Below are 49,369 nucleotides of genomic sequence, written 5' to 3' on the forward strand. Positions count from 1 at the left end.
AGTGCGAAAGCGCAGCGACAGCAACATGATTTGTCTGTGCGAAAGCGCAGCGACAGCAACATGATTTGTCTGTGCGAAAGCGCAGCGACAGCAACATGATTTGTCTGTGCGAAAGCGCAGCGACAGCAACAACAGCAGGATGTTGGTCACGAAGGCGTTGTCACACCATGTGACGGTTTACCTTCATTCCTTTTTTAATGTGATCCCCAAGGAGTCGCCCATTCTCCACTCCAATCAACTTATATACATAGGTAATGAGTCAATTTGTACATTCTTCCTTGGATGCTGTCCATCAAACTTAAGTATTCCTAATACTGTATATATTCTACATGCAGTTCCAATTTTCCTTGTAAAAAAACACGAATCGCAAAAATGTCGATTCGTGTTTCTTTACTATAAGAGACTGTATAGTTTAATGTTTTCGTTTTTATCAGCAAACCAACGCATTGCAAATTCGTTTTCAAATAAGAAAACCAGATTATCATAACGGTCTTTCACAAGCATTGAACGTCCTGAAGACATCGATTCTTTAACATCTTCCTCGTTTTCAATCCAACGTGCAATTTTTGAACCAATTGGCTCCATCTTCACTTCAACATTATATTCGTTCTTCATACGATGCTCAAAAACCTCGAATTGTAATTGACCAACTGCCCCCAGAATAACTTCTTCTGTATGCAATGTTTTATAATATTGAATGGCTCCCTCTTGCACTAATTGTAAGATCCCTTTATGGAATTGCTTAGACTTCATAACATTTTTCGCTGTTACACGGACAAAGAGTTCAGGTGTGAACTGTGGTAATTTTTCAAATTGGAATGTTTTTTTACCGCCGACAACTGTGTCACCAATTTGATAAGTACCCGTGTCATATAAACCGATAATATCGCCTGCAACTGCTTCATCTACTGTTTCGCGATCATCGGCAAGGAATTGTGTAGATTGTGTCACTTTAAATGATTTACCTGTACGTGATAAAGTCATGTTCATACCACGCTCAAATTTACCAGATACAATACGCACAAAGGCAATACGGTCACGGTGCGCAGGGTTCATATTGGCTTGAATTTTAAAAATAAATCCTGAAAATTCATCATGCTCAACTGGATCAATAAATTGTTCGTCCTCAGTAATTCGAGGCTGCGGTGTCGGTGCAAATTGTAAATATGTTTCAAGGAATGTTTGTACACCAAAATTTGTTAAAGCAGAACCAAAGAAAACAGGTGTTAATTCACCACGACGAATTTTCTCCTCAGAATATGCATTACCCGCTTCATCAAGCAACATTATGTCGTCCATTGCTTGTGAATAATAAGAAGTCACCTTCATCGGATGCTCGACTGCAAGCTCACCATTTTCATCGATTGGTAAGAAACGTTCTTCTTCATCCGTACGGAATTGCTCGATACGTTTATTATAACGATCATAAATACCTAAAAACTCTTTACCCATACCGATTGGCCAGTTCATTGGATAAGCGTGAATGCCAAGTACCTCCTCAAGCTCTTCAATTAGCTCAAGTGGCTCCTTCCCTTGACGGTCAAGTTTATTGATAAAAGTAAAAATCGGAATACCACGCATTTTACAAACTTTGAATAGCTTTAAAGTTTGTGCTTCAATACCTTTGGCAGCATCTACAACCATGACCGCACTATCCACAGCCATTAAAGTACGATACGTATCCTCTGAGAAATCTTGGTGACCTGGTGTATCCAAAATATTGACACGTGATCCGTTATAATCAAATTGCATAACTGAAGAAGTTACAGAAATCCCACGTTGCTTTTCAATCTCCATCCAGTCAGATGTTGCAAACTTACCTGTTTTTTTCCCTTTTACTGTACCAGCATCACGTATCGCACCACCGAATAGTAAAAGCTTTTCTGTTATCGTCGTTTTCCCAGCATCAGGGTGACTGATAATGGCAAAAGTTCGACGCGATAATATATCTTTTTCTAAATTTAAATTCATCTCGTCATTCTCCTTTTTTCATACTTAATAATAATAAAAGAATACTTGCCTTTCGTACAACCTTTTTACATGATTTCACCAAAAAGAAAACCCTTTAGTGACTACTAAAAGGGTTCTTGGACATCTTGCCCATTGTATAATTTCAAAAATATAGTCGTTCTGTTTATGCTTAAAATGACATACTAATGAGCAATTAATTATACAAATTTTAAACGGCCAGCCTCTATGGCAATCTCCGCATCACTATGAGGATATTTTGTGTTCTCAATAATTTGGTAATCCTCATGACCTTTACCAGCAAAAATAATGATATCTCCCGATTCAGCTACCTCAATTGCATGACGCACTGCCTCAGCTCGATCTCCTATACATGCGTAATTTTCATGAAGCATACCTTTGGCAAGATCACTAGTTATACTATCGTAGTCTTCATAGCGTGGGTCATCTGTCGTTAAAATAACATATTCCGCTGCTGATGCCTTTTCTGCCATTGCCGGACGTTTCGATTTATCACGATTGCCACCTGTGCCAACTAGGAAAATAAGCTTACCTTTTTTATAGGGTTGGGCTGCCTCAATCGCCTTTTCAATAGCATCTGGTGTATGTGCATAATCAACAAAAATCTGCACTGGTAAATCTGAGCACACCTTCTCCATGCGCCCTTTTACAGATGGTAATTGCTCAATTTGTTCTATGATTGTTTCCATGGAATAGCCACGACCATAAAAAGCAACCATAGCTGCAAGTACATTGTAAATATTAAATTCTCCAAGTAAATTCATGTTCACACGGTATATTCCCTCTGGCATGTCTACATCAAAAGTTGTCATGTAATCATGATACTCACAGTTAATAGCACGGAAATCAGCTTTTTCGTTTTTTAAACCATATGTCCATACTGGAAATGGTGTCATCGTTGCATAGCGCTCTGACCATGCATCATCTGCATTTAACACCACAAATTTATTTTTTTCTAAATCTTGTCCAAGTTGAGAGAATAGTAAGCCCTTCGCATGGCCATATTCCTCCATCGTACCATGGAAATCAAGATGATCATGTGTAAGATTTGTAAAAATTGCTACATCATAATCTACACCAGCCAAACGGCCAAGGGATAAACCGTGCGAAGAAACCTCCATTGTCATTAATCGACAGCCTTCCATTTTTGCACGAAAAATCATTTGTTGCGTCGATAATGCATCACTCGTGGTATTTGCGGATTCATATAAAATACCATTTAAGTTAAAGCCAATTGTTCCCGTCATTGCAGATTTCTCGCCCATACCATGCATTATATTTTGAATAATTCCCGTTACTGATGTTTTTCCATTTGTCCCTGTTACACCAATCATCGTAATATCCTTTGATGGATAATCAAAAAACTTTGCAGCTAGCAAGCCAATTGCTCGATCTGTATCTTTCACAATGACCTGCGCAATAGAATCTCCTAATGGTAATTCACGTTCAGTTACAACAATCGTTGCGCCAGCTACTACAGCTTTCTGTGCATAGTCATGACCATCAACTGTATAGCCTTTTATACAAACAAACATACTATTTGGTTGTACACTTCGAGAATCAACTACAATATCACTTACTTGGTCTGGTAACACTCCAATTATTTTTTTCAAAGGTAATGCACTTAACAATTCCTCTGCATACATTTCATAGTCCTCCAATCAATCTCTACACTCATTCCGTCATTTCTTTTCGACAAAAAATGACAAAATGAGTACCCCCACATTCTATTGAACTTATTTTACTACTTATTCTCTCATAAATAAAATGTCTCATTAGACGTTTTTTAATGAAAACGCTATCATTTTTAATATAAAGTGAATAATCCGTCGAATTTTACTTTTTAATATCATAAATCGACATTTATCGACAAATATAATTCATATGTTCGGTAGTTTTTAGGGAATTTTCATCAACAAATAAAAAAGAGGAGGTGTCTATGAACCGTAGTTACCGACACCTCCTTCTTCACTATTTCATAATAGTTCTTACGAGCTTAACCTTTTGTTTATATGGAGGAAAGAGAACATTCGTCTCCAGCTTCGATGATTTCTTTAAAATGGATTTTGGATGGGTAAAGTTTTCAAAGCTTGCCTTTCCATGATATGCTTTTGTCCCAGATGGCCCAACACCCCCAAATGGTAAATGTAAATTACCAAAATGAGTAAGCGTATCATTAATACAGCCGCCGCCAAATGGTAACTCCTCTAAAAAGTATTGGATAGCTTTTTCATGCTCTGAGAAAAAATATGCTGCTAAAGGCTTTGGTAACTGACGAATTTGGTGAATAGCAAAAGGTAAATCATCATACATCATGATAGGTAAAATTGGACCAAATAATTCATCCTGCATCGATGGACTTGTCCACTTTACATATTCAATAATAGTTGGCTCAATATACAAATCATCCCGATCTGTTCTACCTCCAAATGTAATCGCGTCACGTTCCTCCGTAATAATTTTCTGTAGTCGATCAAATTGTCTTAGATTGACAATACGACCGTAGTCGGGGCTTTTCAATGCATTTTTCCCATAATAAGAACGAATAGTATTTTTCAATAATTTAGTAAAGCGATCATAGACATCTTTGTGTACAAGCACATAATCTGGTGCTATACATGTTTGTCCAGTATTCGTAAATTTACCCCAAGCAATTCTTTTCGCCGCTACTTCTAAATTGGCTGTTTGGTCGACAATTGCGGGACTTTTCCCACCAAGTTCGAGGGCAATCGGTGTTAATCGTTCTGCGGCTGCTTTGGCAATAACTTTTCCAACTGCCATACTTCCTGTAAAAAATATATAGTCGAAAGAAGCGTGGATGAGTGCAGTTACTTCTTCTTTTTCACCCTCGACAACTCGCACATAAGAAGGATGAAATGTTTCTTCAATTATTTTTTTAACAATGACTGCTGTATGCACGGATGTTTCCGATGGTTTTACAATTGCCGTATTGCCACCAACAATCGCACCAATTAATGTCTCCATGACAAGCTGAAATGGATAATTGAATGGACCAATGATTAGTGTCACTCCATATGGCTCTCGAACAATAAAGCTTTTGCCCATCTGATATTGAATTGGTGTTTTTACGACTTCAGGCTTCATCCATTCTTCAACATGTTTCACCATATATGAAATGCTATCTAGAACAATACCTATTTCTGTTGCATAGGCCTCAAACTCACTTTTTCGCAAATCTAAATAAAGCGCATTTAAAATTTCTTTTTCATATTTTAAAATTGATTTCTTCAGTTTAATTAGCTGCTCTTTTCTATATTTTGCACTCTTCGTCGCTCGTGAAAAATAAAATTGACGCTGTTCTTTAATCATATTTTCCACATCTTGTGTCGTAAAATTCATAATAAAGCACCCCTTTTTTTAAAATGGCATACATAGTTTTTTCATTTCGAAACAAACTATCTTTATCTATACGATACAACATTGAAAGCCAAAATTCCTCTTTCTTAAATTAGGTGGTGATGTGGAAGTGAGATATGAAGATTAGAGTTAGGCCAGTAAATGGCATGTTTCAGTTTTTTGATCTTGGGAAACATACAACTACATATTATCGAAACGGGGGCGTAGATGAATGACAACAACAACAGGAACTTGGTGGGAGTCTATTTTTTCTGGACCATTAGCGCATGGAATTTGTGAAGAAAAATTATTGCTTTTGCAAGATGAGGCTTTCTTATATCTCTCTACAATACCAGTGGAGAAAGAAGAAGAACCTAAAATAAATTAAAGAAGGCGCATTATAGGATGTTATTTCCTATAATGCGCTTTTCTCTTTACTTGATACCTTGTTTATAATGAAAAGCCCATATGAAATGTTTATTGATGTATCGCTTTTCCAAAAATAGCTTTGGCAGCGTCCCCAATATGCTCAGACACCGTTGGATGTGGGAAAATCATATTTGCCAGATTATGCACAGTACCACCAGCATTTTTAGTGGCTAACATGGCATTTAGTATTTCTGTTGCTCCATCAGCAACAACACATGCTCCTAAAATACGCCCTTCCTCTTTAGTGGCAATAAGCTTCACAAAGCCCTCTGTATTCTCTTCCATTAAAGCCTTTGGGTTTGTATGTAAAGGCATTTTGGCTACAGTATAGGGTTCTTTCACCTGCTCTTCCAGTAAACCAAATGTCGCAATTTCAGGATGTGTATAAACACAGCGCGGAATCGATGTTTGATCGATCAATGCAGGCTTAATTCCTAGAATATGATCCACAACATGAATCCCCTCTGCACTCGCTGAATGAGCTAGCTGGTAACCACCAACTAGATCGCCTATTGCATAAATATGTGACTGACTAGTTTCAAAATGCTCATTTACCGCAATTAAACGACCGTCGAATGCTAGTTCTAGTTGCTGGGCAATTTCAGTATTAGGACGACGACCTGTTGCAAATAAAAGATTTTCATATGTATATATTCCTTTAGATGTATGGATTTCATGGCCATTGAAATGCTCGAATTGAAAATCTGTCACAAGCTCAATACCAAGCTTTTTCATCTTTTCTCGAATAATTGGCCGCGCTTCCGGCTCTTCTGTTTGTAAAATATCCTCGCTATGATTAAGCAACGTGACCTTCGTACCAAGTGGCGCTAAGCTAAAGGCCATTTCCACCGCAATGACTCCACCACCGATTATTGTTAACTGCTCTGGTAGCTCCTCAATTTCAAAAAATGTATCGGTTGTAAAATAGGAAGAAGTCTCTAAACCTTTAAACGGTGGGACAAAAGGTTTGCTTCCGGTTGCTAAAAGGATATCCGTTGCAGTAAAAGTTTCACCTTCAACGGTTACAGTTAGATTTTTCGCTACTGTCGCTTCTCCCCTGTAAAGAGTAATTTGATTGCTTAAAATATAGCCTTCAATATTCGTTAAAAGCTCTTCAATAATAGTATCTTTACGCTGCATTAATTGTGGAAAATTAACATTTATTGTAGGAGTTTCAATGCCCCAGTTATTACCACGTTTTATTTCCTGGATTAGTTTACTATGCTCCAATAAGATTTTTGAAGGAATACAGCCAACATTATAGCAGGCTCCGCCTACTTTATCGCGTTCTACTAAAGCGACCTTCTTACCACTTTTCGCTGCATGAATGGCTGCTACATAGCCCCCAGGACCTGCGCCAATGATTGCAATATCAAATTTTTCCATAAATTTCACCTCATTTATCACCATATCATTTACAAAATTTGAATGCAACGGCGTATAATTAACAGAAAATTTAGTGATCTCTTATTGAATTTCCTTCTTTAAAAGGAGGATTTATCTTAAGAAGACCTTTTTTTATGTGCTATCAGTTGTACCTCGGCATATATTACGTCCGAAATCGGCTTTGTGCAAGCACAAAGCATTCCTTTCCGATTCCGTGACATCCACCGGAGGCTTTGGGCCAACGAATGTTTTTTTACGAAAGCGTAGTCTAACGTAGCGGCAGCAAAAGGGTTTTGTCTGTGCGAAAGCGTAGCGACAGCAACAACATGATGTTGGTCACTCAGTCGTTGCCACATCTTAGACTGAGTTCCTCTATTTCAGTAGGTGTTTGGACACCCACTGAAATGGTAATCGCATTCATCATAGAGGGGGATCTTGTACCTGACGCTTCGCTTTTGGTACAGGTAATTTACTCCATTTTAACAATAAAAAATCTCTCACATACTATATAGAAACGTGAGAGACTTAAAATTTTAAAGAAATGTAATTCATAACAAGTCTAAAGACAAATAATCATAAGCGATATCCCCATGCTTCGTTCGGGTATCCGCTCCTTTTTTTGCGGATATTCCCCTGCCTCGCGCGGGTGTTCTCCTGTCTTTCGCGGGTATTCCCCTGCATTCCGCGGGTATTCCCCTGCATTTCGCGGGTATTCTCAAACACCAAACTAATAAAGTTAATAAATATTCCGCTGCCAAAAACGTTGTTGGGCAATAGCTTCTACAAATTTTTTAGCGAAATCTTTGTTACCTGTTGCCAACACAATTCCTAGCCCAACATTGGCATTAGACATATTAAAAAATGTTGTTCCAGTTGTAGCAATACCAATTGGTTTATAATGCCTATACGCTTCATTGATATAATTTACAATATGCGCATTAAATTTTGCCTGATTTCTTGCTTTTACACCTACAACATATATCGAATCGAATAATACAGCATCGGTAGTAATAAAGGTCTCGCTTGCTGTTAATTGTACGCCATCACTGCTAGTAACAATTCCCAATCTATCGGAAATAATACTGTATCGAACACCCCGCCTTGTTAAATATTTCAGCACTTCTCCAACCTCATTGGCGTCAAATCCGTCGCCTATTAGCACGCCAACCTTAAGTGTTTGCGGCACCTTTATCGTATTGGCCTGGCTAAGTGCAGGGGACGATATCGTGACATTTATTTGTTCGCCAGTTGGGCGATTAACACCAATATTGTCGGCCACAGTTGTTGCCAGTGCTTTATCAACCCGGACGAACATATCGACAACCTGTTGGCGAACTGACTTACTTTTTACCTTCCCGACCTCAAAGCTAAAGGCATCGATGATATGTTGCTTTTCTGGAGGTGACATACTATTCCAAAATAGCCTAGCCTGTGAGAAATGATCTTCAAAGGATTTACTTCGTGCTCGTGTAATACGCCCTTCAACCTTTTCTTCATAATGGACATAGCCGCCTTCCTTTGCGGTAGACGTTGAAGGTGTATTATTTGCTAAAGAATTTTTATGATAGCTCACTTTTCCTACATTGATCGTTTGTCTACTAAAGCCATTCCGCTGATTATTATGAATTGGGCAAATAGGTCGGTTAATCGGTATTTCTGCAAAGTTTGGTCCACCTAGCCGTATTAACTGTGTATCTATATAAGAAAATAATCGTCCCTGTAGAAGTGGATCATTGGTAAAATCTATACCCGGTACGACATTTCCTGGATGAAAGGCAACTTGCTCTGTTTCAGCAAAAACATTATCTACATTGCGATTTAAAGTCATTTTCCCAATCTTTTTAACCGGTACTAACTCCTCAGGCCAAAGCTTTGTGGCATCTAAAATATCAAAGGTAAATTTAAATTCATCCTCTGGTTCAAGCATCTGTACACCAAGCTCATATTCTGGATAATCGCCAATTTCAATCGATTCCCATAAATCACGTCGCTGAAAATCTGGATCTCTTCCAGCAATCATTTGTGCCTCATCCCAAACAAGTGAATGCACACCTAGCACAGGCTTCCAATGAAATTTCACAAATCTCGACTTTCCTTTATCATTGACGAAGCGGAACGTATGAACACCGAAACCTTCCATCATTCGAAAACTTCTAGGTATTGTTCGATCAGACATATGCCACATAATCATATGCGCAATTTCCTGATTGTTCGCTACAAAATCCCAAAATGTATCGTGCGCTGAGGCTGCTTGTGGCATTTCATTGTGAGGTTCGGGCTTTACTGCATGAATTAAATCAGGAAACTTTATAGCGTCCTGAATAAAAAAGATAGGTATATTATTGCCAACTAAGTCGTAGTTACCCTCATCTGTGTAAAATTTCGTCGCAAAGCCACGAACATCACGTGCCGTATCCATCGATCCTAAGCTTCCAACTACAGTCGAAAATCTGACAAATACAGGTGTTTTCTTATTAGTGTCCTGCAAAAAGTTGGCCTTGGTATATTCTTTCATCGATTCATACAGCTCAAATTCTCCATGTGCCGCAAACCCCCTCGCATGTACAACACGCTCTGGAATTCGCTCATGATCAAAGTGTGTCATTTTTTCTCGAAAATGGAAATCCTCCATAATGGTTGGCCCACGAACCCCAGCCTTCAACGAATCCTCATCATTTGAAACTTTTAACCCCTGATTCGTCGTCATCTTTTTTCCTTCATTATTGATACGAAACGACTCTAGCTGCTGATCCTTCGCATTCTCCTCTAAATCTTTGCGCTGATTCGACCTAGATTTATCCACGCAATCCCCTTTCATACCAGTACTAAATCTCAATATACACTATATGTTTTTCTGGAATAAACATGCTTCAAAAGCATTGCTTAAAGAATGACTGAACAACCCAGCTTCAAAATTCCAAAACATTGCTAACCATTTAACTAAATAAAAAACCTTGATTGGCATGATGGAGCCTCTCAAGGTTATCTCATTTCTATTCAGCAACTTTTAGAACTTTTGTCATTTTTTCAAGCTGTCTGACTGTCGGTGTTAAATTAGCAAAGAAGTATGCCTCACGAAGCTTTCGCGAAGGAGCACTACCTACGATATAGCCAGCAGATCCATTATGAAGCATATTCGCCTGGACCGCTGCTAATGTAGCATACACAGTCTGTAAACGGAGCTGACAAATAGCTTGTAAATCTGTTTCGTCTGATTGTACCAGGGTTTCTAAGCTGTCTTCTAATTGCTGTAGCTTTTGTGCGAGTTCATCAGCCTGTATTTGCAAATATTCATTACAGCCATTCTGCTTTGCTTTAACCTTCTCAATTCCTATAATAGAGGACTCTATAACACCAAAGCCAAGAGGGATTTGATACAGAACAAATGTAGGGCGGATCATATCTACAAACCCGCTTGCATCTTGTGCCACCACATAATCATCAGTAACAAAGACATTGTCAAATTTACATGTATACGTTGCGCTACCGTTGACCCCTAAGAAATGAATTTTTTCTTTTAGTGTAATTTGAGGGTTGTCCGTATTAACAAATAGCATCACTTCTTTTTCGCCATTATACGCAACGGCACCAAACCAATGATTGTCAGCTAAGTTGGAAACAGCAGGTAATATCCCATTTACTAAATAGCCTCCATTGACACGTTCAGCAGATAAATGCAGCTTTTCTAAATCCGCATAAAACTTCATTGGATTCGATAAGCCTGTGGCGCCAAGTAATTCTCCACTTTCAAGTAAAGGCAAAATTTCTGCACGTAATTGTTTATTCTTCGTTTTACGAATATACGTTAATGCAGCAAGATGGCACCATAAGCAAAATGCAGTCGTCATACAAACCTTTGCCGTCTCTTGTACAATTGTTAGCTCATCTAGAAGTATTTTATGTTCATCCTTTTGTGATGAATGAAAAAAACCCGCTCTTCCTAGTGCGACTAAAAAATCCTCCGCATAATAAGCTTCTTCATCAATTTTTTTTACCAACGGTGTTAATTTTTCATCAATTAAAGCCTGTAAGACTTCTACATCTACTGCCATGGTTTCCACTCCTATCCTTACTTATCCGGTACTAACAAAAGTTAGATTTCTATAATTTCGCTAGAAATCCGCGCCCCTAGGTAACTGAATGATTCAACTACTGATCGACGGAAATGAAGAAACATCTCATCAATTTAGTTTTATTTATCTGCTAATTCTGTTAACGATGTTATAGGTGTTTGGACTGCCTCACGCGCACGTTTTACTGCTGCTTCATCTGGTGCATCATAGAAGCATAAACATTTCGTCATATCCTCGCAAACATAAGTGCGGGAAAAATGTACTTCAGGTACTTCTTCATAATGTACTGAGTTTTTCTTTTTACGTGCTAAGTACTGATCCATCGTAATTTCGGTCGGGATTTCCCATTCTACTAAGTAGTTTACGACTTCCTGATTTTGCTTCACATCTTCAAGCTCTTTTCCTACTAATCGAACTTCCTTTACTAAATCTATTTGTACATTTTGGGCTGTTAATGCAGCCTTTGCTTGTGCTTCTTCAACAGCTTCCACAATAAAGTACGCACGGCTGAAATCTTTTGCAACCTGCACTTCAATTACTGTCACATCATGCACTTGGCTTACACGCTCCACTAATGCTGAAAATTGCTCTTTGTTCGTAATTTCATTTACTGTTGATTCTACCAAATATAAACTCATAGTAAATACCTCCGAATAGTTTGTTTTTTTATTTCATGTGAGTTATTTTATTATACTTACTTAATAAAAACAACTGAATTTACTAAAAATTATATTTTATGCTACACTACTGCATGGAGGGAAGTACTATGAAAACACGTTATGACTTACCATGCAATATCGCACAAACTTTAAATATTATCGGTGACCGCTGGACTTTACTCATTTTACATGAGCTTTTAATCGGTCAAACAAATTTCAATGATATTAAATTAAACTTGCCAGGACTTTCAGCAAATTTATTATCTGCACGTTTAAAATCGTTAGAAGACGCAGGGCTAGTGGCATCAACGCTCTATTCAGCACATCCACCACGTTATGCCTATTCATTAACAGCTGCTGGAAAAGCATTAGAGCCAGTATTTAACGCCATGATTTTATGGGGTAGTGAACATTTAGACCCTTGCTACAAAGAAATTATTGATGCTAAGACAGGTGATCGTGTAGAAATTGGGTACTATTCAAAAACTACTGGTGAGCGCATTGACTCCATTCAAATACGACCAATCGTAAAGGAAGCTAAACAATAACTTGAATAATCCTTTCTTTATAGCATCTATATAGCTAGGAATTCTGCCGTTTTCCGGCAGAATTTTTTATAGCCACTAGATCACTTGCCCCAATCTCCCTATGCTCTTTGACCACCCCAAATTTTTGCAACCCAGCTCTCGAAATAACGAATAGCTTTGTCGAGAAGTAATCCGAGGACCCCAATAACAATAATTGCTGCCATGACCAGATCAAGACTTAGGGAATTTCGAGCATCCACGATTAAAAAACCAAGCCCTGACTGTGCACCGACCATTTCTCCAGCTACAAGGAAAATCCACGCACTTCCTAAAGCCATATGCAATCCATTGGCAATCATAGGAAAGGCTGCTGGGAAAACAATTTTTCTTAATAAATTAAACTGCGACATTTCAAAATTTGCTGCGACTCGTAAATAAACATCATCAACCTTTTTCACTGCTGACACTGTAGATAGTAAAACTGGGAAAAACGCAGCGATAAAAATGATAACAATTGCTGGCATATTACCAATTCCAAACCACAATACAATAAAAGGTGACCAGGCAATTGGCGATACTGGGCGTAGAACTTGCACAATCGGATCTAGAACAGCCCATACCCTCACCCATCTACCTAGAAATAGCCCTAAAACAACTGCGACAATCACAGCTAATAAATAACCACTAAAGAAACGAAACAGACTAATTTGTATATGCTCGAAAATAGAGCCATCCTTAATCATCTCAAGTAGGGCTGATAAAACGTTCAATGGTGGTGGGAATAATGCCGCATCATGTCTCCCCATAACAGTGACTAGTTGCCAGATTCCAAGTAATAGTATTAATCCAAGTAAAATTGGTCCTATTTTTTTCATACAATGCCACCTTACTATTCTTCCATTAACGAAGAATCTACAAATTCCTCATATGTTGGTGGATTTTCAGACAAGCCCATTTCTATTAGCGAGTCCCTTAAAATTCCATAGGCATCCGCTTCAATTTTCAAATTATTGTAAGATATCCAATTTAACGATAAATCTAGCACTTCTTTATCAACTTTAATATATTTCTCTACCACCTCATGTGCATGGTCGTCACCATTATTCATAAGTTCACCGGCAGCTACATAATCCTTGACGAAATGTTTGGCAATATCTTTATTTTCCTTAATAAATGCACTTCGTAGCACTAAACCACAATCAATAGAGTTTGGCCATATATCTTCTGATTGGAATAATACTTTCCCTTTTTTAAGCGCTACAGAAATAGCCCCAAATGGTTCTGCTACCACATAACCTGCAATTCGCCCTTCTGCTAAGGCAGCTGGCATTTCTGCTGGTGGTAACTCTACAACATCCACATCCTCATATTTTAAACCTGCTTCCTGAAGCATTCGATACAATAAAATATTGTGTGTTGAGTATTTATTTGGGATAGCAAAATTTTTGCCCTTTAATTCTTCTACTTTCTTAATATCTGGCGCTACTACTAAAACATTTCCATCACGATGACCAAGAGCGACAGCCTTCAAATCAATACCTTGTTCCTTTGCCTTCATGGCTAACTGAATAAGAACCGAAGCCCCATCAATTTTCCCAGTATTTAATGCATCCATTAGTTCTGGCCAAGAGCCAAATTTTACAAGTTCAATATCGTAACCTTCATATTTCTTGTCCGTTTGCATATAAAGTGGTGCTGCGTGTGTGATAGGTAGGTAACCAATTTTCACAATTTTTTTATCTCCTGCTTCCTTACTAGTATCCTCCTGATCTTTTCCACAAGCTGATAAGGTAAGTAATAATGTCAATATTAGCAACAACGTTACATATTTTTTCATCTATTTTCCTCCGTATTAAATGTTGTATTCTATCGTGTCCTGCGGGTGGGTAAACTGGAATTCATTAAATATAATTTCTCTAAAATGTTGAAATTCTGAATCTGAACGATCCCTTGGTTTCATACTTCGTATATGTATTTCACGATGTATGCGCCCTGGATTAGGACTCATGATAAAAATACGATCTGCCAAATAAATTGCTTCGTCAATATCATGTGTCACCAGCAAAATTGTCGCTTGCTCCTCCTTTTGAATCGTAAGAAGCTCATCCTGCAAATAGTAACGAGTAAATGTATCAAGTGCTGCAAACGGCTCGTCCATCAAAATTACCTCCGGGCGAATTGCTAGTGCTCGAGCAATCGCTACACGTTGCTGCATGCCTCCTGATAATTCACTTGGTAAAGCAGTTAGTCGATTATCTAAACCAACAAGCTTTAAATAATACTGTGCACGCTGCTGCCGTTCAATTTTCGACAACGATTCTCCTTCTAATGCAAACTCTACATTTTTTTGCACGGAGCGCCAAGGGAGGAGCCCATAATTTTGCATCAGCATTATACAACGTTTACTTGCCTTTGTTACTACTTGATTGTCAATGAATACTTGCCCAGTCGTTGGCTGTTCGAAGCCCCCAACTAAATTTAGTAGCGTACTTTTACCGCAACCACTTTTACCTAAAATGGCGATCACTTCACCCTTTTGTATATCCAATGAAATTTGATTGAGCACTGTTTGCTGTCCAAATGTTTTACTAACCTGCTGAATTGAAATTAACGGTGTAGTCATGTAAATATTGTCACCTCGATTTATTCTTATAAATTTACTAGGTTTAATATGTTTTAAGTTATTTTATTATACTCACTTTATAAATACAACCTAATTTTATGAAAAAAATTTGTATTCAGACAATTCGATTCACCGAGATCCTAGAGAATAATAAAAAAACAGATTTTCTATTAACCTAGAAAACCTGTCATATATATCAATTATGCTTTGGCATAATTGCGTCCGGAATCGGCTTTGTGCTTAGGCCTGCACGATGCAGGTCAGTTAGCCATTATCGCATGGATGCGATGATTTTAGGCTAACATCCCCAAAGCACTCCTTTCCGATTCCGTGACATCCGCCGAAGGCTTTGGGCCAACGTGATGTTGGTCACTCAGTCGTTGCCACAGGACGTGGCGTTCTTAGACTGAGTTCCTCTATTTCAGCAGGTGTCTTTTGTACCGAAAGCGTAGTGACAGGTACAGGTGTTTGGACACCCGCTGAAAGAAGTTAAAATATGTATTGAATCATCTCATGTATGTTGCAATAAGGGTTGTCGCGGCTTTCTGACTTGCGAAGTGCCATCATTTCCGAACAATTTTTTATGGCAACCTCATGTCTTAGTGCAATGGGGGCAATGACTGACTCGTCCGCTTTATGACGGAAGTAACGTGTTATCCCAAGATGTCTTTCCATCTTGTCATTTAATACAGAACGAGGATACTTCTCCGAAATATCGACCTCTTCAAAATGTAGCAGTAGCCATAGTTCAAATGCTTCATTTGAGTAGGCAATATGAATATTATTGTCCTCACAAAAGTCATTCACTTCCTCTAATTGCTTTTCCGTTAAATCATCCTTATCAAAAACAATCCATACTTCATCAAAATATTGATAGCTTGAATCTCGATATGCATGTTGAGCTAGCTTAATAGCTGAACGCTTGACGTTTTTTATTTTAACACTAACCATTTTTGAACGCTTTAAAATGCGCATTTGCTCAAAATAAATACGCTCGGTTTCACCTTCACAATAAATTAAAATAGTTTTCCGTAGTGTTCGATTCCCTTGTTGACGTACTCTCACAGTTCAGATACCTCCGCTTCACCTAGATATTGATCTGATAAGTATTCATTAATGACCGGCGTTGCTCCAAACTCTCCTTTTAGGTAACGCTTGGCATAGGAAATATCTCCGCGTTTCTTCTGTAAATCTACAAAATCAAATAAAGAGTATAATTCAGATTCATTTTTAAAGCTTTTATTCACAAACCAAATTTGGTCGGAACGTAGTGGTTGATCTAATAAATCAATTTCATGACTTGTGACAACAAATTGATTGCTGACGTTGCGTTTGCTGTTCATAATGGCCATTAAAAATTCACAGATTGTTACATGAAAGGCCGTATCAAACTCATCAATAAGGATGGTCTTTCCTTTATTGTATGCATCTACCATGACACATGCTAAATGCAGCATACGTACCGTACCCTTTGAATCCATTGTCCAATTGATTGTCTCTGTACTAATCGGTGCACCTGCTTCATCGAACGACAAATAATGCAAATCGATATCCACCTCTTGAATAACCTCTGGTGTGTCAAACTCATAACCAATGGTATTTTTCTCTCTGCGCTCAACACGTTTTGCGGTCACATCTTGAATAGAAAAGTCAGCAATTTTTAATAACTTTATAACCTCTTTCTTAAAAGGTTCCTCTTCAAGTTTACGAATAAGTGGGTGACTTGATAACCGATTTGCTTCATCTAAAAACAGGATTTTATGTAAAAACCAATCAAATATTTTCATAGCGTCTGGATCATTAAAAACATTTAATACTGATAAAAAGGCTGTATTATTACGTGTATATTTTGTCAGTTCTAAAGCGGTGTTTTGGGCAGTTTCATACAAATATTCTGTGCCATCCCATTGTCTGATAAAGAGCTGTTCTTTCAAGGATTTTGTCGTTTTACTTAGACATTCATAAAGTACCTGCGATGCATTATATTGTACCTCGTAATCATAAAGAACCCCATCAAGTAACAATGAAATCATAAATTCTGTCGGCTGACCTTGCTGACACCCTAGCTTAAACGGTTGGTAGGGCAAGCGTAGCTGTTTAACATTATTTAGATTTTCAAAGTTAAATAATAAAGAACGCAGCACTTTAATTGCCGTGAATAAGTTTGATTTTCCGCTCCCATTCGGTCCAAAAATAAAAGCACTTTTGACAAGGCGAAACGAATCGAATTTCATTGTATGTGTATCCTTTAATTTACGAATGCGGCTTCCCGCCACCATTGAAAATATTGTTTCATCCTTATAACTTAAACAATTTTTCACTCTAAAATCTACTAGCATACGTAAGCCCCCGTTCAATTCCCCAACATTCCTTTAAAAGATTATTATACTATAGACGAAAAAAAAGACCTATTCCTCCGCGTAATACAAAGTATTGAAAATCAAAATCATTGAAGTTTTTCAACAACAAGAAAGACGATTTTTCCCTTCATAGTAGGGTAAATCGTCTTTTTTTGCCACAATATAATTTTTCACATAAAATGTTGGTATTACGCTATCTCTTCATATGCTAATTGATTACAGAAAGGAACGATGGACATACTTTTCCCAATTTACATATAATTTAGCTAAATTTCCACTATTTTTTCATTTTGTAATGCCTGTAATGTTCGCTCTATGCCTTCAGCAAACGAAATTTTTGGTTTCCACCCTATTGCATTAGCCAACTTTTCATTATTTAAAAACGAATGCTCAATATCTCCCTCTCTTGCTGGAGAATACTGAATCTCTAATGGGTGATTCAAATGCTGTAATAATAAAATAACTTGATGAATCGACCATGCTTCATTCGTTGATACATTATAAATGCCTTGTAATCTAGCCTGCACGCCAGCATAAATAGCATCTGCAATGTCATCTACATAAATGAAATCACGTGTCTGTTCTCCATCTCCGTAAATCATAAAAGGCTTTCCTTCAATACTGCTTTTTAACATACTAGGAATAACAGCTGACTCCCCCTGCATACATTGCCTTGGACCAAATACATTAGCAAATCTGTAAATTAATGTTGGCAAACGATAATCCTTCTGCCATTTTTCACAATAGGTTTCACCAATACTTTTATTCAACCCATACATCGAAATTGGTTCACTAATATCTGTTTCTTCCAGTGGCGGATAGTGACTATCTCCATAAACAGCAGCCGACGAGGCAAAAACAAAATGCTTTACCTTGTATTTCGACGATAAGAAGAGCATCTGACTAAGCCCTACGATATTCGTTAAAATATCCTTCACTGGCTCTTGCATTGATTTTTGGACACTCGTTTGTGCTGCACAATGGATTACCACATCAAAGGCTATTTCCTTAAAGAAATGTTCACAAACCTCATCTTCCACATTCAAAAGATAAGATTTATGTTCAAAGTCGACATTACGTAAATGGCCTGTGCTTAAATTATCAATAATATATATATTCGCACCTTCCTCAAAGAAACGCCTCGCTACTGCACTTCCAATAAAACCATAGCCACCAGTCACTAATACATTCATCCTATCGCCCCCAAAAACAATATGATGATTTATATGCAGTAATTACTAAAATTATGCAAGTAACTTATTTGATGGGTATATTTTACATATCAATAGTGATAAAAAAAATGTGCCCGAGAATATCGAGCACATTTTTCAAGATTAAGCTGGATTTATTTCTAGTTCAACTGTCACTTTAATGTCTTTACCAACAAGAACACCACCAGTTTCCAGTGCAGCATTCCAAGTTAAGCCAAATTCTTCACGATTAATTGTTGTTTCAGCTTCAAAGCCATAAACTTCTTGGCCCCATGGATTTGTACCTTTACCATTAAATTCAGTATTGAATATTACTGATTTCGTTACGTCTTTAATTGTTAAATCACCTGTAACTGCATATTCATCATCTGATTTCTTCGTTATGCTTGTTGATTTAAACGTAATTGTTGGGAATGTTTCAGCATCAAAGAAATCAGCTGCTTTTAAATGATTGTCACGATCTTCACTACGAGTGTTAATACTTGCTGGATCGATTGTAAAGCTAATATTTGCAGTTGTTAAATCGGCAAGATTATCTGCTTCTATATCTGCTGAATAAGTATCAAAAACACCTTTTACCTTTGAAACCATCATGTGTTTTACTTGAAAGTTAATTGCTGAATGTCCTAAATCAATGTTCCATTTTGCCATTTTAAATTCCTCCAATTGAATTGTTTTTTATCTCGATTTCGAGATATATATTAAAATATGAAGCAACTACATTAATTATGTTACCCAAGATACTATGGATTAAACATATGTAGTTACTTCTCATACATCCTAGTTAAAAGTAATTACTAAAAGTAATTGATTACTTTATGTAACCTACTATATATTAATAAATTATTTACGTCAAGTAATTATTGAAAACTTTTTTAAATTGATAATGCATGATACGGCCCAAGTTTTTCGTGGAAGGTAAAGTCTAAATTGAAGGCATTTTGACACTAAGTCTTTAATATTTTTATACTCCATAAAAAGGAACATCACTGATAATTTCATGATATCCCCACTTCACATCTAACATTTACTCACCTTTAATCATCCAAAAATACCCAATACTCCGATAATGATTAGTAACCAGCCTGATATAGCTGCTGAATACTTGCCAATAAAAGTATTTGATAGTAAATTTCCGAAATGACTACCAACCCCAACTGTAATAAAAGAAAAAACACCGATAGAGATTACTGTCCATATGGCTGATATGCCTTTTGCTCCGATAGCAATTCCCCCAGCTAAACAGTTCGCAGATAAAATAAATCCAAGTGTAATTGCCTCACGAATCGAGATAATGTGGTTTTTATCTTCATCAAATAATTCAGGTTTTTCAGCAATCCCCTGCTGGGAAAAACGATTTGAGACTAGTGTCCACAATCCAATAGTTATTAATAGTAGGCTACCCACCAAATTAGCGGCCTTTGGTGAAATAAACTCAACAATCGTCCCTCCCGCTGTTACAGCAACATATGTGACAATCATGGACATAAGGGCAATAGCCGCGTTAGATAAAATAGGAATTCTAACCCTTTTGACTCCATAGGCAAGACCAATTCCTAAATTATCTAAATTTGCAGCTATGCCGATAAGTATGATGGATATCCAATGCATTCCAAGCCTCCTCAAACCCAAATTTCCATTTTCACCTATCATATGTCATGAAAATTTTGGTTAATGGGCACCTTGAAATTGACGATACTTGTAAGATGTAAAAACTTAACTGAATTTCTCTGTATTTATACCTAAAAAATACACACTTACAGAAAAAAAAATCCTCATCTTTAAAGGTTTATTTACTAAAAATTTCTCGTCAAATGAATTACGACAGATTGTTACAGAATCATTTACGTTTTGAGAGCCTATTTGACAAAAGTAACAACTCTTTGTTAATTTAAAGTTGTTACTTGTTAATTTTTAGCTGTATTTCTTCTTATAAAAATGTAGCTAGGATTTAAGAATCACAATCTTCACGATTATTACAGAATAATAAACAAAGCTTAATAGAAAGGAAGATTTTATGAGATTCAAAACATTATTACAACTGGGATTAGCGTTAGGAATAATTTTAGTGTTAGCTGCATGTGGATCAGCTGGCGAAGATACAAAAAATAAAGATAAACAAGAAGTCAATTTAGCCTATGTTGAATGGGATACCGAAGTTGCTTCTACGCATGTAGTAGGACAAGTTCTAGAGGATTTAGGATTTGATGTAACGCTAACGCCACTTGATAATGGAGTTATGTGGGAGGCACTTGCTAATGGAGAGGTTGATGGCATGGTATCAGCTTGGCTACCACAAACACATGCTCCACAAGTTGAGAAATATAAGGATAAAATAGTTGATTTAGGCGAAAATCTAACGGGTGCAAAGATTGGCCTAGTTGTCCCTAGTTATATGGATGTAAATTCTATCGAAGATTTAACAAACGAAGCTGGTAAAACGATCACTGGCATTGATCCAGGAGCAAATATGACAGCTACTACGGAAAATGCTTATAAAGAATATAAAAACCTAGAAGGCTGGAATGTAGTTACCTCATCTGGAGGGGCAATGACAGCAGCTCTTACTCAAGCTATTGCGAAAAATGAAGAAATCATAGTTACTGGTTGGTCTCCACACTGGAAATTTAACGCTTTTGATTTAAAATATTTAGACGACCCTAAAGGAATTTATGGGGCCGAAGAATATATTGGCACATTTTCACGTAACGGATTGAAAGAAGATAATCCGGAAGCGTATAGCGTTCTTAAAAACTTCCACTGGACTCCGGAAGATATTGAAAGTGTTATGTTTGATATTATGGAAGGCACTGAACCTAAAGAAGCAGCAAAAAAATGGATTAAAGACAATGAAGATAAAGTATCAGAATGGATAAAGGATGTAAAATAATACAAATGGTGAGTTTTATATACTCTATCTACCGATTTTTATATTAGGAATAGAATTAAAAACAACACTACTTTCTGTACTTTAGTTGACGATAATTGTAAAGTAATTAAAACGTATAGATTTTGTCTTCAGAAGATGTCAATCCACACAAAACACAATATACCTAAAAAGTCGATTTCCAATATGATGTGGAATCGACTTTTTTTGTTTTAGGCAGCAATTGTTGAACAATGAATCAAATAATTTGAAAGCAATTCAGTTCAAATTATTTACTTTTCCGTATAAAACGCTTCGCACCTAATATAACGAGTGATACAATGATGCCCCCAATAATCATCATACACACAGAGATAATATGGCTAATTATAGGCACTGATTCGTGGTAGGTTATGATTGGAGGTAAGCCTTTTAGATGTGGCGAGACGGCAAACCTCATGATTTCTAAGTAGGCGAGGTGAAAACCAATTGATGTCCAAAGACTCCCTGTCCAGAGACGAAGCAACTGCAAACATATTCCAAAGCAAAAAATTAATATGATATAAAAAAGGTTAATAGATACTCCTGGAGCAAGTCCAACAAGTGCTTGAATTTGAGCAACTGCTATAGTGCATGCTACAAAAAGTAGGGTTTGAAATATTACGGATAACCAAGCGGCGAATCGATAGCGTAAGACATCATATAACAGACCTCGTAATCCAAATTCCTCTGGTAAAGCTTCATAAAAAAAAGCAAATAAAATATTCATAGTTAGAGCAATAAACCACTGTTCGGAGGGATGCCATTTTTCAAAGTCTATCCACCCTTGAAAATCCCCTATAATAAAGCCCAATGTAGCCAGTGCAATCGCCAAGATAACCCCAGAAATAAAATGAGGTAGCCTTTTCCAGGAATATACCGGCGTCTTTGGTTTAACCCCAGTCATTCGATAAAACTTCTGATATAAATACAAAATAATAGGCATAACCAATCCACTCATCACAAGACCCTGAATCAAATGATTACTGGAAAGAGAAGCTAGGAACAGACTAGTGACTAACGTTGACCAGCCAGCGAGTACATAAAGTATCCATTTCATATATTAATTTCCTCCTAAGATCATTTTATTGATTTAATTACATTGCTTAAAGTGTGTCTATAAATTTCGCGTCCCTTTCGAATATTATATATATACTTTATATACAATATATACATTTTGCAAGCTAAATTATTATTGAAATTGAAAAAACATGAGATTGTTATATACAAATCTCATGTTTCTTCCCGATTAGTAAAAATCAAAAAGTCGAATTTTCACAGTATTCTCTTTACCAATTTTGCTCAGTATAATTGCGTCTGGAGCCAGCTTTACATAAATTTTATTTACTACTATAAAAAAGGACTGTCCTCAAAAGGCATTTTTCATTACCTTTTGGGACAGTCCCTGCATTGTTAACCTTTATTTTAATACTTCCGGATGGAAACCATCTTTTTGGAAGTAATTTTCATGTGACCAAATATTTAATTTTGCCTTTTCCGCATCTTGTTGAATTTCTCTAAATTCATCCTCAAACGTATTGTTTGGTTTATGGATAAAACGTACCGCAGCAAGTCCTTCTTTCAACAAGGATTCCTGCAATAACACATCATCTACGAAGACATAGGCTAATAGTCGATCATAATCATCAGTTTCTGGCCCTACATCGTAGACAGCTTCAACCTTTTTGGCGTTCTCTAACAATTTAATCGTATAATCCTTTGCGTCTTGAGCATATGGCTGTGCTTCACCTTTGTTATAATTCATCTCTGGCGTATCTACCATCAGTAAGCGAATTTTCTCTTTCTTACCATTTATTGTCGCCTGAATCGTATCCCCGTCATATGCTTTAATATAGTCTACATCAAAGCGCTTATTTCCTGTTTGTTCTTCAATCTGTTCAATGGAAATAATACCATGCTGGTCAGTAGTTATTGCATCTTTTTCTTCGGCTGGTGCTCTGCCAAATATCATATATAATGCAACAGCAAGAATGATTGTACCACTCGTAATTAACGTTTTTATATCTTGCATTTTCATGTAGTAGATCCCTCACAACTATTCATCTTTGTTCCACTTTAAGGCAGCTTCTAAAAGAATCCTTACCATATCAAAAGGCCATCAATTATGCCTCGGCATAATTGCGTCCGGAATCGGCTTTGTGCTTAGGCCTGCACGAGGGCCGACACGATGTCGGTCATTTCGGTAATGCCACAGGACGTGGCGTTTTTACCGATGCAGGTCAGTTAGCCGATATCGTATGGATGCGATGATTTTAGGCTAACATCCTATGTGAACTCCTTTCCGATTCCGTGACATCCGCCGGAGGCTTTGGGCCAACGTGATGTTGGTCACTCAGTCGTTGCCACAGGACGTGGCGTTCTTAGACTGATTTCCTCTACTTCAGCGGATGTTTTGACACCCAAGTGACTAAAAACATTTGCTGAAAGAAGTTAAAAGTTTCACGATGTTTCTATTGTAAAATATCAGGCTACTACATTCAAGTTATGTAATTGCAATACAACCTAATGATTTAGAGATACTTCCACAAGCCGACTATTTTCTATCTCATAGTGTGTTTGTATATCCGAATTTTATTTATTCAGCTTGGCAATCGAATTGAATTTTGCGAAGTGCCATATTTCAATCACAACATAAATAGAGTCCCCTCAAAATTATTGAGGAGACTCTAATATATTAATATTCTATTAAATCTCATTATGTGATTTTTGTTTTGGCCCTAGCTCTTCTGGTTCAATATCTGCAAATGTCTCGCCTTCTTCTTCTAAATCGCGCATACGGTGTGCAATACGTGAAGCAGCAGAAGCGGCGATACTACCAACTAAATCATCTAAAAACGTATTTACATGATGTCCAGGTTCTGTATCAAGTTTTTTAATAATGCCGACTTTATGCTTGTCTAAGTGCCCAAAAGTTGTTACAGCTATGCTGCCATATGTAAAAACAGCTCCAAGTGCGATTGTCTCATCCACTCCAAATAAGCCCTCATCGGATTCTACTATTTGCTGCAATGGAGAAGATAATAACTTCTTCTCTGCAAGTTCATCTAATTCAATGCCTACTAATAAAGCATGTTGCACTTCACGCTTACGTAATACACGCTCGACAGAATGAACACAGTGGTCTAATGTTAAGCCTTCATTATAGGATTTTTGCATTTCATAAACGATTTTAGCAATATCCTCTAACGTTACACCGCGACGAACGAGTGCAGCTTGGGCTGCCTTTGCTACTTCATCAGAGTGTACGCGAACACTTTTATCATGCATACTTAACCCCTCATTTCGTTTTTATAGCTAGAGTAGTACTAGCCCAACCTATTATACCTTTACTTTGGTAATATGGTACAATTTTGTTACAAACACAAGAAGGAGTGTCATCATTGGATAAAGGAACTGTACAGGATTTAAAGTTCTATAGTGAAGCGTTACAGGAGGAATTACAGCTTTATATTTATGTTCCTGCAAATTATTCTCCACTATATAAATATAATATTTTAATCGCATCAGACGGCAAAGATTATTTCCAACTTGGAGGTATTACAAAACTAGCTGATGAACTTATTGATGACTATGAAATTGAAAATTTAATTATTGCATTTGTTCCATACAAGGATATAAAAGATCGACGTCACAAATATATTCCAAGCGGCGAGCAACATGAAGCATATCTTCGTTTCTTAGCACATGAGCTTGTGCCATACTTAGACGCTGAATATTCAACATATCAAATGGGAATGAGCCGCGCTGTAATCGGTGACTCAATGGCTGCAACCGCTTCCTTAATGGCTGCAATAAAATACCCAAGTATTTTTGGCAAGGTCATTTTACAATCGCCATATGTCGACGAAGACGTACTAAAAGCTGTTGAAAATTTTAAAGATCCAGGGGCAATATCTATTTATCATATCGTTGGCAAAGAAGAACATAAAGTTGTCACAATGGACAAAACAATTAAAGATTTTTTAACACCAAATCGTCAGCTGCATAACCTTATGTTAAGTAAAGGTTTTTCTACATTTTATGATGAATTTGATGGCAATCATACGTGGAAATATTGGAAACCTGATTTACGTCGGGCATTAATTGAAAATTTCAATTAATATTATTGGGCGATTCAAATTACGAAAAGGATATTTTCTGATATACTTAAATAGAAAAATTGTTTATTTTCGGGAGGTAATGGACTATGAAGTACGGTATTGTGGCATTTCCGTCAAAAAAATTGCAAGATTTAGCGAACAATTATCGCAAACGTTACGATCCTCATTACGCAAAGATTACTCCGCATATGACGTTAAAGGACACCTTCGATGCGACGGAAGAGGATATTCAATCCATCGTAAAGCAATTAGATGAACTTGCTACCAAATATGCACCTTTAAATATTCATGCATCTCGCATAAGTTCGTTTTTCCCTACAACCAATGCGATTTACTTTCGCATTGAACCAACTGAACAATTAGTAGCATTGCATCAAGCTTTGCAAGAAAAAGTACCTTTTGGTGAATCTAAACACGTATTTGTACCACATATTACGATTGCTCAAAAAATGACTGACTCCGAGCACGATGACATCTTTGGACAATTACGTATGACGGGCGTTGATGAGAAAGATACGATTGACCGCATTCATCTTTTATATCAATTGGAAGATGGCTCATGGACAACTTTTGAAACATTCCGATTGACTGGAGCTGAGTAACTCTTGTATAACGTTAAGATAGTTGAAACAAAGAAAGAACATGATGAGGCGTTTGCAGTCCGAAGAAAAGTTTTTGTTGAAGAACAAGGTGTTCCACTTCATCTAGAATGCGATGCCGAGGATGCAACTGCAACGCATTTCATTATGTACGAAGGCGAAAATCCTGTAGGTGCTGCACGTTTACGTAGTATCGAAAATGACGCTGCAAAAATTGAGCGGGTCTGTATTTTACAAGATCAGCGTGGCAAAAAACTTGGTGCTTTAATCATGAAGGAAATAGAGAATTATGCCATTTCGATTAATAAGGAAAAACTAAAACTCCATGCACAAAGCTATGCTATTCCTTTTTATGAAAAGCTTGGCTACACGGTAACATCTCCTGAATTTATGGATGCTGGTATCCCTCATCGTGCTATGGAAAAAAACATTTAATAAATAGGTGTTACGAAAATGCTGAGGCATACCGTAACACCCTTTTTATTTGTCTAAAATGCTTTAAAGGTTGATTTTCATTTAACCAACCTTTTTCTTGTCCATTTAGATATGTTACTATGCATAGTTGATATATCATGCTATTTCAACATTTTAGTAATTTTATCGAAATCTAGTGATGCACCGTCTTGAATAATAGATTGTACTAATTTATCTTCAAGCTCTTGCGTGATTTGTCTATTGGACACTTTACTTACGCGTCGCACAATTTTTCTTACTTGTTTTTCATTTGTAAAATCTGCATGTTGTATTGCATTTGCTAATGCGAAGATTTCGTCCATTGATACGCCTGTTTTTTGTTCAATTGAATGAAAAAACGAACGATTCATATTTCCCCTCCTATCTTACAATTTAAATTTATTTAACTGTTGTATTAGATTACTAATCTTTTTAAACATATAGAGGCTTTAACTTTATTTAGATTTGCCACTCTAAAGAAAAGCTAAAGCCTTTTATCTATTGTCACTAATTAAATATTTAAATTAAATGTAAGTAGCGCCGACAATAATTAGAAGTATGAATAGAACAACAATTAGGACGAATGTTGAACTATGACCTCCATAGCTATAGCCTCCGCAATAATCGTGGCCCATTCCACCTACATGACTCATATGACTCATATGACCCATATGGCCTCCATAACTGCCATAACTACCATAACTTCCGTAACCTCCATAAGGTTGTGCGCACCAGCCTTGATATCCCATAATAATACCCCTCCCTTCTACAACCTATAATATGTTTCGTTGTAAAAAAGGATGGGGTATTCGTCTAATCAATATTTCCTTTTGGTTTAAAAATTAACGCTCCAATAAAGCCAAATACTACTGCAGCACTAATTCCTGAGCTTGTTACTTCAAACATCCCAGTTAATACGCCTACAAGCCCATGTTTTTCTGCCTCAGCAAGGGCACCATGTGTTAAGGAATTCCCAAAGGATGTAATAGGTACAGTTGCACCAGCACCCGCAAAATGAATTATTGGCTCATATAAACCCATTCCGTCTAAAATTGCTCCAATTACTACTAATGTACTCAATGTATGTGCTGGTGTTAATTTACCAACGTCCATTAGTAATTGACCAATGGCACAAATAATACCTCCTACAATAAACGCAAACACAAATGTCATAACCATAGCTTTTGCCTCATTTCATTGTAATTTCAATTGCATGCGCCGTACATGGAATTGTTTCACCCTGTTGAAATGAAAGTGGAGACAGTAATGCTCCTGTTGCCACAAGAAGTACTCGCTTATAGGTACCTGCTCGCATTTGTTGGATAACATAACTAAAAAAAACAGCTGCCGAACAGCCTGCACCACTCGCACCAGATTGGAATGAATCATCTTGCCCATAAAACTCAGCACCTGCATCACGTAAAGGTTGTAACTCCTCGCTCTTTATGCCACTTTCAACAAACATTCCTTTTAGCAGTTTTAAGCCAAGTTGACCTAAATCACCTGTTAAAATTAAATCATAATGGTAAATTTTTTGATTACGCTGCTCTAAATGTGATTGAATCGTCTGAAAAGCAGCTGGTGCCATCGCTGCACCCATGTGAAATGGATCATCCATTCCGTAATCAACTGATTTTCCAACAGTTGCTGCTTCAATAGAAGGGTATTCTTCGCGATGCTTACCAATAAGAGCATAACCAGCAGCCGTTACAGTCCATTGAGCCGTTTGGGGCTTTTGTGAGCCATAATTGATTGGATAGCGGAATTGTCGCTCAACGGAATTGTGTTGACTAGAGGCACCAGCTAGCGATAAATTAGAGGCACCTACTTCTGTTAAAAGGCTCGCAACAATTAATGAAGACATAGAAGTGGCACATGCTGAGAATAATCCGATAAAAGGAATGTCTAAATCTCTAGCTGCAAAATTGGTTGGTGTCATTTGATTAACCAAATCGCCGCCCATAAAGTAATCAATGTCCGCATTTTTCACGCCCGCTTTTTTCATGGCGAATTCACATGCCTCTTCAATCATTTTTCGATGACCTTGTTCATTTGTTTTCATTTGCCAACGTTCATCATCGTAAATCGCATCAAAATATTGACTAAATATACTACGTTTCTCTAGTGGACCTGCTACCACACCACCTGCTATTAAGGATGGCTTCGATTGAAAAACAATTACCATGAAACCACTCCTATCGTCACCAGAATATATTTAATAAGTGCAACAAAAAAAGCAGATACTACGCCAAATAAAACAACTGACCCAGCAAGTTTGAATAAATTTCCACCAACACCTAATACCAATCCTTCAGATCTATGCTCAATGGCAGCAGAAATTACAGCATTTCCGAAACCTGTAACAGGTACGGCTGATCCTGCTCCAGCAAATTGACCAATTTTCTTATATAGACCAAAGCCCGTTAGAATCATGGCAAAAAACACCATCGTTGCCACTGTTGGGTTTCCTGCTGTTGCTTCCGTAAAATTAAAGAAAATCATATAAAAAAATGAAACAGCTTGTCCGATTGTACAAATAAGGCCACCTACAATAAACGCCTTAGCAACATTCTTAAAATAGGGTGGCTTTGGTGTGACATTTTGTTCTAGTTGTTTATATTGCTCTTTTTTCATCTATGTCTCCTCCTTTGCAAGCTTTTTCAATTCAGCAATTTTTTCGCTAAGTTTATTATTTTCAACTTTATCCTTTTTTATTTTATTGGCTTCATAAAATATCTTGTAATCTGCTGAGACAAAGACTTCTTTATTTGGATATTTTTTATCAAATTTCTTTTGTAACTTTTTCTCTAATTTAGTCTTTTTCCACTTATCCCACGGTTTAATTTGAACAGCTACAAGCATACTATTGTCATATTGGATAACTGTTGATTTGTCTATAAAGTCCTCTTTTTTCAAAATTGCTTCAACATCTTTTTCATTCTCTGGTGAACCATAGACAATAAACTTTTCTTTCTCACCGCAACCACTTAACAGCGATATACTGATTAATAGAGGTAACATCATTCCTAATAGCTTCAAGTTTTACCCTCCTTTTCTTTACAGTTTCTCCATACATAAAAAAACTATTCATTCGTCTATGTATACGAAAGCCCGAGTCCATTTTACATAAGCACATATTGTAGAAGTAGTAACAAGGAAAGGAGGTGACAATATGGGTTGTGGTAAGCCAACAAATCCTATTGGACCAATCCATTCAGCAGGCTGCGTTTGTGACGTAGTTCGAGCTATTTTAGATATTCAAAATCAAGCGGTGCGTGAAGAGTGTCAACCATGTACAGCTAACTGCTTCTTAGAACCACTTGGAGGCATTGTAAGTCCTGCACGCTCTCATGCAGATACACGTGTATTCATGTTAATTACAAAAGATGGTACTCCTTTTAAAGCATTTTTTAATTCTCCAACAGCAGATCCATGCATATGTACATCAGTGTTCTTCCGTGTAGAAGACATGTTTGATGAGTGCTGTGCTACTTTACGTGTTTTAGAGCCTTTATGTTCATTTGACTCTAGCGAAAGTACAGTAGACTTATTGAGTCGTGACGGCTGTTGTATCAACATGAAAAAAATATGCAAAGTAGATGATTGGAACTCTACTGAGAGCTGTATCACTGTGGATTTATCATGTTTCTGCGCAGTACAATGTATCGCTGATGTTGATTTAGGGATTTGTGAATAAGCTTTTCTCCTTTGACACACTACACATAAAAAAAGTGTACAGCATCCTCTGCTGTACACTTTTTTCATAGGGTAGGTAATTGCTTGCCTCGCCATAATATTTGTTCTATATCCTCAAAATAGATAATCTCTTGTGTATTTAATTCTAAAGAAGTAAGCATTAATGAATCGGTCTGGACATCAGACGCAATACCACGTAATTTCCTGCCATCCTTTAAACATAATAATAACGGTTGATAGGCTTTTTGTCGGAATGGCTTTTCTAAAAATTGAAGTTGCTTTAGTAAATACGGATCTATTTTTATTTCTTCTACTATTTCTTCCAGTACGTCTTCTTTTTCATCGATCGTTTGCCCACTGAAATAGCCGTCCTTTACATATACTGATGTACTTTCATCCAATTCAAGTTCATGTAATACCTTGGAAATATTTAAAAAATACGATGGTGATTTTATAAACAAGCGTGGCTCTCGACCCACATTACTCACTTCCCTTTTTTTCATACAATATGCAAAAGAAAGTAATTTGGTTCTTAGCCCATTTGATTTAAAAATACTGTCGCTAATCCTAAGTAGATTAAAATACTCGTAATATCGTTTAATGTTGTAATAAATGGTCCTGATGCAACAGCTGGATCAATCTTCATGCGATGCATTAACAACGGGATAAAAGATCCTGCAAGTGTTGCCACTACAATAGAACCACAAAGCGCTGCTCCAACTAGCATCCCAAGAATAAGTTCCTGTTTCCAAATATATACGATACCAATAACAATTAGCCCACAAACAATACCAGACATTAATCCTGTTCCCGCTTCACGTAATAGTAACTTTAGCTTACTATGTTCTTCAACGTCTCCCGTAGCAATTCCTCGAATAGCTACCGCTAGTGCCTGTGTGCCGCTATTGCCAGAAGTACCTGAAATAAGTGGGATAAACACAGCAAGTAACGCAACTTTTTCTAATGTTTCTTCAAAATGCCCCATTAAATTAGCTGTTAGCATCCCTAAAAATAGTAATATCACAAGCCATGGTAAGCGTTTCTTTGCAGCCTGTATTGAATTGGTATCAAATTTATCCATATCAGAAATACCCGCTAATTTCGAGTAATCCTCTGATGCTTCCTCATCAATAACGTCAATAATATCATCGACTGTGATAATCCCTAGTAATTCCCCATTATCGTCAATAACCGGAGTTGCTAAGAAATTATAGTCTTTCATAATTTGAGCGACCTCTTCTTGGTCATCTCCTGCATGCACCATCACAACACGTTCATTCATAATGGTACGTATACGTGTATCCTCATCCGCAATAATTAAATCGCGTAGTGAAATTACACCCGTTAATCGATGTGCTTCATCAACAACAAAAATATAATAAATCGTTTCAGCATCTGGCGCCTCTTTCCTTAAAATCGCCATTGCCGAACGGACAGTTGAGTTTTCTGGAATAGCAACATATTCTGTTGTCATGATAGAACCAGCTGTGTATTCATCGTAGCTTAATAACTCATTAATTTCTTCAGCTGTTTCCTCATCCATCATGCCTAAATAGCTTTCACGTTGCTTTGTATCCAACTCATTTAAAACGTCTGCTGCATCATCTGCATACATATGCGAAAGCATTTCTGCGCCGTATGAAGGATCCATCTCAGCTAGATATGCTGTGTATTCATCATCATCTATATCAATTGCCTGAAAAATATCAGCCATTTCCGTCGGAGACAAGAACGAATAGATGATCTTTCTTATATCAGGTTCCACCTTCTCATAAAACGTTGCCTGATCATATGGATGAAGTTCTAAAAACTCATCACGGAATGCGTCAATATCACGTGCTTCGAGCATCCCTCGTAAATGTGTCTCGTCGAATTGCACATCATCCTTTTCATTTCTTTCCTCTATCATGCTTGTCCCCTCCTTCCGAGCATTTAATCAATGACCTATAGTCTGTAAATCTACCTTCTATATAATAGAGTGTAATACACCTTTTCTGCAAATCCTTTTTCAGGATGTTAGTATAAATTCTTTATCTGTGCGAAAGCGGAGCGACAGCAACAATTAATTGATTTTACAATAATTAGTACAATATCTTAACCATTAGCTTTTTTTGTTTATTATGCTTTTGATCAAAATAACAGGCTGACAAAGTGCTACAAAAATTCATTGAGAAAAGACTTCTACTTTACTATACCCTATAATTGCTTATTTTCTGTGAACATGCTGTTAAAAAACTGGTTCCCTCTATCTAGAAATAATAAGGAGATGCCCGTTTTACGAACATCTCCTTAAGTATTTATTAGAAATATATAGTGAAACAAATGACTGATTAGATAGTCATCAATTCATCAAGCTAAGGAGTCATTCATTAATCGCTGCATATCTTCGCTTAAGCTACTAGTGAATTGTAAACTCTTACCTGTCATAGGGTGAAGCATTCTTAAGGCCACACAATGTAGTGCTTGTCTATTTATATACTTGCGACTACCACCATAAAGTTCATCTCCAACAAGTGGATGTCCAAGATAGGCCATATGCACTCGGATTTGATGTGTACGTCCCGTGTGCAGCTTTAGTCGGACATGTGTCATAGGCTCGTTCTGTAAATCAAAACGTTGTAAAACTGTCACATCTGTATGGGCAAATTGACCATCTTCACGTACTTCTCGCTCAATAATACTCGTATCCTTACGTCCAATCGGAGCAATAATCGGTTGGACATCTTGTGTAACATGGCCATGCACAATTGCTTCATATTGTCGCGAAATTTCTCCATTGCGCTGTGCCAGTCCTGTTAAATGATGAATATGGGCGTGTTTGGCAATGCATAGCAAGCCAGAAGTATCGCGATCAAGCCTCGTCACGATATGAGCAGTGGACATTAGACCCTGCTGCTGAAAATGGCCGCACACTACATTAGCTATGCTTTTTGTTGGATGTTCTCGTGAAGGAATTGTACTTTGGTATGCTGGCTTATTAAGCACTAAAATAACTTCATCTTCATAGACAATGTCTAGGTCACCATATTCAACAGTAAGCCCTTCACTTTTTTCTTCGGGAGGGAATTTCACTTCGACACAATCGCCAATGTGGAGTGGATGTCTCACATTACGTTCGACACCATTCACTGTCAGCAAGCCCCCCTCAAATTTAATAGCAGTTAAAGCCCGCTTAGAGATGCGCCATTCGTGTAAAGCCTCCCGAAATAATTGGCCTTCCTTTTCTGCTATAAAACGTAATGTAAATCTTGTATCCATCTTACTCATTTGCTACGAATGATTCATGCACACGTTCCCAAAAAGGGAATGGACGGAAACGGGCAAAACGTACTCTTTCATTTGCTACATTGAATGCAATCGACTTCACATCGCCTTGTGTCACTTGTAAATGGTCAACCGTCATATTAAAGTTCTGATCATTAACTGGACGTAAAATACAATGATGATGGGCAGGTAAAATTAGTGGTGAACCAACTGTACGGAAGACACGATTATTGATAGATGCTATCTCAGTAATTTGAAGTGCAGCTAATGTTGGATGAATAATCGCTCCTCCAAGTGCTTTATTATAAGCTGTGCTACCAGAAGGAGTTGATACACATAGACCGTCTCCTCGGAAACGTTCAAACTGATTACCATTTAACTCAACATCCATAACAAGTGTGACATCAGGTGATTTCACGGTTGCTTCATTTAATGCTAAATACGTATTTGATTCTGCATTATAATGCTCTACTTTTACTTCTAGTAGTGGATATTCGACAACATTAAAGTCCTTTTTAGCGATGGATAAAACTAGCTTCTCTAATTCAGATGGTTTCCAGTCCGCATAAAACCCTAAATGTCCAGTATGAATACCTACAAATGCAACCTGGTCTAATGCATGAGAATATCGATGAAAAGCATGTAATAATGTGCCGTCTCCTCCAATAGAGACAACGATTTCAGGCGTTTCTTCATCATAGGTTAGTCCAAAATCCTGTAGATATGTTTTGGCCAGCTCCATTAATTCGTTCGATTGTGCATCTCTACGTGATTGAATGGAAAATTTCAATGTGTGTCACGCTCCTTCTCTGATAGTAAATTAGGATTCGATGCTTCTTTATATTCGCTAAAATAAGCCTGCGCTTCTTGAATCTCACTGCGGATGGACGACATTTCCTCATCCAACCGGAAGGCGGCTTCTGCTGCACTTTGAAGGCGATTTTTTATCTCCTCAGGGAACATACCTTTATATTTATAATTTAAAGAATGCTCAATAGATGCCCAGAAATTCATTGCTAGTGTTCTTATTTGAATTTCAGCTAACACCACTTTTTTCCCTTGAATGGTCTCTACAGGATATTCCACAATCATATGATATGAACGATATCCACTTGGTTTATTATGTGTAATATAGTCACGTTCTTCTACTACACGCATATCTTTACGCTGACGTATTAACTCCGTAACTGTTGAAATATCATCTACAAATTGACACATAATACGAAGGCCTGCAATATCACCTAGCTCATCACCTAATTGTTTAGATGGCTCAAAGGCAAGTCCTTTTTCTAATGTTTTATCGTATATACTTGCTAAAGGTTTTACACGTCCTGTAACAAACTCGATTGGTGAATTTGCATTAACAATACCAAACTGCGAACGCATACCCTTTAACTTTACTTTTAGTTCGTCTACTGCTTGTTTATAAGGACTTAAAAATATTTCCCATTGTCCCATCACAAAAACCTCCCGACATTCGGTATCGAACAAAACCAACACCGTCTGTTCGTTTTGTCTTTTTTATTCAGCGAGAATTGCTTTGAAGTGTTGTTCCACTAACTGGACAAACTCTGCTCCATAATTGTAATTTCCTTCAATATTATACACGAGCATTTCCAATTCTTCGTAGAAATTCGTAAGTTCAATTATTTCTTCACCTAGTAGTAGCTTTGGATTTTTCTTTTTTTGTAAAATATGTACAAGACTCTCCCAACTACTCGGCGGAAAACGCAAGTAATGATAATCTTCTCCTGCATCAAGTAAATAAATAAATGCAAAGTCATCAGAATCTGCAATTAATTGCGCAGCAGGTTTTAACTGTAAATTTACCTCATTGTCGTTTAAACTAAAATGAAGCTGATCGTTTTCAAAATTCAATGTTTCTATTGTATAAATTTTACGCAAGTGCGGTTCCCCTTTTCGTCGTACTCTTCCATTTATTTTAGCATACAGGGTAAACAGTTGCAGTGTGTAAATGTTAAATCAAGAAATTATAGTTTTATAAAGCATCTGAAAAAATTAAACAAATAGGTGAACATAAATGACACAACAACTTGAAATTGAATTTAAAAATATCTTAACAAAACAACAGTATGAGCATTTATTGCAAGAGTTCCACATTGACGAAAGTGCTATTCATCGTCAAACAAATCATTATTTCGACACACCTTCACAAGCGATTAGAAAACGACAAAGCGGACTCCGTATCAGACAAATCGACAATTATTATGAATGTACATTAAAAGAAAAAAGTGCAGAGCATGCACATCTTGAGACAACTGATGAATTAACTGTGGAGCAAGCCAACAAGATGCTTGAAGGTGAAGGTTTCTATGCTCAAGAGGTAGCAAAAAGACTAGCTTTATATAATATTCCTTCAGAAGAGTTAGCAATTTTCGGTTCACTCACAACTGATCGTGTCGAAATACTTTATAAAGATGGCCTTTTAGTATTTGATCATTCTTTCTATTTGCAGTGCGACGATTATGAGGTAGAATATGAAACAAAAGATGCAATAAAAGGAAATGCAATCTTCGACGAATTTCTACAGCAATATAGTATAGAAAAACAAGTAGCAGATAAAAAAATTGCACGCTTTATGAAAGCATTACAAAAAAATAAAAACTAAAATATATAGCTTACACAGTATAAAAAGAAAGGGTGACCCACTCCTTGGATATCCAATCACTCAAAACTTTGCTTGAAATTCAAGCAATACAAACGTTAGGATCTACAGAAAATTCCTCGTCAGACAGTAATTCTATTTTTTCAGATATGATTAGCGAATTACTTGGTGACGCTACTACGGAAAATAGTGCGAAATTATCTAGTTTACTCGGAATGAGTGCATCAGGTACTTCATCATTTATGGATCAACTTAGTAGTTTGAATGGTTTGTCCGAAGATATGCAAAATAGTGCGCTTCAATCGTTACTATATAAAGGTTCTAATTCCGTCTTTGTACCAGCTTCTGTGCAGGCAGCATTAGCAAATACACAATCTAGCACAAAACTTGACTCTTATGTTTCAGATAATGTAATTGGTTCAACAGCGTATGCCAATTCATTAGCGGGCGCAAGCCAATACGCTGCAATCATTGAAAAGGCAGCAGTTACGTATAATGTTCCTGAGAAACTTATCGCTGCAGTGATTAAACAAGAGTCTAATTTTAATCCAACAGCAGAAAGTCATGCTGGAGCACAGGGATTAATGCAATTAATGCCAAAAACAGCACAATATTTAGGGGTTACTAACGCTTTTGACCCTGAGCAGAATATTATGGCTGGTGCCAAATATTTACGCCAAATGCTAGACAAATTCGATAATGATCCGACTTTAGCTTTAGCTGCTTATAATGCAGGAGCTTCACGTGTTACAAAATATAGTGGCATACCTCCTTTCAAAGAAACACAGAATTATGTCAAAAAAGTGATGAATTACTACATGGTTTAATCGCATAATCACTGTCATTACGGTCTTTTTCGGCAAATTTCACCCTTAGCGGTGAAATTTGTGCTTTTATAGCGAAAAACATTCGAAAGAGCTCTTTGTTTGTGTTAACGAAAAGACGTTGATAAAATGAAGGTAGTCACAAGAAATCCACATTTCTAATGATGACAAAGTTCAGTTAGCTATTATCGTATGGATACGATGAAGTAAGACTAACACCCTATAGACTCTTTTCAAAATCCATGACATCCGCCAGAAGCTATAGGCCATATGATGTTAGTCTTTTAGGCATTTTTACAGGATGTGAAGTTCTTGGCCTAAGTCCCTTTATTTCAGTAGATGTTTGGATACTCTCTGAATAAAAACGATAGGCATATTCATCTCTTTACCTATTAACGTAGGAGTCTTTTACTGAATAAAGATAAAAATTGTACTTTATGATATAAATCATTGAAGGAGCATTTAACTTATGACTCGAAAATACACTGTTCCTTATGAGGAGCTGGGAGCTGAAAAACTTTCAGAACTTATTCATGCGTTCTATAAAAGAGTCGCTCAGCATCCTGATCTTATTCCAATCTTTCCGAAAGATTTAACAGAGACAGCCCGTAAGCAAATTCAATTTCAAACACAGTATTTAGGTGGACCAAATCTTTTTACCGAGGAGCATGGACATCCAATGATGCGTGCACGTCATATGAATTTTCCAATTACACCTGATCGTGCCCAAGCTTGGCTCGAATGTATGTCCGAAGCAATGGATGAAGTTGGTTTGGAAGGGAAGTTCCGCGAATCTTATTATCAACGTTTAGTATTAACAGCTCATCACATGATTAATACGCCAAATGACGATGAGGGGGAATTGTTACGTGAATAATATTCAAATGTTGCAAGAGCCAACTCCTGTGATTTCTACTGCCAATAAGCCTATTGAATTGTATATTTTCGTAGATCCACTTTGCCCTGAAGCTTTCAGTATGCAAGCAATTCTTCGTAAATTACAGTTAGAGTATAATCATTACTTTACATGGCGCTTTGTGCTAAGCACAGAGCTTGCTTCCCTGAATTGTCTAAGTAAACGCGTAAAGGGTTGTGTTTCAGGCATTGAACTCGACATCAATCACCCTGTTCTACCTTCAATCGCTATTAAAGCAGCCGAGTTACAGGGCAAACGTTCAGGCGCACGCTATTTGTCGAAATTACAAGAATATGTACTATTAAACCATCAAGATGTAAATTCCTATGCTACGTTGTTAAAAATTGCAGAGGATGTTCAATTAGATATGAATGAATTCACTGCAGATTTTGGTTCAAAGGAAGCAGCACGTGCGTTCCAATGCGATTTATATATAAAACGTGAAATGGAAGTAGATGAAGTACCTAGTATTGTATTTTTCAATGAATGTATTGAGGATGAAGGTCTTAAAGTTAGTGGTAGCTATTCCTATGAAGTTTATGAACATATTTTACAAGAGATGCTTGATGAACAACTTGTGCGTCAACCATTACCAACAATGGAAGAGTTATTTTCGAAATTCCATGCACTTTCAACAAATGAAGTAGCTTTTATCTACTCATTAACAGAGCATGCAGCTGAACGTGAATTAAAGAAACGTATGCTGCAACAAAAGATTGAACGAATTCAGACAGATCACGCTACACTATGGCGTATTAAATAATGCAATTATACTATTATTCTAAAGAATAGGGATTCAACCAAGTGTTGAGTCCTTATTTTTTTTATAAGGTTTTTAATATTTCCAGAACATTTTATCTTCATTCAGTAGAAGATTCCACCTCTGCAGGTGATGAGATGAATGCGGTTTTGGTTCCTTTTCAGTGGGTGACCAACATCATGCTGGTGCTGTCGCTACGCTTTCGCACAGACAAAACCATTTTGCTGTCGCTTCGCTTTCGCGCAAAAAACATCTGTTGGCCCAAAGGCTCCGGCGGATGTCACGGATTTTGAAAGGAATGAATAAAAGGATGTTAGCCTAAAACCCTCGCATCCTGCGAAAACGGCTAACTGACCTGCATCGATAAAAACGCCACGTCCTGTGGCTTTACCGAAATAACCGACATCGTGTCGGCCCTCGTGCAGGCATGGGCACAATTCAAAATCCGGACGCAATTACGCCAAGGCGAAATTGATCAAAAATAAAGAAGCGCCACTATCCTCGACAGATAGTGACGCTTCTTTTTCACAAAGGGGATGGGAGAAATGTTCACGTTCAAACAAAGGGGTGTATGTTTGTTTTGTGATTTATTTCACAAGAATCACTTTATCATGGAATAATAAATTTAGCAATGAAACCAGTGGTAGATTCACAAATTTGTCAAATAGAAAGCGATTACAGACAGTATTTTTTCAATATGTCCACTTTTAAATATATAAAAATCAAAAAAAATCATTATTCTATCATTTTTTACAGTTAGTATAACAATAGAAAAAAGGCTGTAGAGATTTATCTACAGCTTTCCTCATTAATTATTTAACAATAATTTTTCTAACTCATTTAAACGTTCTTCAAATACTTTACATGCATCATCTATTGGCTTTGCCACGTTCATATCAACGCCTGCTGCCTTTAATACCTCAATTGGGAAATCAGAACAACCTGCTTTTAAGAAGTTATTAATATAACGTTCTACAGCTGGTGTACCCTCTTCTAAAATCTGTTTACTTAATGCTGTTGCAGCAGATTTACCTGTAGCATATTGATACACATAGTAATTATAGTAGAAGTGTGGAATACGAGCCCATTCTAAGCCAATTTCTTTATCAACGGCCATATCATCACCGAAGTATTGTTTATTTAAATCATAGTAAACCTCTGTTAATCGTTCCGCTGTTAAAGACTCACCATTCTTATCCATTTGATGAATTAGGTGTTCAAATTCAGCAAACATTGTTTGTCTAAAAACGGTACTTCTGAAGCCATCTAGCCAATGATTTAATAAATAAATTTTCTGTTGTGGATCTTCAATTGTTTTCAGTAAATAATCATTTAACAGTTCTTCATTACATGTTGAAGCTACTTCAGCTACAAAAATAGAATAATCACCATAAACAAATGGCTGGTTGTTACGTGAATAATAACTGTGGACACTATGCCCAAATTCATGTGCTAATGTAAACAAATTATTAACATTGTCTTGCCAGTTCATTAAAATATATGGGTTCGTTCCATATGCACCTGAAGAGTACGCACCACTGCGTTTCCCTTTGTTTTCTAAAACATCTACCCAACGGTTATCAAGGCCACTTTGGACAATATTTTGGTATTCCTCACCTAGAGGCGCTAAAGCCTTTACTAAAATATCTTTCGCTTCGTCGTAAGTAATTTTCATGTCTACTTCCTTAACAAGCGGTGCAAATAAATCCCACATATGCAGTTCGTCCACACCTAAAAGCTTTTTACGTAATGAGATATAGCGCTGCATAGCTGGCAAATGCTTATGGATTGTATCCACTAACTGATCATAAACATTTTCTGGAATGAAGTTATTAGACATTGCTGCATGGCGTGCAGAATCATAATTTCGAATACGTGCACTGACATTATGTTTTTTTACATTACCAGTTAATGTAGACGAAAATGTATTTTTAAAATTGCCATACGTCTCGTACATTGCTTTAAATGCACTTTCACGAACAGAGCGATCTTTACTTTCTAAAAACTTAATGTAGTTACCATGTGTTAGCTGTACTTCTTCCCCATCTTCATTTTTCACTTTCGGGAAGACTAAATCAGCATTGTTTAACATACCAAATGTATTTGACGCTGTACCTGTAACCTCAGACATTTGTGCCAGTAATGCTTCCTGTTCAGCAGGCAATACATGTGGACGTGCCATTGTAATCTCTTTTAAAGATTGCTTATATAGTTGTAAATCCTTGTTTTGTGCCAAATACTGTTCTATTGTTTCTTCACTCAATTGTAAAATTTCTGGTGTTAAAAACGCTAAGGCAGCTGAAATACTAGTCGCCAAAGTTTGAATACGACTATTCATATCCTGATAGGAGCTATTTGTCGTATCTTGGTCATAACGCATATGGGCATATGTGTATAGCTTCATTGTACGTTCATAAATATGATCGTGATAAGTTAGAGCCGCTAATAAAGCATCTGCACCATTTTTTAAAGTACCTTTATAGCTAGGTGCCTTTTTTGCAATTTCTGCGACCTCTTTGTATTCTTCTTCCCATTGGGCGTCATTTGCAAAGATGTCCTCCAAGCGCCAAGTTAACTCTTCCGGAACTTCATTTCTTACTAAAATTTGATTGCTGTTACTAGCCATTTGTGCCAGCCCCCTTATATGTGAGTTTTTCCTATATTCTCATATTTTCTCAGTATATTGTGGCAATTGCAAATAAATGAGTATACACCTGCTCATAAATATCTGGAAAACGGTCATTTTTTTCATAACTTTTCGCAAGTACCATTCCATAATTTTTAATAGCCTGCATCGCTTGATCAGTAACCTCCACATTTTGTTGGATTAAAAACGACCGAACTTCATTGTCGCTTAATTCATGTGGTAATAGCTGTAAATCTCTACAAAAATGATGGAGAATCGTTTGCCACTCCAAAGGGGACATCGGAATCGCTTCTGCAGTTTTCACCGGAACACCAACATAGTCAGGCATAGCAGTAAGGGAAAAATGTAGCTCATAACTACTTCGTAAAAATGTATCTTGCATCCCCTTTTTACTATGTAATAGCCGCTGATATGTGAATTGCCTACAAAGCTTTTTATACAATTGCCAGTAACGATGAAATTCATCTTTCGTAATCGACTTAGGTTCATAAAATGGAAAGTGCTGCTTATGAGTAGCTATTTCTTGTACTTTACCTATAAAAGTATACCCATGAACATGAAGAAGATTCGTCCAATAAATAAATCTCGATGTCTTGGCATCATAGGTCACTAAATAAGGCAAACCACTTGCTGTAGTAGTAATCGTCTTTTGCATGATTGGAGAAATAAAAATCTTTTGAATACCTAGTGAGGATTGTTTTCTTTGAGGTGTTTGGAAAAGCCACAATGCTTGTATAGAATTTTTCTCGTACCCAGATGTCCGTAATTGCCATTTTTCATGAGAAATTGTGCTGCATTGAAATTCTAAAGCAAATTGCTTTTGCTGCCTGGTCACAAGCATATCTGGCCGCTGTGAAAGCTCAGGTAAATAAGGCTCCAGCTTTACTGTATGCCCGAGTCCTTTCAGCCATTCAAATAACTGTATTTTCCCTTGTAAATGAAGTTTAGATTCTCCCTCTGAAAATAACTGTACACAGTTACTATTGGCGTTATGAGCAAAATGAGGAGTATTATATTTTCCGATCTTTAATTGGACAGGCTGTTGGCATTGTGGGCAATAAAATTTCATATGTGGCCTATATCGTTGTAAGGTTTCTCTCGTATATTGATATGGGTGAAAAAGCTGCCGCTGCTCATTCAAAGCAAGTAACATAGTATCATCTCCTTTTTTGCTCAATTTTAAAGGAGTGCCTTTCTAGCAACAAATAATTAACGGCTTTTTCTTGAAATTTGAAAAATGCCTCTTTTTATATAAAAAAAACCTCGTAAATGTTAGATACAAACTAACATTTACGGGGCCGTTTTATCTTGATTGAACACCAATTTTGTCTACAATCTGAAGCTCCTTATTAATCAGGAGCTAAAATTTAAGCAAAATATTTCCTCACAGTTTCAAAGCAATTATATTCCATAATTATTTCGCCATACTCTTCTAGGCGATGGATTGTGAAATTCGAAGGTATTAAAAATTCTTTGATAACTGCATTTCTATCATGGCGATTTAGGTCATCATCTGCGTTTGCAAAGTCAACTACTAAATAGTACCAACCTTCATATTTGAATAATGAGGAATCCACTAATTCATCTGTCATGCGTTTTGCTACAGGGATTAACTCATCAATATCTTTAAATTTATAAACATAAATGTCTGTATCCATAAATAATTCTGACTCATCCAAGTCACCAAATTGAGTTAGTTGGCTAAGAAGATCTTCTCCAACTTCGTCAAAAGGGGCAAACATATCTTTGTGTTCATCAAAATTCGAATGACCATCTAATGTTTCACCGTCTTTTAAAATATGTGCACGTGTGACAATGATCTCCAAGCCCACTTCAGAAGCATTGATATGAATCCAAATTGGACCTTCTACATCAAAATAATCCTCCGTGTTTACTTCATCAATCATATCCCAAAAAAGTTGTTCACCCTTTGCTCGATTGTACCAAATTTCTTCACGACTATAGCCGCGATCCTCTATATCATTGTACGTAATAAAGAGCTTGAGTGTATTTTCATTTACACGTTCGATGTCCACTAGACCTCATCTCCCTTCACTGTCATTTGTCGAAAAACAGTTTTGTTTCATTAGTATGCTTTTATTCATTATTTTTAACCTCATACTCCATTGTTTTTCAACCTTTGACTACACTACAGTAAAACAATCGAGCAACTGTGATTATCAATTTTTAGCCTGAGTTCCTTTATTTTAAATGGTATTAGACACCACCGAAAAGGAGCCATATTCATACATTCTCAACATCTTAAAAAATGTTAATCTTTTGTAGCTGACGTTTGACTTTCGCTACAGAAAACATTTGATAAATGAAGAGGATTTTTTGTCACAGTTGTCTCTAATTCTATTGTATGCTGTTCTGTCATAAAATGAAAAGGATATACACCGTTTCGCTGAAGATATTTGAATTATTGAAATTGTAGTAAACTATTGAACTTAAATCAAGTTTAACATACTTTAACGGAAATATATGTCTTTTCCCTATTATTTATTATACTTTATATACAAGGTTTTACATAAGTAAAACACAAAAAAATAGATGCCACAATATGCTAGTTGCATTTGTAACATCTAATACTTATTCTATGCAATTGAGGGTGCTATTAGTTCACCATGCGTTGTGCCTCTTGTAATTGATAAGCACGAACCTTGCGAGGTAGGAAACGACGGATCTCATCTTCGTTATAGCCAACCTGTAAACGTTTCTCGTCTAAAATGATTGGACGACGTAATAGGCCCGGGTATTCTTGAATTAACTCATATAAACGTTGTAATGGTAAGCTTTCTACATCAACATTCAATTTTTGGAAAATCTTAGAGCGAGTTGAAATAATTTCATCCGTACCATCTTCAGTCATACGTAAAATTTTTTTAATTTCACTAATGCTTAATGGTTCAGAAAATATATTACGTTCTGTATATGGAATTTCATGCTCCTCTAACCATGCTTTCGCTTTTCGGCAAGACGTACAACTTGGTGATGTAAATAAAGTTACGATCATACTGACACATCCTTTCATTAATAAGCGTTATCTATAAACCAGTGTGTTAAATTAGAATTAATGTAATGTAAATCTACATATCCATTATACAGTACTCTATGGTGTTTGAATATAGTTCCAATAAAAAAAAGAACAGGGCTATCACGAAATTTTCTGTATATTTATGCTCTTTTAAAGTAGCTAACTTCTTTGCATGTCTAATGAACTAATAATATTATTCCCATTTACAGAGCATTTTAAACATTCGTTTTCTCAATCCACTTGTTCTCAGTTAAAAATTTTAAACGAGAATTTTGTCGATTCTGTGTGTACAATATTAGACGTCAATTGCATAAATTTGGTTGCTTTTAAAACAGCAATAACAGAATATAATTTTTTTCACAAAAAAAACACCGCCAAAAGTCTGACTTTTCGTCTTGCAATTCACTTGGTCTTTGTAATATAATTCTTTGCAATAAATCAATTAAGTCTATGGTGAAATAGAGCAAACCTTTTCACCCACCATCGAAGATGAAAGACTGTTATTGAATTAAAGTAAAAAACGCTGACGAAGAGTAGTACATATGCATTTTACACGTTTAGAGAGTCTGTGGTTGCTGCAAACAGATCGTGTAAGCATGTGGAATGGACTTCCGAGTTAGCTTTGTGAACGTCCAAGTTTTTTGCTTGTGTCTATTAGCAAAGCTCGTCCCTTCACGTTACGAAGTAGAGTGGCCGTTTAGGCAAGCTGGGTGGTACCGCGGATTCAACATCATTCGTCCCTTCATTAGACAACTAATGAGGACGCATGATGTTTTTTATTTTTTTTAAGAAGCAAGAGCCTCAGTTGGGAAATATGCAAAATTACAGGAACTTCCCCGTTATACTGAGGAAACGAATCCAAGGAGGAAACGACATGACAACTATTTTTTCAGGCGTACAGCCAACAGGGATTGTAACTTTAGGAAACTATTTAGGCGCATTTAAGCAATTCCCTGCTCTACAAGATGAAGGAAATGCTATTTATTGTATCGTTGATCAACATGCCATCACAGTAGCACAGGACCCAAAAGAACTACGTCAAAATATTCGCAACTTAGCAGCTACGTATATCGCTACAGGTATTGATCCTAAAAAATCCACGTTATTTATTCAATCTGAAGTCCCAGCTCATGCACAGGCAGGCTGGATGTTACAATGTGTCGCATCGATTGGTGAGCTTGAACGTATGACACAGTTCAAGGATAAATCACATGGTAAGGAAAGTGTATCTGCAGCTCTTTTAACATATCCACCATTAATGGCAGCGGACATTCTTTTATATAACACAAACATTGTGCCTGTTGGGGATGATCAGAAGCAGCATATTGAGCTAACTCGTGATCTTGCAGAGCGTTTTAACAAACGATATGGTGATGTGTTAACGATTCCTGAAATTCAATTACCAAAGGCAGGAGCTCGTATCAAATCACTACAAGAGCCTACGAAAAAAATGAGTAAATCTGATCCAAATACAAAAGCAACAATCAAGCTTTTAGATTCAGCTAAAGATATTGAGAAGAAAATTAAATCGGCTGTCACTGACTCTGATGGTATTGTGGCATTTGATGTAGAAAATAAACCTGGTGTTTCTAACTTACTAACAATCGAATCTGCTATTTCAGGTGTATCCATTGATGACCTTGTAAAAAAATACGAGGGCATTGGTTACGGTGGATTCAAGCAAGGTGTTGCAACAGCAGTTATTGATCATCTTACTCCAATTCAAGAGAAATTCTACAATTTGGTAGAATCCGCAGAATTAGATATTATTTTAGATGAAGGTGCTGAAAAAGCACATGCTATTGCCAGCGCTACATTAAAACGTATGGAACAAGCGATGGGTCTTGGTCGTGCTCGTCGTTAAAAGAAAACACTGACTAATGCACTCTTGAGAAATACTATAGTCTTCTTTTTCGGAGAAGCTTGGCCAAATATAGAATAAGTTTAAGGATCATATTTTATCTTGATCGTTAGGAGTTCTATCAAAACGGACACCAAGTGCAACAGCACATAACACAATAGCTGAGCCAACAGCCATATAAAATTCTGTTGTATGCATCATAAATTTAAAGACAACTACCCAGGAATATCCTAACGTACGATAATTCAAATACAATATAAGATCTCCTACTGAGAGAATCATTAAACCGTAGCTCATTAAAAATAAAAAGAGTCGGAACAAGGTAACGGCATCCTTTCTATTTTATTCTTAATTATCATCTATTCACAAAACTATAAAAAAAGACGTCAGCCATGTAAAATTCAGGCTGACGTTTTTTTATTTTTATCTATTAGAGGCATTCGCGCTCTCTATATTATTCCTCGAATTTTTTGAATAGAAGACTAGCGTTATGACCACCAAATCCAAGTGAGTTACTCATTGCATATTTAATTTCTGTTTGTCGAGCTTCATTTGGTACATAATCTAAATCACATTCTGGATCTGGATCATGTAAATTGATTGTTGGTGGTAAAATGCCTTCTTTAAGTGCTAGCGTTGTGAAAATCGCTTCAACACCACCAGCTGCTCCTAATAAGTGACCTGTCATCGACTTTGTAGAACTCATTGCTAGCTGATAAGCATGCTCACCAAAGACAGTTTTTACCGCTTGTGTTTCAAATAAATCATTATATGGTGTACTTGTTCCGTGTGCATTAATATAGTCAACTTGTGAAGGTTCTACGCCTCCATCAGCTAGTGCTTGCATCATTGCACGTGATGCACCCTCTCCTTCTGGAGCAGGAGCTGTAATATGATGTGCATCTCCTGTTGCACCGTAACCTAGAACTTCTGCATAGATTTTTGCCCCGCGTGCTTTTGCGTGCTCATACTCTTCTAGAATGACAATACCTGCACCTTCACCGATAATAAAACCATCTCGATTTTTATCGAATGGACGGCTTGCTGTTTGTGGATCTGTATTTAAAGATAATGCAGTATTTGCACAGAATCCTGCTACAGCCATGGTAACGATTGGCGACTCAGCACCACCAGTAATCATGACATCTGCATCTCCACGTTCAATTACTTTAAAAGCATCCCCAATAGAGTTTGTACCTGAAGCACAAGCAGTTACTGAACAAGAGTTAATGCCCTTTGCCCCAAAGTGAATCGACACTTGGCCTGAAGCCATATCCGGAATCATCATTGGAATAAAGAATGGACTTACACGTCTTGCGCCACGCTCTTGGAATGTTAAAAATTGTTGTTCGTATGTTTCCATACCACCGATTCCAGAACCAATCCAGACACCAGCACGTGGCGCTAGCTCTTCATCGATTGTTAATTGTGCATCTTCCATCGCCATTATAGACGCTGCTAGGGCATAATGTGTAAAGCGATCCATTTTACGAGCTTCTTTACGTTCGATATATTTTTCAATATCAAAGTCTTTTACTTCAGCAGCAATTTTTGCTGCGAATAGATCTTTATTTAAACGTGTTAACTCGCCAACCCCAGATTTTCCAGCTTTAATGTTAGCCCATGTTTCTTCGATGCTATTTCCTAGTGGTGTAACTGCGCCAATTCCTGTAATTACTACTCGTCGTTTACTCATTGTCTTACTCCCCTCAAGCATTTTTCGTTATTATTTTCCCCATCTAATTGTAACGGCGCCCCATGTTAAGCCACCGCCAAATCCAACAAGTACTACTATATCATCATCTTTAATCTTACCTGCTTCAAGCTCATCTACCAAAGAAATGCCAATAGATGCCGCCGACGTATTACCATATTTGTGAATCGTTTTTGACATTTTTTCCGGTGGTAGCTCTAAGCGCTCACGAGCAGATTCCATAATTCGAATATTTGCCTGATGCGGTACTAAAAAGTCCACATCTTCTTTTGTTAAGCCTGCTTTATCTAATACATTAACTGCAGATTGACCCATTTGGCGTACTGCAAATTTAAAGACTTCCCTACCATTCATTGCGATTGTATCTTGCTGTGTTAAATACAAATGCTTTCCACCTGTACCATCAGCCCCAAGCTCAAATGATAAAATTCCTCTACCCTCTGATACTGGTCCTACGATTGCTGCACTTGCACCATCACCGAATAATACAGCCGTATTACGGTCTTGCCAATCAATTACTTTCGACAGCTTTTCAACACCTACTACTAAGACATATTTATAAGTATTTGATTCTACAAATTGTTTTGCTGTCACTAAACTATATATAAATCCTGCACAAGCTGCTGCTTGGTCCATCGCTGCTGCATTCACTGCCCCAATTTGCTCCTGAACCATACATGCTACACTTGGAAATGTTTGATCTTGGGTTACAGTTGCAACAAGAATTAAACCTATTTCCTCAGGTGAAATACCTGCTTTTGCAATAGCTTCCTTTGCAGCGGCTACTGCTAAATCTGAAGTTTCCTGATCATCTGCGGCAAAATGACGTTCTTCAATCCCTGTGCGAGTTCGAATCCATTCATCCGAAGTGTCCATAATTTTTTCTAAATCAAAATTTGTCACGACCTTCTCCGGAACATATTTGCCAATTCCTATAATACCAGCGTTCATATAGCAACCCCTCTGCTTTCTTACTATCAATTATTAGTAACTGGTCATAATTATAACTTATAATGAACGACAGACGCAAGATGAATTAAAATTAATGCTTTTTGCCCTATGAGTGGGTTTTGCCCAATATAAGCGACTTCTCCTCTCTTTTGAGCGGGGCAGTCACTTTATTGAGCGGCTTCTCCACACCTTTGAGCGGCGCAGTCACTTTATTGAGCGGCTTTGGGGTTAGTATAAAAAGTGGTGGGGTTAGTATAAAAAGTGGACACGGAAAACTGAGAGTAGATATGATAGAAATAACTATTTTAAAGGACGTGTACCGAATGACTAAAAAAATAACCCAAGAATATCGTGATTATGTTGTGAAATTAGTAGTAGAAG

Annotated in this window: 52 protein-coding genes and 1 other annotated feature; of the genes, 15 read left to right on the forward strand and 37 right to left on the reverse strand. The window is 37.0% G+C overall.

All coding sequences use genetic code 11. The annotated features are described in order from the left end of the window. Positions 1-393: 393 nt before the first annotated feature. The 3 genes from ACIQXF_RS09010 to ACIQXF_RS09020 form a co-directional block, all read right to left on the reverse strand. A complete protein-coding gene (locus ACIQXF_RS09010; RefSeq protein ID WP_402781700.1) occupies positions 394-1,971 on the reverse strand; it encodes a peptide chain release factor 3 in 1,578 nt (525 codons plus the stop codon). A gap of 197 nt (positions 1,972-2,168) precedes the next feature. Then, positions 2,169-3,635 carry a UDP-N-acetylmuramoyl-L-alanyl-D-glutamate--2,6-diaminopimelate ligase gene (locus tag ACIQXF_RS09015; RefSeq protein ID WP_402781872.1) on the reverse strand — a complete coding sequence of 489 codons (1,467 nt, stop codon included), beginning with the start codon at positions 3,633-3,635 and terminating at the stop codon, positions 2,169-2,171. A gap of 325 nt (positions 3,636-3,960) precedes the next feature. Beyond that, positions 3,961-5,349, reverse strand: coding sequence for an aldehyde dehydrogenase (locus tag ACIQXF_RS09020; protein ID WP_402781703.1), 1,389 nt, complete (start codon positions 5,347-5,349; stop codon positions 3,961-3,963). A 229-nt stretch (positions 5,350-5,578) separates the two neighbouring features. Between ACIQXF_RS09020 and ACIQXF_RS09025 the strand changes: the two genes are divergently transcribed. Then, the gene (locus ACIQXF_RS09025; RefSeq protein WP_402781706.1) at positions 5,579-5,734 is read left to right on the forward strand and encodes a hypothetical protein; all 156 of its coding nucleotides are present in this window, start codon (positions 5,579-5,581) and stop codon (positions 5,732-5,734) included. Between the two features lie 89 nt (positions 5,735-5,823). On the opposite strand, the gene lpdA is transcribed toward ACIQXF_RS09025, so the two are convergent. The 4 genes from lpdA to ACIQXF_RS09045 all read right to left on the reverse strand — a co-directional run bounded on the left by lpdA (position 5,824) and on the right by ACIQXF_RS09045 (position 11,872). Continuing rightward, positions 5,824-7,161: a dihydrolipoyl dehydrogenase gene (lpdA, locus tag ACIQXF_RS09030; RefSeq protein WP_402781709.1), complete on the reverse strand. Its 1,338-nt coding sequence runs from the start codon at positions 7,159-7,161 to the stop codon at positions 5,824-5,826. Between the two features lie 736 nt (positions 7,162-7,897). Beyond that, positions 7,898-9,979, reverse strand: a complete 2,082-nt coding sequence (locus tag ACIQXF_RS09035; protein ID WP_402781875.1) for a catalase — start codon at positions 9,977-9,979, stop codon at positions 7,898-7,900. Positions 9,980-10,154: 175 nt separating this feature from the next. Beyond that, positions 10,155-11,213, reverse strand: a complete 1,059-nt coding sequence (locus ACIQXF_RS09040; RefSeq protein WP_402781712.1) for an acyl-CoA dehydrogenase family protein — start codon at positions 11,211-11,213, stop codon at positions 10,155-10,157. A gap of 140 nt (positions 11,214-11,353) precedes the next feature. Continuing rightward, positions 11,354-11,872, reverse strand: a complete 519-nt coding sequence (locus ACIQXF_RS09045; RefSeq protein ID WP_402781715.1) for a DUF4242 domain-containing protein — start codon at positions 11,870-11,872, stop codon at positions 11,354-11,356. 128 nt (positions 11,873-12,000) lie between these two features. On the opposite strand from ACIQXF_RS09045, the gene ACIQXF_RS09050 reads away from it, so the two are divergent. After that, entirely contained in the window at positions 12,001-12,441 is a 441-nt protein-coding gene (locus ACIQXF_RS09050) for a winged helix-turn-helix transcriptional regulator (RefSeq protein WP_402781718.1), read from the forward strand. 98 nt (positions 12,442-12,539) lie between these two features. Here ACIQXF_RS09050 and ACIQXF_RS09055 read toward each other — a convergent pair whose 3' ends face one another. Genes ACIQXF_RS09055 through ACIQXF_RS09065 form a run of 3 tightly spaced genes read right to left on the reverse strand, consistent with a single transcriptional unit; the run spans position 12,540 to position 15,043 of the window. Next, the gene (locus ACIQXF_RS09055) at positions 12,540-13,295 is read right to left on the reverse strand and encodes an ABC transporter permease (RefSeq protein ID WP_402781734.1); all 756 of its coding nucleotides are present in this window, start codon (positions 13,293-13,295) and stop codon (positions 12,540-12,542) included. Between the two features lie 14 nt (positions 13,296-13,309). After that, positions 13,310-14,257 (reverse strand): ABC transporter substrate-binding protein, encoded by a 948-nt coding sequence (locus ACIQXF_RS09060; RefSeq protein WP_402781748.1) that lies wholly within the window; start codon positions 14,255-14,257, stop codon positions 13,310-13,312. Between the two features lie 15 nt (positions 14,258-14,272). Next, positions 14,273-15,043 (reverse strand): ABC transporter ATP-binding protein, encoded by a 771-nt coding sequence (locus ACIQXF_RS09065; protein WP_402781751.1) that lies wholly within the window; start codon positions 15,041-15,043, stop codon positions 14,273-14,275. A gap of 349 nt (positions 15,044-15,392) precedes the next feature. On the opposite strand from ACIQXF_RS09065, the gene ACIQXF_RS09070 reads away from it, so the two are divergent. Further along, complete coding sequence (locus ACIQXF_RS09070) at positions 15,393-15,536, forward strand: hypothetical protein (RefSeq protein ID WP_402781754.1); 144 nt, start codon at positions 15,393-15,395, stop codon at positions 15,534-15,536. Here the strand turns inward: ACIQXF_RS09070 and ACIQXF_RS09075 are convergent. The 5 genes from ACIQXF_RS09075 to ACIQXF_RS09095 all read right to left on the reverse strand — a co-directional run bounded on the left by ACIQXF_RS09075 (position 15,533) and on the right by ACIQXF_RS09095 (position 20,225). Then, entirely contained in the window at positions 15,533-16,108 is a 576-nt protein-coding gene (locus ACIQXF_RS09075; RefSeq protein ID WP_402781757.1) for an RloB family protein, read from the reverse strand. The two genes, ACIQXF_RS09070 and ACIQXF_RS09075, sit on opposite strands and share 4 nt — an antisense overlap. Further along, on the reverse strand, positions 16,105-17,382 hold the full coding sequence (locus tag ACIQXF_RS09080) for an AAA family ATPase (protein ID WP_402781760.1): 1,278 nt from the start codon (positions 17,380-17,382) through the stop codon (positions 16,105-16,107). Before ACIQXF_RS09080 ends, ACIQXF_RS09075 begins: the two co-directional genes overlap by 4 nt. A 287-nt stretch (positions 17,383-17,669) precedes the next feature. After that, a complete protein-coding gene (locus tag ACIQXF_RS09085; protein WP_402781763.1) occupies positions 17,670-18,596 on the reverse strand; it encodes an NAD-dependent epimerase/dehydratase family protein in 927 nt (308 codons plus the stop codon). Between the two features lie 141 nt (positions 18,597-18,737). Further along, entirely contained in the window at positions 18,738-19,265 is a 528-nt protein-coding gene (locus ACIQXF_RS09090) for a YceI family protein (RefSeq protein WP_402781766.1), read from the reverse strand. 390 nt (positions 19,266-19,655) lie between these two features. Further along, positions 19,656-20,225, reverse strand: coding sequence for a manganese efflux pump (locus tag ACIQXF_RS09095; protein WP_402781769.1), 570 nt, complete (start codon positions 20,223-20,225; stop codon positions 19,656-19,658). 406 nt (positions 20,226-20,631) lie between these two features. On the opposite strand from ACIQXF_RS09095, the gene ACIQXF_RS09100 reads away from it, so the two are divergent. Beyond that, positions 20,632-21,504: a glycine betaine ABC transporter substrate-binding protein gene (locus ACIQXF_RS09100; protein ID WP_402781772.1), complete on the forward strand. Its 873-nt coding sequence runs from the start codon at positions 20,632-20,634 to the stop codon at positions 21,502-21,504. A 265-nt stretch (positions 21,505-21,769) separates the two neighbouring features. Here the strand turns inward: ACIQXF_RS09100 and ACIQXF_RS09105 are convergent, their stop codons facing one another. The 3 genes from ACIQXF_RS09105 to ACIQXF_RS09115 form a co-directional block, all read right to left on the reverse strand. Beyond that, the gene (locus tag ACIQXF_RS09105) at positions 21,770-22,579 is read right to left on the reverse strand and encodes a CPBP family intramembrane glutamic endopeptidase (RefSeq protein WP_402781775.1); all 810 of its coding nucleotides are present in this window, start codon (positions 22,577-22,579) and stop codon (positions 21,770-21,772) included. Between the two features lie 360 nt (positions 22,580-22,939). Then, a complete protein-coding gene (locus ACIQXF_RS09110; protein WP_402781778.1) occupies positions 22,940-23,557 on the reverse strand; it encodes a thermonuclease family protein in 618 nt (205 codons plus the stop codon). 668 nt (positions 23,558-24,225) lie between these two features. Then, complete coding sequence (locus ACIQXF_RS09115; RefSeq protein ID WP_402781781.1) at positions 24,226-24,807, reverse strand: phosphatidylglycerophosphatase A family protein; 582 nt, start codon at positions 24,805-24,807, stop codon at positions 24,226-24,228. Between the two features lie 113 nt (positions 24,808-24,920). Here ACIQXF_RS09115 and ACIQXF_RS09120 point away from each other — a divergent pair, with 113 nt between their 5' ends. The 3 genes from ACIQXF_RS09120 (at position 24,921) to ACIQXF_RS09130 (ending at position 26,674) form a co-directional block, all read left to right on the forward strand. Beyond that, on the forward strand, positions 24,921-25,640 hold the full coding sequence (locus ACIQXF_RS09120; protein WP_402781784.1) for an alpha/beta hydrolase: 720 nt from the start codon (positions 24,921-24,923) through the stop codon (positions 25,638-25,640). An 86-nt stretch (positions 25,641-25,726) separates the two neighbouring features. Beyond that, positions 25,727-26,242 carry a YjcG family protein gene (locus ACIQXF_RS09125; RefSeq protein WP_402781787.1) on the forward strand — a complete coding sequence of 172 codons (516 nt, stop codon included), beginning with the start codon at positions 25,727-25,729 and terminating at the stop codon, positions 26,240-26,242. A gap of 3 nt (positions 26,243-26,245) precedes the next feature. Continuing rightward, on the forward strand, positions 26,246-26,674 hold the full coding sequence (locus ACIQXF_RS09130; protein WP_402781790.1) for a GNAT family N-acetyltransferase: 429 nt from the start codon (positions 26,246-26,248) through the stop codon (positions 26,672-26,674). 140 nt (positions 26,675-26,814) lie between these two features. On the opposite strand, the gene ACIQXF_RS09135 is transcribed toward ACIQXF_RS09130, so the two are convergent. The 6 genes from ACIQXF_RS09135 to ACIQXF_RS09160 all read right to left on the reverse strand — a co-directional run bounded on the left by ACIQXF_RS09135 (position 26,815) and on the right by ACIQXF_RS09160 (position 29,731). Continuing rightward, on the reverse strand, positions 26,815-27,063 hold the full coding sequence (locus ACIQXF_RS09135; protein WP_402781793.1) for a stage VI sporulation protein F: 249 nt from the start codon (positions 27,061-27,063) through the stop codon (positions 26,815-26,817). 153 nt (positions 27,064-27,216) lie between these two features. Beyond that, the gene (locus tag ACIQXF_RS09140) at positions 27,217-27,441 is read right to left on the reverse strand and encodes a YjcZ family sporulation protein (protein ID WP_402781796.1); all 225 of its coding nucleotides are present in this window, start codon (positions 27,439-27,441) and stop codon (positions 27,217-27,219) included. Between the two features lie 64 nt (positions 27,442-27,505). Further along, the gene (spoVAE, locus tag ACIQXF_RS09145) at positions 27,506-27,865 is read right to left on the reverse strand and encodes a stage V sporulation protein AE (RefSeq protein ID WP_402781878.1); all 360 of its coding nucleotides are present in this window, start codon (positions 27,863-27,865) and stop codon (positions 27,506-27,508) included. Positions 27,866-27,881: 16 nt separating this feature from the next. After that, positions 27,882-28,877, reverse strand: coding sequence for a stage V sporulation protein AD (locus ACIQXF_RS09150; protein WP_402781799.1), 996 nt, complete (start codon positions 28,875-28,877; stop codon positions 27,882-27,884). Then, positions 28,871-29,326 (reverse strand): stage V sporulation protein AC, encoded by a 456-nt coding sequence (gene spoVAC, locus ACIQXF_RS09155; protein ID WP_402781802.1) that lies wholly within the window; start codon positions 29,324-29,326, stop codon positions 28,871-28,873. The genes ACIQXF_RS09150 and spoVAC overlap by 7 nt, the downstream gene beginning before the upstream one ends. Then, positions 29,327-29,731 (reverse strand): YhcN/YlaJ family sporulation lipoprotein, encoded by a 405-nt coding sequence (locus tag ACIQXF_RS09160; protein ID WP_402781804.1) that lies wholly within the window; start codon positions 29,729-29,731, stop codon positions 29,327-29,329. A 133-nt stretch (positions 29,732-29,864) separates the two neighbouring features. Here ACIQXF_RS09160 and ACIQXF_RS09165 point away from each other — a divergent pair, with 133 nt between their 5' ends. Next, on the forward strand, positions 29,865-30,389 hold the full coding sequence (locus ACIQXF_RS09165) for a CotY/CotZ family spore coat protein (protein WP_402781807.1): 525 nt from the start codon (positions 29,865-29,867) through the stop codon (positions 30,387-30,389). Positions 30,390-30,453: 64 nt separating this feature from the next. On the opposite strand, the gene ACIQXF_RS09170 is transcribed toward ACIQXF_RS09165, so the two are convergent. The 6 genes from ACIQXF_RS09170 to ACIQXF_RS09195 all read right to left on the reverse strand — a co-directional run bounded on the left by ACIQXF_RS09170 (position 30,454) and on the right by ACIQXF_RS09195 (position 35,557). After that, a complete protein-coding gene (locus tag ACIQXF_RS09170; RefSeq protein WP_402781810.1) occupies positions 30,454-30,867 on the reverse strand; it encodes a hypothetical protein in 414 nt (137 codons plus the stop codon). A 53-nt stretch (positions 30,868-30,920) separates the two neighbouring features. Then, positions 30,921-32,297, reverse strand: coding sequence for a magnesium transporter (mgtE, locus tag ACIQXF_RS09175; protein WP_402781813.1), 1,377 nt, complete (start codon positions 32,295-32,297; stop codon positions 30,921-30,923). Between the two features lie 440 nt (positions 32,298-32,737). Then, positions 32,738-33,646: an RluA family pseudouridine synthase gene (locus ACIQXF_RS09180; RefSeq protein ID WP_402781816.1), complete on the reverse strand. Its 909-nt coding sequence runs from the start codon at positions 33,644-33,646 to the stop codon at positions 32,738-32,740. A 1-nt stretch (position 33,647) separates the two neighbouring features. Further along, positions 33,648-34,442, reverse strand: coding sequence for an NAD kinase (locus ACIQXF_RS09185; RefSeq protein WP_402781819.1), 795 nt, complete (start codon positions 34,440-34,442; stop codon positions 33,648-33,650). Continuing rightward, on the reverse strand, positions 34,439-35,110 hold the full coding sequence (gene yjbM, locus ACIQXF_RS09190; RefSeq protein ID WP_402781822.1) for a GTP diphosphokinase: 672 nt from the start codon (positions 35,108-35,110) through the stop codon (positions 34,439-34,441). The genes ACIQXF_RS09185 and yjbM overlap by 4 nt, the downstream gene beginning before the upstream one ends. A 63-nt stretch (positions 35,111-35,173) precedes the next feature. Continuing rightward, on the reverse strand, positions 35,174-35,557 hold the full coding sequence (locus ACIQXF_RS09195) for a UPF0738 family protein (protein WP_402781825.1): 384 nt from the start codon (positions 35,555-35,557) through the stop codon (positions 35,174-35,176). Positions 35,558-35,693: 136 nt separating this feature from the next. Between ACIQXF_RS09195 and ACIQXF_RS09200 the strand changes: the two genes are divergently transcribed. From ACIQXF_RS09200 to ACIQXF_RS09220, 5 genes are all read left to right on the forward strand, one after another. Next, complete coding sequence (locus ACIQXF_RS09200; protein WP_402781828.1) at positions 35,694-36,281, forward strand: CYTH domain-containing protein; 588 nt, start codon at positions 35,694-35,696, stop codon at positions 36,279-36,281. 44 nt (positions 36,282-36,325) lie between these two features. Next, positions 36,326-37,105 carry a lytic transglycosylase domain-containing protein gene (locus ACIQXF_RS09205; protein ID WP_402781831.1) on the forward strand — a complete coding sequence of 260 codons (780 nt, stop codon included), beginning with the start codon at positions 36,326-36,328 and terminating at the stop codon, positions 37,103-37,105. A 466-nt stretch (positions 37,106-37,571) separates the two neighbouring features. After that, complete coding sequence (locus ACIQXF_RS09210) at positions 37,572-37,979, forward strand: globin domain-containing protein (RefSeq protein WP_402781834.1); 408 nt, start codon at positions 37,572-37,574, stop codon at positions 37,977-37,979. Beyond that, positions 37,972-38,781, forward strand: a complete 810-nt coding sequence (locus ACIQXF_RS09215; protein ID WP_402781837.1) for a DsbA family protein — start codon at positions 37,972-37,974, stop codon at positions 38,779-38,781. The genes ACIQXF_RS09210 and ACIQXF_RS09215 overlap by 8 nt, the downstream gene beginning before the upstream one ends. Positions 38,782-38,822: 41 nt before the next feature. Next, a complete protein-coding gene (locus tag ACIQXF_RS09220) occupies positions 38,823-39,071 on the forward strand; it encodes a hypothetical protein (RefSeq protein WP_402781840.1) in 249 nt (82 codons plus the stop codon). Between the two features lie 515 nt (positions 39,072-39,586). Here ACIQXF_RS09220 and pepF read toward each other — a convergent pair. From pepF to spxA, 4 genes are all read right to left on the reverse strand, one after another. Then, a complete protein-coding gene (pepF, locus tag ACIQXF_RS09225) occupies positions 39,587-41,404 on the reverse strand; it encodes an oligoendopeptidase F (RefSeq protein WP_402781843.1) in 1,818 nt (605 codons plus the stop codon). 49 nt (positions 41,405-41,453) lie between these two features. Then, positions 41,454-42,578, reverse strand: a complete 1,125-nt coding sequence (locus ACIQXF_RS09230) for a competence protein CoiA (protein ID WP_402781846.1) — start codon at positions 42,576-42,578, stop codon at positions 41,454-41,456. 214 nt (positions 42,579-42,792) lie between these two features. Further along, positions 42,793-43,461 carry an adaptor protein MecA gene (gene mecA, locus ACIQXF_RS09235; RefSeq protein WP_402781849.1) on the reverse strand — a complete coding sequence of 223 codons (669 nt, stop codon included), beginning with the start codon at positions 43,459-43,461 and terminating at the stop codon, positions 42,793-42,795. Between the two features lie 581 nt (positions 43,462-44,042). Continuing rightward, a complete protein-coding gene (gene spxA, locus ACIQXF_RS09240; protein ID WP_025116803.1) occupies positions 44,043-44,438 on the reverse strand; it encodes a transcriptional regulator SpxA in 396 nt (131 codons plus the stop codon). Positions 44,439-44,976: 538 nt separating this feature from the next. Further along, positions 44,977-45,207: a binding site (T-box leader), on the forward strand. A 129-nt stretch (positions 45,208-45,336) separates the two neighbouring features. Between spxA and trpS the strand changes: the two genes are divergently transcribed. Next, entirely contained in the window at positions 45,337-46,326 is a 990-nt protein-coding gene (gene trpS / locus ACIQXF_RS09245; protein WP_402781851.1) for a tryptophan--tRNA ligase, read from the forward strand. Between the two features lie 87 nt (positions 46,327-46,413). On the opposite strand, the gene ACIQXF_RS09250 is transcribed toward trpS, so the two are convergent. From ACIQXF_RS09250 to ACIQXF_RS09260, 3 genes are all read right to left on the reverse strand, one after another. Further along, complete coding sequence (locus ACIQXF_RS09250) at positions 46,414-46,644, reverse strand: YuzI family membrane protein (RefSeq protein ID WP_483869726.1); 231 nt, start codon at positions 46,642-46,644, stop codon at positions 46,414-46,416. Between the two features lie 133 nt (positions 46,645-46,777). Next, positions 46,778-48,019: a beta-ketoacyl-ACP synthase II gene (gene fabF, locus ACIQXF_RS09255; protein WP_402781857.1), complete on the reverse strand. Its 1,242-nt coding sequence runs from the start codon at positions 48,017-48,019 to the stop codon at positions 46,778-46,780. A gap of 30 nt (positions 48,020-48,049) precedes the next feature. Continuing rightward, a complete protein-coding gene (locus ACIQXF_RS09260; RefSeq protein ID WP_402781860.1) occupies positions 48,050-48,988 on the reverse strand; it encodes a beta-ketoacyl-ACP synthase III in 939 nt (312 codons plus the stop codon). Positions 48,989-49,089: 101 nt separating this feature from the next. On the opposite strand from ACIQXF_RS09260, the gene ACIQXF_RS09265 reads away from it, so the two are divergent. Next, positions 49,090-49,369: hypothetical protein (locus ACIQXF_RS09265; RefSeq protein ID WP_402781863.1), on the forward strand; the 280-nt coding region annotated here is incomplete at its 3' end.

Source organism: Lysinibacillus sp. NPDC097231, from assembly GCF_044761885.1.
In the GTDB taxonomy this organism is placed as follows: Bacteria; Bacillota; Bacilli; order Bacillales_A; family Planococcaceae; genus Lysinibacillus.

What these genes read in the sequence shown, in the direction of transcription:
- ACIQXF_RS09010 (WP_402781700.1), bottom strand. Translation starts at nt 1,971, where the DNA reads ATGAATTTAAATTTAGAAAAAGATATATTATCGCGTCGAACTTTTGCC.
- ACIQXF_RS09015 (WP_402781872.1), bottom strand. Translation starts at nt 3,635, where the DNA reads ATGTATGCAGAGGAATTGTTAAGTGCATTACCTTTGAAAAAAATAATT.
- ACIQXF_RS09020 (WP_402781703.1), bottom strand. Translation starts at nt 5,349, where the DNA reads ATGAATTTTACGACACAAGATGTGGAAAATATGATTAAAGAACAGCGT.
- ACIQXF_RS09025 (WP_402781706.1), top strand. Translation starts at nt 5,579, where the DNA reads ATGACAACAACAACAGGAACTTGGTGGGAGTCTATTTTTTCTGGACCA.
- lpdA (WP_402781709.1), bottom strand. Translation starts at nt 7,161, where the DNA reads ATGGAAAAATTTGATATTGCAATCATTGGCGCAGGTCCTGGGGGCTAT.
- ACIQXF_RS09035 (WP_402781875.1), bottom strand. Translation starts at nt 9,979, where the DNA reads ATGAAAGGGGATTGCGTGGATAAATCTAGGTCGAATCAGCGCAAAGAT.
- ACIQXF_RS09040 (WP_402781712.1), bottom strand. Translation starts at nt 11,213, where the DNA reads ATGGCAGTAGATGTAGAAGTCTTACAGGCTTTAATTGATGAAAAATTA.
- ACIQXF_RS09045 (WP_402781715.1), bottom strand. Translation starts at nt 11,872, where the DNA reads ATGAGTTTATATTTGGTAGAATCAACAGTAAATGAAATTACGAACAAA.
- ACIQXF_RS09050 (WP_402781718.1), top strand. Translation starts at nt 12,001, where the DNA reads ATGAAAACACGTTATGACTTACCATGCAATATCGCACAAACTTTAAAT.
- ACIQXF_RS09055 (WP_402781734.1), bottom strand. Translation starts at nt 13,295, where the DNA reads ATGAAAAAAATAGGACCAATTTTACTTGGATTAATACTATTACTTGGA.
- ACIQXF_RS09060 (WP_402781748.1), bottom strand. Translation starts at nt 14,257, where the DNA reads ATGAAAAAATATGTAACGTTGTTGCTAATATTGACATTATTACTTACC.
- ACIQXF_RS09065 (WP_402781751.1), bottom strand. Translation starts at nt 15,043, where the DNA reads ATGACTACACCGTTAATTTCAATTCAGCAGGTTAGTAAAACATTTGGA.
- ACIQXF_RS09080 (WP_402781760.1), bottom strand. Translation starts at nt 17,382, where the DNA reads ATGCTAGTAGATTTTAGAGTGAAAAATTGTTTAAGTTATAAGGATGAA.
- ACIQXF_RS09085 (WP_402781763.1), bottom strand. Translation starts at nt 18,596, where the DNA reads ATGAATGTATTAGTGACTGGTGGCTATGGTTTTATTGGAAGTGCAGTA.
- ACIQXF_RS09090 (WP_402781766.1), bottom strand. Translation starts at nt 19,265, where the DNA reads ATGGCAAAATGGAACATTGATTTAGGACATTCAGCAATTAACTTTCAA.
- ACIQXF_RS09095 (WP_402781769.1), bottom strand. Translation starts at nt 20,225, where the DNA reads ATGCATTGGATATCCATCATACTTATCGGCATAGCTGCAAATTTAGAT.
- ACIQXF_RS09100 (WP_402781772.1), top strand. Translation starts at nt 20,632, where the DNA reads ATGAGATTCAAAACATTATTACAACTGGGATTAGCGTTAGGAATAATT.
- ACIQXF_RS09105 (WP_402781775.1), bottom strand. Translation starts at nt 22,579, where the DNA reads ATGAAATGGATACTTTATGTACTCGCTGGCTGGTCAACGTTAGTCACT.
- ACIQXF_RS09110 (WP_402781778.1), bottom strand. Translation starts at nt 23,557, where the DNA reads ATGAAAATGCAAGATATAAAAACGTTAATTACGAGTGGTACAATCATT.
- ACIQXF_RS09115 (WP_402781781.1), bottom strand. Translation starts at nt 24,807, where the DNA reads ATGCATGATAAAAGTGTTCGCGTACACTCTGATGAAGTAGCAAAGGCA.
- ACIQXF_RS09125 (WP_402781787.1), top strand. Translation starts at nt 25,727, where the DNA reads ATGAAGTACGGTATTGTGGCATTTCCGTCAAAAAAATTGCAAGATTTA.
- ACIQXF_RS09135 (WP_402781793.1), bottom strand. Translation starts at nt 27,063, where the DNA reads ATGAATCGTTCGTTTTTTCATTCAATTGAACAAAAAACAGGCGTATCA.
- ACIQXF_RS09140 (WP_402781796.1), bottom strand. Translation starts at nt 27,441, where the DNA reads ATGGGATATCAAGGCTGGTGCGCACAACCTTATGGAGGTTACGGAAGT.
- spoVAE (WP_402781878.1), bottom strand. Translation starts at nt 27,865, where the DNA reads ATGACATTTGTGTTTGCGTTTATTGTAGGAGGTATTATTTGTGCCATT.
- ACIQXF_RS09150 (WP_402781799.1), bottom strand. Translation starts at nt 28,877, where the DNA reads ATGGTAATTGTTTTTCAATCGAAGCCATCCTTAATAGCAGGTGGTGTG.
- spoVAC (WP_402781802.1), bottom strand. Translation starts at nt 29,326, where the DNA reads ATGAAAAAAGAGCAATATAAACAACTAGAACAAAATGTCACACCAAAG.
- ACIQXF_RS09165 (WP_402781807.1), top strand. Translation starts at nt 29,865, where the DNA reads ATGGGTTGTGGTAAGCCAACAAATCCTATTGGACCAATCCATTCAGCA.
- mgtE (WP_402781813.1), bottom strand. Translation starts at nt 32,297, where the DNA reads ATGATAGAGGAAAGAAATGAAAAGGATGATGTGCAATTCGACGAGACA.
- ACIQXF_RS09180 (WP_402781816.1), bottom strand. Translation starts at nt 33,646, where the DNA reads ATGGATACAAGATTTACATTACGTTTTATAGCAGAAAAGGAAGGCCAA.
- yjbM (WP_402781822.1), bottom strand. Translation starts at nt 35,110, where the DNA reads ATGGGACAATGGGAAATATTTTTAAGTCCTTATAAACAAGCAGTAGAC.
- ACIQXF_RS09200 (WP_402781828.1), top strand. Translation starts at nt 35,694, where the DNA reads ATGACACAACAACTTGAAATTGAATTTAAAAATATCTTAACAAAACAA.
- ACIQXF_RS09210 (WP_402781834.1), top strand. Translation starts at nt 37,572, where the DNA reads ATGACTCGAAAATACACTGTTCCTTATGAGGAGCTGGGAGCTGAAAAA.
- pepF (WP_402781843.1), bottom strand. Translation starts at nt 41,404, where the DNA reads ATGGCTAGTAACAGCAATCAAATTTTAGTAAGAAATGAAGTTCCGGAA.
- ACIQXF_RS09230 (WP_402781846.1), bottom strand. Translation starts at nt 42,578, where the DNA reads ATGTTACTTGCTTTGAATGAGCAGCGGCAGCTTTTTCACCCATATCAA.
- trpS (WP_402781851.1), top strand. Translation starts at nt 45,337, where the DNA reads ATGACAACTATTTTTTCAGGCGTACAGCCAACAGGGATTGTAACTTTA.
- fabF (WP_402781857.1), bottom strand. Translation starts at nt 48,019, where the DNA reads ATGAGTAAACGACGAGTAGTAATTACAGGAATTGGCGCAGTTACACCA.
- ACIQXF_RS09260 (WP_402781860.1), bottom strand. Translation starts at nt 48,988, where the DNA reads ATGAACGCTGGTATTATAGGAATTGGCAAATATGTTCCGGAGAAGGTC.